Annotated in this window: 35 protein-coding genes and 1 pseudogene (1 of these 36 running past the window's edge); 24 read left to right on the forward strand and 12 right to left on the reverse strand. The window is 35.4% G+C overall.

Annotated features, from left to right (window positions below; genetic code table 11):
- Window positions 1-78 precede the first annotated feature (78 nt).
- The 5 genes from LV842_RS00005 to LV842_RS00025 form a co-directional block, all read right to left on the reverse strand.
- On the reverse strand, window positions 79-2,082 hold the full coding sequence (locus tag LV842_RS00005; protein ID WP_233109409.1) for an alpha/beta hydrolase: 2,004 nt from the start codon (window positions 2,080-2,082) through the stop codon (window positions 79-81).
- Window positions 2,069-3,439, reverse strand: coding sequence for a RagB/SusD family nutrient uptake outer membrane protein (locus LV842_RS00010; RefSeq protein WP_233109410.1), 1,371 nt, complete (start codon window positions 3,437-3,439; stop codon window positions 2,069-2,071). Before LV842_RS00010 ends, LV842_RS00005 begins: the two co-directional genes overlap by 14 nt.
- A gap of 3 nt (window positions 3,440-3,442) precedes the next feature.
- The gene (locus LV842_RS00015; RefSeq protein ID WP_233109411.1) at window positions 3,443-6,538 is read right to left on the reverse strand and encodes a SusC/RagA family TonB-linked outer membrane protein; all 3,096 of its coding nucleotides are present in this window, start codon (window positions 6,536-6,538) and stop codon (window positions 3,443-3,445) included.
- A gap of 123 nt (window positions 6,539-6,661) precedes the next feature.
- On the reverse strand, window positions 6,662-7,489 hold the full coding sequence (locus tag LV842_RS00020; protein WP_233109412.1) for a FecR family protein: 828 nt from the start codon (window positions 7,487-7,489) through the stop codon (window positions 6,662-6,664).
- A 72-nt stretch (window positions 7,490-7,561) separates the two neighbouring features.
- Window positions 7,562-8,098, reverse strand: a complete 537-nt coding sequence (locus tag LV842_RS00025) for an RNA polymerase sigma factor (RefSeq protein WP_233109413.1) — start codon at window positions 8,096-8,098, stop codon at window positions 7,562-7,564.
- A gap of 298 nt (window positions 8,099-8,396) precedes the next feature.
- Here LV842_RS00025 and LV842_RS00030 point away from each other — a divergent pair, with 298 nt between their 5' ends.
- From LV842_RS00030 to kdpA, 9 genes are all read left to right on the forward strand, one after another.
- A complete protein-coding gene (locus LV842_RS00030; protein WP_233109414.1) occupies window positions 8,397-8,723 on the forward strand; it encodes a DUF6660 family protein in 327 nt (108 codons plus the stop codon).
- A 145-nt stretch (window positions 8,724-8,868) separates the two neighbouring features.
- A complete protein-coding gene (locus LV842_RS00035; RefSeq protein ID WP_233109415.1) occupies window positions 8,869-13,230 on the forward strand; it encodes a CusA/CzcA family heavy metal efflux RND transporter in 4,362 nt (1,453 codons plus the stop codon).
- A 1-nt stretch (window position 13,231) separates the two neighbouring features.
- A complete protein-coding gene (locus LV842_RS00040) occupies window positions 13,232-14,476 on the forward strand; it encodes an efflux RND transporter periplasmic adaptor subunit (protein ID WP_233109416.1) in 1,245 nt (414 codons plus the stop codon).
- 292 nt (window positions 14,477-14,768) lie between these two features.
- Window positions 14,769-18,104: a DEAD/DEAH box helicase gene (locus LV842_RS00045; RefSeq protein WP_233109417.1), complete on the forward strand. Its 3,336-nt coding sequence runs from the start codon at window positions 14,769-14,771 to the stop codon at window positions 18,102-18,104.
- A 55-nt stretch (window positions 18,105-18,159) separates the two neighbouring features.
- On the forward strand, window positions 18,160-19,509 hold the full coding sequence (locus tag LV842_RS00050; protein ID WP_233109418.1) for a sigma-54-dependent transcriptional regulator: 1,350 nt from the start codon (window positions 18,160-18,162) through the stop codon (window positions 19,507-19,509).
- Window positions 19,510-19,666: 157 nt separating this feature from the next.
- Complete coding sequence (locus tag LV842_RS00055) at window positions 19,667-20,026, forward strand: DUF7674 family protein (RefSeq protein WP_233109419.1); 360 nt, start codon at window positions 19,667-19,669, stop codon at window positions 20,024-20,026.
- Window positions 20,027-20,037: 11 nt separating this feature from the next.
- Entirely contained in the window at window positions 20,038-20,166 is a 129-nt protein-coding gene (locus LV842_RS16065) for a hypothetical protein (RefSeq protein ID WP_262909350.1), read from the forward strand.
- A 96-nt stretch (window positions 20,167-20,262) separates the two neighbouring features.
- Complete coding sequence (locus tag LV842_RS00060) at window positions 20,263-20,340, forward strand: potassium-transporting ATPase subunit F (RefSeq protein WP_225686785.1); 78 nt, start codon at window positions 20,263-20,265, stop codon at window positions 20,338-20,340.
- Window positions 20,341-20,397: 57 nt separating this feature from the next.
- Window positions 20,398-22,095, forward strand: coding sequence for a potassium-transporting ATPase subunit KdpA (kdpA, locus tag LV842_RS00065; protein ID WP_233109420.1), 1,698 nt, complete (start codon window positions 20,398-20,400; stop codon window positions 22,093-22,095).
- A 73-nt stretch (window positions 22,096-22,168) separates the two neighbouring features.
- Here kdpA and LV842_RS00070 read toward each other — a convergent pair whose 3' ends face one another.
- On the reverse strand, window positions 22,169-22,525 hold the full coding sequence (locus tag LV842_RS00070) for a four helix bundle protein (RefSeq protein ID WP_233109421.1): 357 nt from the start codon (window positions 22,523-22,525) through the stop codon (window positions 22,169-22,171).
- 98 nt (window positions 22,526-22,623) lie between these two features.
- Between LV842_RS00070 and kdpB the strand changes: the two genes are divergently transcribed.
- The 7 genes and pseudogenes from kdpB to LV842_RS00105 all read left to right on the forward strand — a co-directional run bounded on the left by kdpB (window position 22,624) and on the right by LV842_RS00105 (window position 30,772).
- Window positions 22,624-24,678 (forward strand): potassium-transporting ATPase subunit KdpB, encoded by a 2,055-nt coding sequence (gene kdpB / locus LV842_RS00075; RefSeq protein ID WP_233109422.1) that lies wholly within the window; start codon window positions 22,624-22,626, stop codon window positions 24,676-24,678.
- 94 nt (window positions 24,679-24,772) lie between these two features.
- A complete protein-coding gene (locus tag LV842_RS00080; protein ID WP_233109423.1) occupies window positions 24,773-25,384 on the forward strand; it encodes a K(+)-transporting ATPase subunit C in 612 nt (203 codons plus the stop codon).
- Between the two features lie 26 nt (window positions 25,385-25,410).
- The gene (locus LV842_RS00085; RefSeq protein ID WP_233109424.1) at window positions 25,411-26,496 is read left to right on the forward strand and encodes a porin; all 1,086 of its coding nucleotides are present in this window, start codon (window positions 25,411-25,413) and stop codon (window positions 26,494-26,496) included.
- A gap of 108 nt (window positions 26,497-26,604) precedes the next feature.
- Window positions 26,605-27,459: a DUF389 domain-containing protein gene (locus tag LV842_RS00090; RefSeq protein ID WP_233109425.1), complete on the forward strand. Its 855-nt coding sequence runs from the start codon at window positions 26,605-26,607 to the stop codon at window positions 27,457-27,459.
- Window positions 27,460-27,484: 25 nt separating this feature from the next.
- Entirely contained in the window at window positions 27,485-28,609 is a 1,125-nt protein-coding gene (locus tag LV842_RS00095) for a sensor protein KdpD (RefSeq protein ID WP_394801193.1), read from the forward strand.
- Window positions 28,610-28,626: 17 nt separating this feature from the next.
- Window positions 28,627-28,989: pseudogene (locus tag LV842_RS00100) on the forward strand (four helix bundle protein).
- Window positions 28,990-29,026: 37 nt separating this feature from the next.
- Complete coding sequence (locus tag LV842_RS00105) at window positions 29,027-30,772, forward strand: ATP-binding protein (protein ID WP_233109427.1); 1,746 nt, start codon at window positions 29,027-29,029, stop codon at window positions 30,770-30,772.
- A gap of 95 nt (window positions 30,773-30,867) precedes the next feature.
- Here LV842_RS00105 and LV842_RS00110 read toward each other — a convergent pair whose 3' ends face one another.
- Complete coding sequence (locus LV842_RS00110) at window positions 30,868-32,187, reverse strand: aspartate kinase (RefSeq protein ID WP_233109428.1); 1,320 nt, start codon at window positions 32,185-32,187, stop codon at window positions 30,868-30,870.
- Between the two features lie 663 nt (window positions 32,188-32,850).
- Here LV842_RS00110 and LV842_RS00115 point away from each other — a divergent pair.
- The 5 genes from LV842_RS00115 (at window position 32,851) to LV842_RS00135 (ending at window position 46,859) form a co-directional block, all read left to right on the forward strand.
- A complete protein-coding gene (locus LV842_RS00115) occupies window positions 32,851-34,227 on the forward strand; it encodes a T9SS type A sorting domain-containing protein (RefSeq protein WP_233109429.1) in 1,377 nt (458 codons plus the stop codon).
- A gap of 24 nt (window positions 34,228-34,251) precedes the next feature.
- Window positions 34,252-44,532 (forward strand): SpvB/TcaC N-terminal domain-containing protein, encoded by a 10,281-nt coding sequence (locus tag LV842_RS00120; protein WP_233109430.1) that lies wholly within the window; start codon window positions 34,252-34,254, stop codon window positions 44,530-44,532.
- Entirely contained in the window at window positions 44,529-45,020 is a 492-nt protein-coding gene (locus LV842_RS00125) for a hypothetical protein (protein ID WP_233109431.1), read from the forward strand. The genes LV842_RS00120 and LV842_RS00125 overlap by 4 nt, the downstream gene beginning before the upstream one ends.
- A 352-nt stretch (window positions 45,021-45,372) precedes the next feature.
- The gene (locus LV842_RS00130; RefSeq protein WP_233109432.1) at window positions 45,373-46,452 is read left to right on the forward strand and encodes an RHS repeat domain-containing protein; all 1,080 of its coding nucleotides are present in this window, start codon (window positions 45,373-45,375) and stop codon (window positions 46,450-46,452) included.
- Entirely contained in the window at window positions 46,452-46,859 is a 408-nt protein-coding gene (locus LV842_RS00135) for an SPRY domain-containing protein (protein ID WP_233109433.1), read from the forward strand. Before LV842_RS00130 ends, LV842_RS00135 begins: the two co-directional genes overlap by 1 nt.
- 600 nt (window positions 46,860-47,459) lie before the next feature.
- Here the strand turns inward: LV842_RS00135 and LV842_RS00140 are convergent.
- Window positions 47,460-47,816, reverse strand: coding sequence for a prevent-host-death protein (locus LV842_RS00140; protein WP_233109434.1), 357 nt, complete (start codon window positions 47,814-47,816; stop codon window positions 47,460-47,462).
- 192 nt (window positions 47,817-48,008) lie between these two features.
- On the reverse strand, window positions 48,009-49,664 hold the full coding sequence (locus LV842_RS00145; protein WP_233109435.1) for a T9SS type A sorting domain-containing protein: 1,656 nt from the start codon (window positions 49,662-49,664) through the stop codon (window positions 48,009-48,011).
- Window positions 49,665-50,504: 840 nt separating this feature from the next.
- Between LV842_RS00145 and LV842_RS00150 the strand changes: the two genes are divergently transcribed.
- A complete protein-coding gene (locus tag LV842_RS00150) occupies window positions 50,505-51,566 on the forward strand; it encodes a 3-oxoacyl-ACP synthase III family protein (protein ID WP_233109436.1) in 1,062 nt (353 codons plus the stop codon).
- A gap of 160 nt (window positions 51,567-51,726) precedes the next feature.
- Entirely contained in the window at window positions 51,727-53,880 is a 2,154-nt protein-coding gene (locus tag LV842_RS00155; protein ID WP_233109437.1) for an outer membrane beta-barrel protein, read from the forward strand.
- A 73-nt stretch (window positions 53,881-53,953) separates the two neighbouring features.
- Here the strand turns inward: LV842_RS00155 and LV842_RS00160 are convergent, their stop codons facing one another.
- Together LV842_RS00160 and LV842_RS00165 are read right to left on the reverse strand one after the other, a co-directional pair.
- Window positions 53,954-54,181, reverse strand: coding sequence for a glutathione synthase (locus tag LV842_RS00160; RefSeq protein WP_233109438.1), 228 nt, complete (start codon window positions 54,179-54,181; stop codon window positions 53,954-53,956).
- Window positions 54,182-54,508: 327 nt separating this feature from the next.
- Window positions 54,509-55,006, reverse strand: coding sequence for a hypothetical protein (locus LV842_RS00165; protein WP_233109439.1), 498 nt, complete (start codon window positions 55,004-55,006; stop codon window positions 54,509-54,511).
- A 212-nt stretch (window positions 55,007-55,218) separates the two neighbouring features.
- Here LV842_RS00165 and LV842_RS00170 point away from each other — a divergent pair, with 212 nt between their 5' ends.
- Window positions 55,219-56,382: a cytochrome-c peroxidase gene (locus LV842_RS00170; protein WP_233109440.1), complete on the forward strand. Its 1,164-nt coding sequence runs from the start codon at window positions 55,219-55,221 to the stop codon at window positions 56,380-56,382.
- A gap of 280 nt (window positions 56,383-56,662) precedes the next feature.
- Here LV842_RS00170 and LV842_RS00175 read toward each other — a convergent pair whose 3' ends face one another.
- Window positions 56,663-57,671, reverse strand: partial view of an MFS transporter gene (locus tag LV842_RS00175; RefSeq protein WP_233109441.1) — the 3' portion only. It continues 191 nt past the right edge of the window; the window shows 1,009 of its 1,200 coding nt (coding positions 192-1,200); its start codon lies off the right edge, out of view; its stop codon occupies window positions 56,663-56,665.

The following is a 57,671-nucleotide window of genomic DNA, read 5'->3' on the forward strand; positions in this document are numbered from 1 at the left end:
TCAGTAATATTTTATGCCAAATGAAGGGTGGTCAATTTGGACTGGAATTTGGTGGTCAGTTTGATCCGAAATTAGTGGTCAATTTACTCCGAAAAACACTGGTCTATTTGACCGTTTTTTCCACTCTATAGAGGAAACGATACTGTTTGTCATTTGCCCTACTTTTAAGTCTATTTGTGGCAGTAATACAAAATAATCCTGATATACATAATGCATATAATTAAATCCAAAATCATCATTAAATGAAGGAGCTTGATAGTTTAGGATTTGCTTAGCTATATTTTCGTAAACGTTGACGATCATAGGATACTTTTTGCCCTTCTGATAATTTTTGGGATACAGGAGAACAGCATCCAATAAATTACCATCCGAGGCTTTATATTTAAATAATCGGTATCGGAAATTATCGAATTTTTCTTGTGTTGTAGCTATTGTCTGGGTTAGTTTTCCATTATCTGCAATATTGATAGCCAGGGGAGCATTATAAAAAGAAGCTGTATACAAGACCCTGTTTTTATACCGGACTACATCTCTGATATAAGAATCTTCTTTAAGTTCCCATTTCACTTTTCCTGTTTCGGTTATACACTCCAGACCAGATTTAAAATTACGGGTATCAAACATTTGAACTAATAGCCCTTCTGAAAAAGGGTCTTGAATCTCATAACTAATATCTAACGCTGTGTTCACTATGACTTTATTTTTTTTTGCTATTCTGTATTGCTGTTTGTGCTCTCTCCCTTTGGTTAATCTCAAGAGTTCCAAGTTTTTTAAATTGAGTAAAAACAAATCATATTCTTCTGTAAGAATAACCCAATCAGATTTGATAGGTATTGGAGGTTCCCAAGATTTATCATATAAGCCACTATATTGGGCACTAAGGAAATTAGTTCCAACAGGTACTTTTAATTCACGGACTTCTCCCGTTTTTAGATTTTCTATCTTCCATGTCCCATTTTCAAAGAAAAGTAGCTTTTTCAGATTTTTAGCATAATAGAAATTTGGGGGATTAGTATAGGGATTATGAAGTTTAATTCCTTGATCTTCAAAATTACATATCAGCTGGATGCGGGTTTTGGGATTATAAAGAGTATCATCATTTTTAGTAATCGGATCATAAGAAATAAAATCAGTATCACTAACTAATTGTTGAGTGCTGTATTTGTCATTTTCTTTAGGAAGCCACTTCCATGTATTATTATTTAAGTCATAAACCGCAAGTTGCCTTATGGGATCTTTGTATTGGTAACTAAGCTTAGAATAATAAATTTCCGGGATTTCCTTTTCATTCTCAATTGTTTTAGGAGTTACCGGAATTAAAAAAAATCGCCCTTGTCGTAATTTTGTTTCGGCAAGCCTCAGGTAATATAATTTAAGGTGCTTTGGAAGGGTAATTTCTTTTGTAGTAATTGTATTGCTACCACTTAGCCAACGGCTTATGAAAAGAAAATCATCCTTTGTTCCTAAGCCCCAGGTTTCTTCATCCGTATTACCAACTGTCTGATATTCTTTTCCGGTATGTATTTCTCTTTTTTTTAAGGTCTCCGTGTTTAGGTTTATTAAATTCCCATTCTTAGCCATGACAATAGTTTTCTGATCTTTACTTATATTATAAGACCCTATTTTATCGATACTAAATAGTTTGTTGCCTTTACTGTTATAGATCATCAGTTCTTTAGAAATATGATTAGATAAAATTACTTTGTTATTATCTATTACATTCACGACAAACTTCCCCATTACCTTATGTTCTATATCTTTCACAAAGTCTTTTAAAAGAATGGCTTCTTTCAATGCAATCACAAGAGTATTGTCATGTGTAAAGTGATAGGAATAAGCATTTGGAAGTGGTGTTTTTGTATTCTTGTCTATAGAATAGAGTTCTACAGATGGCTCAGTTCCTCTTTTTGTTTTAAGAATACACCACTTTAGGTCTTTACTTTGTGCTATTAATAATACTGTTGAGTTCTTCTTTGCATATTCGTCTTTAATAGCTTGAATATTTTTTTCTTGTGCTGAAAAGAATCCTTGGAACAAGATTCCTATGAGCAATAATAATTGTATATATTTAGTAACCTTCATTTTGTGGACCTAGTTTTGGGTTTAATAATAATTCACTTTCAGGTAAGGGAAAGCTCTGGAATTTATCAAGCCATTGAGGTTTTACCTGCTTCATCATAGGTGAAAGTGTACCCGTTCTTTTTAAATCGATAAACCGGTGTCCATATTCAGTAAAAAGCTCATGTCTTCTTTCTTCCAGAATAGCATTAAGGATGGTAGTATCATCGGTGGTAATAACAGGGAGAATACCTGCCCGAATTCTAATTGTATTAAGATCTATAAGCGCTTTATCTTTTATACCGAGCTTTAGATGTGCCTCAGCTCTTATCAGATATTGTTCTTCTGCTCTCAGAATAGCAGAATATTCTAATGGAGTAGATGTAGGTTTATCTTGTTTGTACTTATAAGCAAAATAATAGATTTTACCTTGTGTATCCTGTTTATTTCCGATCCATTCATTGAGTCTTTTATCCACCGGATCAAATGAGTTTACTAAAGATGAAGCCAATGAAACATTGGTAGGCGGAGCCGCATTAAAAATATAAGTGGATGCTTCTTTGGTGCTGACCTGACCTGTTATCGATTGAAACGCCCAAATCACACTGCTTCCTTCTTTCAGAAATACTTTTTTTAAGTCAGTTTCCAATGGATAATTAGAATCGTTGATAATCATTGACGAAAAGTCTATGGACTTCTGCCAATTCCCTTGATATAGTGAAATTCGGGATAAAAGTGCTAAAGCGGTAGCTTTAGTGGGAGTTATTCTTTGACCTTTAATTTTATTATCCGGGAGAAGCAGTAATGCTTTTTCCGCATCTTCTTGAGCCAGCTTCAATACATTATCTTTCGGTTGACTGCTTATAGTGCTGTTGATTGTGTAATCTGTAGATATCACATAAGGAACTTTATTGTACACGTTTACCAGATAAACATGGAGTAGTGCTCTTAAAAATAAGGACTCCCCGGTAAGCTGGCTTTTAACCTTTGTCGAAATAGCAGAAGATTTTTCCAACCCCTCAACAATACTATTAATATTAAGGATCTGATTATAAGTTGTTCCCCAGAGGCTTTTTACTACTCCTGAAAGCGGATGAATATTGAGCTGATATAATTGATTAGGATTTGATGTAGGTAGTCCAAAGGAGATGAGCTCATCAGTATAACATCCCAGATAATATCCTCCTCCCATTGATGAGCCCGATAAAAAGCCGGTCTCGTCCAAGTTGCGGTATACCCCCGCCATAGCAGATTTAGCTAACTTTTCATCTTTAAAAACCAGGTCTTTGGTAATTTGGTCGGTCGGTAAATCTACTTCAAGCAGATTATTGCAAGAAATAACAGAGCCTAAAAATAAACTTAAAATAATTTTTTTTAACATGATTTAAAATTTAAGGGTTGTACCAAAAGAAATAACACGAAGTGGCGGAAGGAATCCTAATGAAGCTTCGGGGTCTAAACCTTTAAGATTAGTCCATACTGCTAGATTTTGTCCTTCCAAAAATACTGTTGCACGCAGAACTTTTAAAATATCTCCCGGAATGGTATAACGAAGTGAAATATTTCTCAGTCTGAAAGAAAAAACATCTGATACTATGGCATCACTGTTTACAAAATTAATGGTAGCAGCCATTGCAGCCGGATTAGCACCCGAAGAAGGCTTTTGATAGGTTGCATTGGGACGATCTGCTCTCCAGTAATCAAGAAATTCTTCGGGTAAATTTTTCATGTTTCCTAATCCATAAGAATTAGATTTCAAATTAAATTGTGATTGTTTAGAGAGCTGAAAAAGTATACTCAATTCAAAAGATTTGTATTTGAAATTATTCACAATACCACCATACCATTCCGTTCCAATCTCTTTAACGATATATTGGTCATTGATGTCCAGTTTTCCATCGCCATTTTTATCCTCAAATTGGTAAAGTCCGGTATTAGGATCTACTCCTAGGAAATGATAAAGCTTACGGACATTGGTAGAGTAGCCAATTACAAAAGTGTTTGCATATGTAGATCCTTGGAGGTTTGGAAATTCAATCAGTTCATTTTTCGGAATTGAAAGGTTTAATGAGGTAGCCCAGCTAAAGTCTTTATGTTTAATATTGGAAGACTGTAGGCTAAACTCCCAACCTTTGTTTTCTACTGTAGCTTTTAAATTCCCCTGATAAGAAGAAAAACCTGTAACTAAAGAAAGAGGAATGCCCACCAGTTGATTGGAGGAGCGGTTTTTGTACCAGTTGATTCCTAAATTAATTCTGTCCTTTAAAAAACCTAGTTCCATACCTATTTCCAGTTTATGGGTAACCTCCCAGCTGAAATCAGGATTATAGAGCCTTGAAAGGAGAAGGCCTTGTAATGAATTATAGGGAGTTGAAGTGGTTCGGTAAGTATCATAAAACTGATAATCACCAATAAGATCACTACCTGCAGAACCATAACTTCCCCGGAGTTTTCCAAAGCTTAGCCACTTTACATCTTTTAAAAAATTTTCTTGACTAAAAATCCAGGCTAGACCTGCTGCTGCAAAATTGGCATAACGTCTGTTGGCTCCAAATCTACTGGACCCATCTCTTCTTCCAGTAAAATTTACAATATATCGGGAGGCCAACTGATAATTAGCTCTACCGTAGAATGCCTGATATCCGTAATTATAAGCCCCTGATCGATCAACTCTTATTGTTGCTGCTGAACCAATATTTTCAATAAGCTCATCCGATGGGAAGCTGTCGGCAGTCAGTACCTGACTGCTGGAACTCTGGCTTTGAAAGCTTCCTCCGACAAGAACCTGAAGTTTGTGATTATTCCACTGATGCTCATAATTGAGCTGTGGTTCTGCAATCCAATTGTATTGATTAGGATTTGCTATTCTGATTGAAGACATTTCGCTTCCAAAATTAAGTGCAGGATTGTAAATAGTTTTGGGAGCTAATGTTTTCTCATCTGAAGTATTACGGGTATATCCTCCATTAACAGTAAAAGATAAGCCTTTAGCTAATTGGTAACTAAGGACCATATTACTGATTAACTGCTCTGACTTCATCTTATAGATTCGGGTTGCTGCAGCCAAAGGATTGGCAAAAGTGCTATTTTCCCAGTTTAACGTATTGTTGGAGGTAAATAAAGCCGGAGCATTAGGGGTTAATGTAGCATAGACACTGGAGAAATCGGTAGGGGGAAGAAAGTTATTTTGTAAAGTGTAATATCCGGAGAAATTAATTTTTAGTTTTTTATTTGTGGATTGATGATTTAGATTAACTCCTATAGTAGTTCTTTTATAACGGTAATCTCCGGGAAATACTGTGGTTTCTTGATCATGACCGGCACTTAATAAAAACTGGGTATTTTGATTTCCACCTGTAACCTGAGCTTTAGTGGAAGTTCTTTCAGAAGTATTTCCAATAAAATACTGCTGCCAATTGGTGTATCTTTCTTTATCCCATGTTCCATTAATATCATAAGCGTTGACAGGGTAGGTGGTTATTCCGTCATTGGCAAAAGCGTCTTTTCGCATTTGTAAATACTGTTGGGTATTCATCATTTTTGGAGAGCGGCTAACATCTCCAAGACCGTAAGTGCTTGTGATACTTACCTCTGTTTTTCCGGATTTTCCTTTTTTTGTGGAGATGAGTATGACCCCATTGGCACCCTTAGAACCATAAATAGCTGTGGCGTCAGCATCTTTTAAAACCTCAATACTTTCGATGTCATCTGGATTAATATTGTTAAGAGGATTGGCGTCTTGAAATGGTAATATTGTGTCGGTCATATTGGACCGAACTGAATTTGTTGTAGAAACAGGAACACCATCTATCACATACAAAGGTCTACTGGCATTTAAATCACCAGTGCCATTATTGCGAAGACTATTACGACCTCTTATCTGAACATCAAAACCTCCGCCTGCAACTCCGGAGTTCTGAGTAATATTAACGCCCGCCATTCTTCCTTGCAGAGAAGAAAGAACATTATTCACCGGTTGGTTTTCGATGTCTTTGGCAGCTACACGAGCTATGCTTCCTGTGCGTTCCTTTTCCTTTACTTTGTAATATCCTGCATTGAGGGTAATTTCTTCTATTTGATATTCTTTCCTTCGGACTGTGTCGCTATTCTTTATTAAGAGATTTTGCTCCTCAAAACTATCCACTGTATTGTTACCGAATCTGAGAGACTTATTGCGGATGAAGACCGTGTTGTCTTTGTAAAGAGAAATCTCGAAGGGCATCCCATGCAGAATCTTTTTAAGGCAGTCGACAACTGGTATTTCTTTACAGGTAACTTTTCCTGTTTTGTACCCTGCCAGTTCAACAGGAGATATATTCTCTATATTATATTTTGAAAATAGGAGTCGAACGGCTTCTGAGGCTGGAATCTCATTGGTTTCAAAACTGATCTTTTTATCTTTTAAAGACAGAGCCTGGCTTTGGTACAGACCTATGTTCAATAAAAACAATGCTCCCGCACAGCAAGTAATATTTTTCATATTTTTGCATTATTAAATTAGTTGAAATTTCGATTAAACTGATTTTTGAGCTGGCAGCTGCGAACTGCCGGCTTTCTTTTTTAATCATCCGGGATACGGCCTAATATAAAAAACAGCCGGAGCTTATTTTCTAAGTTCATAGCTGTTTTTGTTTTCGTGGAGTTCAAGTTTTAGATATGCTGCTAGTTTTTTCAAAATAATTTCAGCATTATCTCCTTTCAAATCTATTAATATGTGTGTGTGTTGAAATTCTGTTGGAAGTTCAATTTTTTTGCCGGTAATTTTCCCAATCACATCAACCGCTTCCATGATGGGAGCATCCATGAATTCCGCCTCCACCAAACTTTTAGAATCAGCGAGAGATTTATGATTTTTATCCTTAGGATGAGGATCTGTTAAGATTACGGCAGTTTCCTTTTGCCCAAAATTGCTGAAAGTCTGACCAGGTTTCAGACGGTAAGCTTCCTGCTTCTTCCTTTGGTTTACTGAGACGGATCCTTCATATAGGTCTACCTGAAATGAGCTGTTTGTTTGTATTATCTTAAATGCGGTGCCGTGAACTGTAGCTTCATAATCTTTTCCATGAACAATAAAAGGATGTTCTTTTGATTTGGAAACTTTAAAAACTGCTGTACCTTTTAAATACACATTTCTTGTATTACTGAACAAAGACTGTTCAACGATTAATTCGCTACCTTTAGACAAAGTGATGGTAGTATTGTCCTGTAACTGCACAAATTTTTCAGCCACATGTGCTGTATAAGTTTTAGATGCGAGAAAACTGGAATAAACTCCACATAAACTAATAGATAAAAGAAGAACAGCGCAAACACCAACAAGGCTTATCTGCTGTCTTTTTTTTCTTTCTTTTGTAATGATTTTCTGCTTGATGATTTCGCATTGCTTTTTCCTTTCCTCAGCAGAGAAGAGATCAAAATGTTGGGTTCCCATTTTTTTCTTTTTCCTAATAAAGAGGCAAAAAATGTAAAAATGGCTAGTTTTATTAACTTAAATTAACTTTATTTATGAATTTTTAACAGATTGTAAACAATCTTTAAGATAGCTTATTGAGCGGCTAAGGTGATATTTGATAGCAGAAAGTCTTATACCCAATAGTTCAGCAATTTCAATTCTTCTAATACCATCAACTTTATGGAGTATTATTATTTGCTTCTGTAATGAAGAGAGTTTCTCCATACAGTTTGCCAATCTTTTCAAAAGTTGCTCCTTATGATCTTCTTCATAATCTTCATCGTTAATATCACAATATGAATGTTCCTCAAGAGAAGTGGCATGATGTATTGGATTTTTGGCTTTTGTATGATAATATCTACTTATGAATTGTTTGCAGAATTTGTAGATGATTCTTTCTTTATTTTCAGAGGTGAGAATTTTTCGATATTCCCAGAGATGAACAAAAACATCCTGAGAAATATCCAGCACGTCATCCACATTACCAACTTTTCTGGTGATGCAATAAAAAACGAGTTTGTAATACTTCTCATAAAATGCATCAAATGCATTGAGCTCCCGTTTAAAATTTATACTAAATGATCCCATTTTAAAGTTTTAGCAATGAACCGAATAAAATACTTCTTAGTGGCTGCAGCTAGCCGCCAGTATTTTAATCAGGTTAATCAAATGTTTAGGTACTTATCACTCCAAATGTAATAGGTAATTGAAAATTTGTTATTAGTTATTTTATTTCGATTACTATTCAAATTATTATAATTCTGGTCAGTTCTATTAAAAAGAAGCAGTCCTAACAAAGATCGTACCTCCAAGTCTTAAAAATTTGTTGGTGGAACAATTCAATATAAAAATAGCTCTTAAAATTTATTTTTATAAATTTGCCACAATGTATGTATTCAGATTGCTTTTAACATTCTACTTCCTGGCGTTATCCATTATGCCATGCAATGATGTTGCGGCTAAGCAATTGAATAATACTCCAAATTTCACGTATATCAATAATCCGGAAGAACATTCCCATGCAAGCAATGATGCATGTTCTCCGCTATGTTTTTGCAATTGTTGCCAGATAACGGTAACCTCTTTTAAAATTGAACCGGTCATTACCTTTCCGGAGCAGGTTCATAATTACTTTTCCAAGAAAATATTTTTTCAGAAAAACGACTTTGCCTATTTGGTGTACGATCAGATCTGGCAACCCCCTAAGATTTAATTTTTATTGATTTTTAATGGAAGACTTTGGTCTTTCATCAATGCGTTATGAAATCTTTGCAATTCCGTTGCATGGAGTTTCTTTTCATTTTTGTCATCTGTTTAAGAGTTTTAAGCAGAGAGACATTCAATAAAAATTAAATTCAATGTTAGATAAAATCATAAGATTGAGCATCAAGAATAAGATCGTCATAGGAATTATGACGTTGATGCTGATCATTTGGGGGGCTTGGAGTGCCTCAAAATTACCGATTGATGCCGTCCCCGACATCACCAACAATCAGGTGCAGATTATTACCGTGTGCCCTACATTGGCAGGACAGGAAGTAGAACAGTTAGTAACATTTCCAATAGAACAAAGTATTGCCAATATTCCGGATATAGAAGAAACAAGAAGTATTTCAAGGTTCGGGTTATCCGTGATTACGGTCGTTTTCAAAGAAAATGTAGATATTTATTTTGCCCGACAGTTAATCAGCGAACAGCTGAAGCAAGCCGTTGAAGAAATCCCGAAAGGAGTCGGAATTCCTGAATTAGCGCCTGTAAGTACCGGGTTGGGAGAAGTCTATCAATATATTTTACATCCGAAAAAAGGAAGTGAGAAAAAATACACCAGCAAAGAACTGAGAACGATGCAGGACTGGATTGTCCGCAGACAATTAAACGGAACTCCGGGAGTGGCTGAAATCAACAGCTTTGGGGGCGAACTGAAGCAATATGAAGTAGCCATCAATCCGGATCGTTTGAAAGCAATGGGAATCAGTATTACCGATATTTTCACAGCACTGGAAAAAAACAATCAGAATACGGGAGGAGCGTATATTGATAAAAAACCGAATGCCTATTTCATCAGAGGAATAGGGATGGTAACGTCGATAGAAGATATTAAGAATATTGCCGTTAAAAATGAAACCGGAAGTGTTCCTATTTTTATAAAAAATGTGGCGAATGTAGGTCTTGGTCATGCAACCCGTTATGGAGCTCTTACTTATAACGGCGAAGTTGATGCAGTAGGAGGCGTTGTGATGATGCTAAAAGGAGCCAACAGCAATGAAGTCGTGCAAAGAATTAAAGACAAGATTCCGACGATCCAGAAATCACTTCCTGATGATGTGATCATTGAACCGTTCCTGGACAGAACAGACTTGGTAGACAGAGCAATTAATACCGTAGAGAAAAATTTAATTGAAGGAGCGCTTATTGTCATATTTGTGTTGGTGCTTTTTTTGGGAAACTTCAGAGCCGGATTAATTGTGGCTTCAGCAATTCCGCTTTCTTTGTTGTTTGCTTTAGGAATGATGAATGTTTTTGGAGTAAGTGCCAATTTAATGAGTTTAGGAGCGATTGATTTCGGTCTGATTGTAGATGGAGCAGTCATTATTGTAGAAGCAACCCTCCATCATTTAGGACTAAGAAAAACAACAAGAATGCTTACTCAATCAGAAATGGATGAGGAAGTCTTCTTATCGGCTTCAAAAATCAGGAGCAGTGCGGCTTTCGGTGAAATAATAATTCTTATTGTGTACATTCCTATTCTAACGTTGGCAGGGGTAGAAGGAAAAATGTTTACGCCTATGGCCAAAACAGTAGGCTTTGCAATTTTAGGAGCATTGATCTTGTCACTGACTTATATTCCGATGATGAGCGCTTTATTTTTATCTAAAAAAATAGCCCATAAAGAGACTTTTTCCGATAAAATGATGAACAGACTGCAAAAAATCTATCAGCCGTTATTGGAAAAAGCGTTGAAGATAAAATATGCTTTAGTGGGAGGAACAATCGCCTTATTTGTGGTATCAATTTTCACGTTTAACAGAATGGGAGGTGAGTTTATCCCGCAGCTGCAGGAGGGCGACTATGCCTTTCATTGTATTCTTCCGCAGGGAAGCTCATTAAGTCAGAGTATTGAAACTTCAATGCAGGCTTCAAGAATCATCAAACAATTTGACGAAGTAAAAATGGTGGTCGGAAAAACAGGCTCAGCAGAAGTTCCCACAGATCCGATGCCACCAGAAGCTTCGGATTTGATTATTGTTTTAAAACCAAAAGAGGAATGGAAAAACAAAAAATCTTATGAAGAATTAGCCGATGAAATTTCCGAAAAACTGGAAACCATTCCAGGCGTATTTTTTGAGAAGAATCAGCCGATCCAGATGCGTTTTAATGAATTGATGACCGGGATCAGACAGGATGTTGCCGTGAAGATCTTTGGTGAAAATCTGGATTCATTAGCGATGTATGCAGATAAAACAGCAAAAATAATTTCGTCGGTTGAAGGGGCAACTTCACCGCAGATTGAGCGGGTAAGCGGCCTTCCGCAAATCAATGTAGAATATGACAGAACTAGAATGGCGAATTATGGATTGAATATTGAAGAGGTAAATAATGCATTAAGTACCGCTTTTGCAGGACAGACAGCAGGTCAGGTGTTTGAAAATGAAAGAAGGTTTGATTTGGTGGTACGTTTAGACAGTCTCCACAGAACGAATATTGAAGATGTGAATAATCTGATGATTTCGACGAATTCCGGAGCGCAGATCCCGCTTTCTCAGGTGGCAAATGTGAGTTACAAATTAGGACCAGCTCAGATCAGCCGTGAAGAAGGAAAACGTAGAATTGTGATAGGCTTTAATGTAAAAGACCGTGATGTGGAAAGTGTTGTAAAAGACATTCAGGCAAAACTGGATACAATGAAATTACCATCAGGATATTATTTCACCTATGGAGGCCAGTTTGAAAACTTACAGGCGGCAAGTAAAAGACTGATGATTGCAGTACCGGTTTCATTATTGTTGATTTTTATGTTACTGTATTTCACATTCCATTCATTCAAACAGGCGGCATTGATCTTTACAGCGATTCCGATGAGTGCAATAGGGGGAGTTTTCGCTTTATTACTCAGAGATATGCCTTTCAGTATCAGTGCAGGAATAGGATTTATCGCTCTATTTGGTGTTGCCGTTCTCAACGGAATTGTGTTGATCGGAACTTTCAATCAGTTGGAAAAAGATGGCGAAACCAATATCATAAAGCGGGTAATCGAAGGCACAAAAACGAGATTACGACCTGTATTGATGACCGCAACGGTAGCTTCTTTAGGGTTTTTACCGATGGCAATTTCTACAGGAGCCGGAGCAGAAGTTCAGAAACCTTTGGCAACGGTGGTGATTGGTGGTTTGATTACCGCTACTTTCCTTACGCTGTTCGTATTACCGATGCTGTATATTATTTTTAATACAAAAATTGATGTAAAAAAGATAAAACCTAAATCAGTAACCACAGTGGTCGTATTAGGATTTTTATGCTTTGGACAGACTTTTAAAGCACAGCAGGGAGCCTCTTTAACGGCGGAACAGGCTGTTCAAATGGCATTGAGCAATAATGAGCTGATCAAATCAAAAAACCTGGATATCAAAGCGAGTGAAGCCTTACAACCTACGGCAAAAGAACTTCCAAAATTGAGTGTGGATGCACAATTAGGGCAGTATAACAGCAAAAAGTTTGATCAGTCTTTTTCGATCTCGCAAAACATTCCGTTCCCGACTTTGTTTAAAGCCAGAAAAGAGCTAATTGCTGAAGAAATTAAAGGAAAACAGATTAATAAAGAAATCTCTGCAAATGAACTGGCAAAACAGGTCAGAACGTATTATTATCAGATAGAATATTTGCAGTACAACCAGCTGCAGCTGAAAAATCTGGATAGTCTGTATCAGGATTTTATAAGAATAGCGACGGTACGATTTAAAGCCGGGGATATTAAAAAAATCGAGATCAATACGGCAGAAACTCAAAAAGGAGAAATTAGCCTGTTGCTGAAACAAAATGAGGTATATCTTACCAATGCCTTTAAAAATCTAAAAACATTACTCAATACTTCAGAAGAAATTACAATTTCTGCCAACAAAAACTATTATCCTCTGAAAGCTGATGATGTTCTGGATAGTCTCTCTATTGCAAAACACCCTACTGTGAGAGCATTCTATCAGGAAATGGAAATTGCGGAAAAGAATAAGAAGGTTGAAAAATCTCAGGGACTTCCGGAATTTACGATCGGGTATACGAATCAGTCTTTAATAGGTTTTCAGACGATCAATGGAATGGAGCAGTATTTCAATGGTGGAAACAGGTTTCATTCGGGAACAATAGGAGTTTCTATTCCTTTGACTTTCGGGGCAACAAAAGCGAGAATGCAGTCCTGGGAATTTCAGAAGCAAAAGGCGGAATCCAATGCAAAATTACAATCAAAACAATTGGAAACTCTTTTGGAAAATGCGTTCAACCAATACCAGCAAAATGTAAAACAATATGAGTATTACATAAATCAGGCGATACCGAATGCCGAAAAGATTATAAAAGCCGGACAATTAGGATATAAAACAGGTGAAATATCCTATGTGGAATATCTTTTTGCGCTGCAAACCGCTACCAATATTCAGCTGAAATATCTGGAATCTATTCAGCAGGTGAATGAATCTGTAATTACTATCAATTCTATAATTAATAAATAAAATGAACATCAAATATCATATCATCTCTTTTGTATTGATCTCACTTTTTGCCATAAGCTGCGGGAAAAAAGAAGAGGCTGAAAAAGCTGTGGAACCCAAAACAGAACAGAAAGAGGAAAATCATGAAGAAGCTCCTCAAACGATCGCAGAACTGACCGAAGAGCAAATGAAATCGGTAGGAGTAAGTCTGGCAACGATTGAAATGAAAGAACTTACCTCAACCATTAAAGCGAATGGTCTGTTGAGAGTTCCTAACAATAGAAAAGCAACGGTAACTTCTTTATATGGAGGAGTTATTAAAACCATTAATGTTCAGATCGGTGATTTTGTGAGAAAAGGGCAGGTGTTGGCTACCATAAGTAATCCTGAATATATTCAGTTACAGGAGCAGTATTTGACTGTAAACAGCAGAATTATCTATGCAGAACAGGAATACAGAAGACAAAAGGAACTTTTCGATAATGATGCAGGAGCTAAAAAGAATCTTCAAAGTGCAGATGCAGAATTAAAAAGCTTAAGAACGCAGAGGTCTTCTGTACAGAGACAGCTTCAGATGATGGGAATAAGTCCGGGAAAAGTAACGAATGGTAATTTACGGTCAGGATTAGTCATTACGTCTCCAATTAGCGGAACGGTCAGCAATATTAATGCACAGATCGGAAGTTATGTAGATGTTTCCTCTCCGGTGTTGGATGTTATTGATAACAATTCAATCCATCTTGATCTTCAGGTGTTTGAAAGAGATTTGCCGAAAATGAAGATGGGACAGATCGTTCATTTTAAGCTGACTAATAATCCTGAAACCGAATACGATGCAAAAATTTACAGCATCGGTTCTTCGTTTGAAAATGAAAGCAAAACAATCTCGGTTCATGCCAATGTGACAGGAAATAAAGAAGGATTGATCGACGGAATGAATATTACCGGAATTGTAAGTTTGGATAAATCGGTAACGCCTGCAATTCCAAATGAAGCGATTGTTGAAGCAGACGGGAAGTATTATGTCTTTGTACAGACCGATAAAAAAGAAGAAGCACATGAAGAGGAAAAAGGTCATGAGAAAGAGACGAAAGAACATTCTAAAACCATGAGTTTTGAAAAAATTGAAGTGGTAAAAGGATCTACAGATATGGGCTATACGGCGATCACTCCGGTAAATACTATTGCTCCGGATGCAAAGATTGTGGTAAAAGGAGCCTTTTTCGTCAATGCAAAGCTATCTAACTCGGGAGAACACGAGCATTAAATTTTTCTAAGTGAAATTCTTTTCGAAGGGTTTCACTTTTTTAATATTGATTTAAACCATTAAGATCTATTGAGTTGTTAAGCTAATTAAGAAAAAAACAAAGATTTTCCATCAGCAGAAAGTCTTAAAACGAAGTTCAAACTTAATATTCTAAATACCTTAATTAATCTTAATGGTAAAGTTTATCCGCAACGAAAAATAAGAAGTTAATTTTTGAAAAGTATAAACTAGTTTTCTATTAATTTTCAGAAATTTGCCACCTCATCCCAAATGCTTAACAGGAGTATCAGTAATGGAATTAACAGGAGAATATACACTATTCAATACCAATATCAGTACACTTTCAGTGTATGAATTGCTGAAACATACCCAAAACGGAAGTTTTATGGAAAACAGAGACTTCCAAAATATTCATCCGATCGCTCTTGAACTGAATGTTGGTGTGTTTACTAAAAAGAATGCAGCGGTCGAGTTTCCCAGAGTTTCAGTAAGTCAAATTGGAAATGATATTATTTCATCCTGTTCCTGTGATCATGATGATCAAAAATTATGTGAACATCAGGCGGAAGTTATTCATTGTATTCTTGAGCAGGAAGATTTTCGTATATTCTATGATAACAATCTTCGTCGTAAAATATTAGTACGGTCAGCCAAGGCATATGGTTTAGAAAACGAATCGAATCTGGATGCTTATTTTCAGTTGAATCATATTGATGGAAAGCTGAGTATCGAAAGTAAAATGAAGGAGCTTTTGAAAATTGATGAGCAGGTTTTAAAAAAAGATCTTATTCCTCAACAACAATCTCTCATCAAAAAATTAGCGGCTCAGGAAACCGATAAAAAGCAAATTCTTGTTATTGGCAGACATCGTTATTACAATCAATTGAGCTTTCTGCTCATGGAGGCGGATATAACACAGTCAGGAAAAATTAAAAACCCAGTAAGCAGTACAGATCCGATGAATCTGATATGGAAAGCAGAAAGTCCTTTAGCAATTAAATTTTATACAGCCCTGGTTGTTTTCCAGAATAAATATAATGAAGACAATACGGATACAGAGCAGGATGCTTTACAGCAGATTATTAAAAATCCGCTGGAATTAGATACTTATTTCCATAACCGAGATATTTCTGAAACCATTTCCGCAAAATCTCTGATTCCTGTTGATTTGAAGATTCTGAAAGCTGAAATACAATTGATGGTGTTTAAAAAAGAACCATTTTTTGAAATTACCGGTGAACTTGTTTTCAATGATGGGGCACTTCCTTTCAAAAATGTGGTGATCCGGAATGAACATTTTGTCTATCATCAAAAGACTTTCCATTATGTAGATCATCCCGATATGCTTCGGGTACTTAAGTTCTTTAAAGCCAACAACGAAATCCTATTGATTCATGCTTCTAAATATGAAGAGTTTATTCAGACTGTTCTGGCTCCTTTAGAGAATCTGGTTCATATTAATTACAGCTATATCCGTAAAGCCACTTCGGTGGAGCTTATTGAGAAAAATTTTAAAGTAGAACGCATTGTTTATCTCAATCAAGAAGGGAATTTCATAGCCATTATTCCTGTGATGAAATATGGGGATGTGGAAGTTCCTGTTTATTCCAGAAAGCAGATTTTTGATACCGATCAGAATGGGAATGAATTTAGAATAGAACGCGATTACAATGCAGAAATCGCCCTTACTTCGATAATCATGAATCAGCATCCTGATTTTAATGAACAATTAGAAGGACATGAATATTTCTATCTGCATAAAGATAAATTTTTAGATGAAAACTGGTTTCTGAATGCCTTTGAAATATGGCGGAATGATGGAGTTACGATTCTTGGATTTAATGAAATTAAAAATAATAAACTCAATCCTCACAAAGCCAAAATAACCATAGAGGTCAATAGTGGAATGGACTGGTTTAATGCTAAGTTGAAAGTTCATTTCGGGAAAAAGAAAGCCACACTGAAGCAGGTACATCGGGCTCTACGCAACAAAAGCAAATTTGTACAGCTGGATGATGGTTCTCACGGGATTTTACCTGATGAATGGATCGAAAAAATTAACAAATATTTTCAGGCAGGAGATATAGACGAAGATTTGCTTAAAATTCCTAAAGTCAATTTCACCGAAATATCAGATTTATTTGAAAAAGAAGTGTTGAGTGAAGAAGTACAAAACGAAATTACGACTTACCACGAGCAATTCTCAAAAATAAATAGAATAGAAGTTTTAGTTCCTGCTGAATTGAATGCTGAATTGAGAGATTATCAACGAGAAGGACTGAACTGGCTGAATTTTTTAGACAATTTCAATTTTGGAGGCTGTCTTGCCGATGATATGGGATTGGGAAAAACCTTACAGATCATTGCTTTCATCTTATCACAACGGGAGAAATATGGACATACGACCAATTTGGTGGTGGTTCCGACTTCTTTGTTGTTTAACTGGCAGGAAGAAATAGAAAAATTTGCCCCTTCTCTAAAAATATTGACTCATTACGGAGCCGAAAGAGAGAAAAGCATCATAAAAATACATGAATATGAGATCGTATTAACAACCTATGGAATGGTATTGTCTGATATTCGTTTTCTGAAAAACTTCCGTTTCAATTATATCTTTTTGGATGAATCCCAAGCGATTAAAAATCCTAACTCGGAAAGATATAAAGCAGCCAGACTGTTACAATCCAGAAACAGAATCGTACTTACTGGAACACCTGTTGAGAACAATACGTTTGATCTGTATGGACAGCTTTCTTTTGCCTGTCCCGGATTATTGGGAAGCAAGCAGTATTTCAAAGATATTTATGCAATTCCGATCGATAAATTTGAGTACAGCAAAAGAGCGTTGGAACTTCAGCAAAAAATAAAACCTTTTATCCTCAGAAGAACAAAAAAACAGGTTGCCAAAGAATTACCCGAAAAAACGGAGATGGTCATTTATTGTGAAATGAATGCAGAACAACGTAAAATCTATGATAATTACGAACAGGAACTGCGTGAATTTATTTCCGCTACCAATGATGATGAGATTACAAAAAACAGTATGCATGTTTTAACAGGTTTAACGAAACTCAGACAAATCTGCAACTCTCCGGTACTTTTAAAAGAAGGACATTCCGGAAATAATGCCGTGAAGATTGAAATCCTTACGGAACAGATTGAAAATAAATCCAAAGAACACAAAATATTGGTTTTCTCACAGTTTGTAGGCATGCTTGATCTGGTTAAAGCTGAATTGGAGAAAAAGAGTATTCCGTTTGAATATTTGACAGGTCAGACGAAAGATCGAGGAGCCAAAGTCCAGAATTTCCAGACCAATGATGAGGTTCGCGTGTTTTTGATTAGCCTAAAAGCAGGAGGAGTAGGTTTGAACCTTACCGAAGCAGATTATGTCTATCTTATTGATCCGTGGTGGAATCCTGCCATCGAAAATCAGGCGATCGACCGAAGTCACAGAATCGGACAGACTAAACATGTAGTGGCTGTACGACTGATCTGTACCAATACAGTAGAAGAAAAAATCATGAATATGCAAAAGAAAAAACATAAGCTGGCTCAGGATTTAATTAAAACGGATGCTTCTTTCTTTACTAATCTATCCAAAAACGAGCTTTTGGAAATTCTGTAAATATTTAATTTTTCTGCCTGTATAATTTTTACCTTTGTCTCTTAATTTTATTGTTTTGAGCAAGATATTAATCATCGATGATGAAGAAAAAATCAGAACGCTTCTTTCAAGAATTATTGAACTGGAAGGTTTTGAAATATTTCAGGCTTCTGATCTGAAGAACGGAAAAAAAAGACTGGAAAACTCAGAGATTGATGTGGTCATCAGTGATGTGAAACTTCCCGACGGAAGCGGAGTCGATTTTTCTAAAAATATCAAAGAAAACTATCCCTGGATTGAAGTCATCCTTCTTACCGCTTTCGGAAATATTCCTGATGGTGTTCAGGCGATAAAAAACGGAGCATTCGATTATATAACCAAAGGAGATGATAACAATAAAATCATTCCTCTTGTTTACAAAGCGATGGATAAAGTGGGCTTAAATAGGAGGCTCCTACAGCTTGAAAAACAATTGGGAGACAAACAGTCTTTCGATAATATCATAGGAAAATCGAAAATCTTAGAAGCTGCCATTAGCTCTGCCAAAAAAGTTGCTGTGACGGATGCTACTGTTCTTTTAACAGGAGAAACAGGAACAGGAAAAGAGGTTTTTGCACAGGCGATTCATACTACAAGTCCTAGAAATAAGCAGAATTTTGTAGCAATCAACTGCTCTGCTTTTAGTAAAGAATTATTAGAGAACGAATTGTTCGGGCACAAAGCAGGGGCTTTTACAGGAGCGATAAAAGATGCTAAAGGAATTTTTGAAGAAGCCAACAACGGAACTGTATTTTTGGATGAAATCGGAGAGATGCCATTGGATTTGCAGGCCAAATTACTTCGTGTTTTGGAATCCGGTGAATTTCTGAAAGTGGGAGACAGCAAACCTACCAAAGTAAATGTAAGGATTATTGCTGCTACCAATAGAGATTTACAGAAAGAAATCGACAACGGGAACTTTAGGGAAGATCTGTATTACCGAATTAATATTTTTAATATCATTCTTCCTTCTTTAAGAGAAAGAATCTCTGATATCGAAGACTTAGCTGACTTTTTCTTAAGAAAATATACACAGAAAGTTGGAAAAAAGATTAGCTCTGTTTCTAATGATTATCTGAGTGTATTGAAAAAACATTTTTGGAAAGGGAATATTCGTGAGCTTCGGAATATTATAGAAAGAAGTGTCATTCTCGAAGACAGTCAGGAATTATCGATTAGTAGTTTGCCTTTCGATATGCAGCAAATTTCTACTACTCAATCTTCGACAGATAAAACATTGTCTGCATTTTCTATGGCCAGTGCAGAGAAAATTCATATTCAGAAAATTCTCAATTATACCCAGGGAAACAAAGCTGAAGCGGCACGCTTACTCGAAATCGGGATTGCCACCCTTTATCGCAAGATTGAAGAATACAAAATATCTTAAAGAAATTATCATATTGATAATGAGCCTATCATTTTGATAGGCTTTTTTATTGCTGTAAATTATTAATTTAAATGTAACTAATTGTTGGTTAGTGTTTTAATTGGTTTTATTTTAAAAAGGAATATAAATTGGCATCTATGATTCAAATAATTCTAAAATGAATCATACAGAAGCCATGCAGGAAATCGTAAAAGTAATTCCTGAATCCGAAGAAGAATTTAAAGAAACATTCAGAACCAAAAATTCATTTATGGTCATTAATGTTTTCACAAAACAAATCCGGGAACTGATCCGAAAAAAAGATCAAAACGTTTTGGTTAGCTGTCTTAACAAGATGGACGAAATGTATAAAAAAGGGGATCAGGCATTGAAAAATGCGATAGAATCGGTTTTTATCTACTCTTTAGACAGTCTTACATTTACCTGTGATAAAGCCTACAAAAATCTGATTTTTGAGAAAATCCCTTTGCCTCTGAAAAACGCATATCTGCATCAAGTGTATAAATCAGGAATTTAAATACAACAACTATGAAAGTAAGAAAACAAGGAAGCTGGAAAGAATGGAAATCTTCCAACAGCAAACACAATCTTGAAATTTTAGTCATCAATGTAGTGGTTATTCTCGGAGTATTTGTAGTAGCCGCTATCATTCAGTAAGCATAAAAATTATAAAAAAATGAGCATCATTTTAATTGTAACAGGAGCAGCGCTCTTCGCTTTGTTTTTTCTAACCGTAAAATACTTTGAAAAAATATGACCGCATTATTCATTATAGCCATTAGCGTGTTCGGATATATGTGCTATGTGCTGGTAAAACCAGAGAAATTTTAACCAAAATGAGAATTGAAGAATAATTCATGATCAATTTTCAAATTTTAATTAAAAACAATGAACTCAGAAATTTTAGGAATACTATTGATGTTCTTTTTAGCAGTAGGTCTTGCAATACCTTTAGGAAGATACATCGGGAAAATATACAGTAATGAAAAAACCTGGCTGGATAAGATTTTTAATCCGGTAGATAAAATTTTCTACAAAGCAGCCGGTGTTAATCCTGACACGGAAATGACCTGGAAACAACACCTGCTTGCTTTATTAACGATCAATTTTGTTTGGTTTTTAGTCGCCATGTTTGTATTAACCAATATGGGTTGGCTTCCACTGAATCCGGATCATAATCCATCTATGAGTGGAGATTTGGCATTCAATACGGCGGTAAGTTTTGTAACGAATACCAATCTTCAGCATTATTCAGGGGAAACGGGAATGTCTTATTTAGGACAGCTTATTCTTATGTTATGGCAGTTCATCAGTGCAGGTTGCGGAATGGCAGTCGCTGCAGTTGTTTTCCTTGCCATGAGAGAAAGAACCACAGAAAAACTGGGAAACTTTTACTTCTTTTTTGTAAGAAGCTGTACCAGAATTTTATTACCGATTGCAATCGTGGTTGCTACATTATTGGTATTTAACGGAACTCCGATGACATTCGAAGGAAAAGACAGCATTACTAATTTACAGGGAGACAAAGTTGAAGTAAGTCGAGGTCCGGTTGCTGCTTTTACAGCGATCAAGCATTTAGGAACAAACGGAGGCGGATTTTTTGGACCCAACTCAGCGCACCCTTTCGAAAACCCAAATTATTTTACCAATATCGTAGAAATGGTCACTCAAATGCTGATTCCTTTGGCAATGGTTTTTGCAATGGGATATGTTGTCAGAAGAAGAAAGCTGGCCTGGACAGTCTTTGGAGTAATGACCGTAGGTTTCTTACTTCTTATGATTCCTACCGTAGCGACTGAAATGAATGGCAATCCTGCGATTTCTCATATGGGAATTTCTCAGACCATGGGAAATATGGAAGGAAAAGAAGTCCGTTTTGGTTCTGCAGCTTCTGCCTATTGGAGTATTGCAACAACAGTAATTTCTACCGGAAGTATCAATTCTATGCATGACAGTTTTATGCCCTTAAGCGGAATGAACCAGATGCTGGGAATGATGGTAAATGCTTTTTATGGAGGTGTTGGTGTCGGATTTCTGAACTTTTATATTTTCATCATTCTTGCTGTGTTCATCAGTGGATTGATGGTAGGAAGGACTCCTGAATTTTTAGGAAAGAAAATTGAAGCAAGAGAAATGAAGATTGCCATGATTATTGCGCTTCTTCATCCTTTTTTAATTCTTACGGGAACTGCCATTGCGAGTTATCTATATTCTCAGAATCCTGAAACATTCGCAAGCTGGCTGAATAACCCGGGTTATCATGGTTTCAGTGAAATGTTGTATGAATTTACCTCATCAAGTGCCAACAACGGAAGTGGCTTTGAAGGATTGGGAGACAATACTCCTTTCTGGAATATTGCCTGTGGAATTGTCATGTTAATGGCAAGATACCTACCCATCATCGGTCCGGTTGCGATTGCAGGAAGTTTGGCGGCTAAAAAATACATTCCTGAAAGTGCAGGAACACTAAAAACAGATACTTCAACATTCGGACTGATGGTATTTGCCGTTATCGCTATTGTAGCAGCATTGTCGTTCTTCCCGGCATTGGCTTTGGGACCTATCGCTGAGTATTTTTCTATGTAGAAAGAGAAGTGAGAAGTGAGAAGTAAGAGGTAAGAAGTGGAATCGATATATCTCACTTTTTACATAAAACTTCTCACTCACTAAGCAACTTTCGCTTCAAACCATAAACGAGTTTTCCAATTAAATCAAGTTTACTATTTAATAAGTGGAATTCTTCGTTAGATAAAAATTCTAATTCAAAAGAAATGATCAATAAAGTATCAAGCTCTGCAATAGATCCAATGGATATATCAAGAAAACGGGCAAATTCTTTTTTACTGGTTCTTGCAGCCCCTTCTGCTATATTTAAAGGAATAGATAACGCAGCTCGCCGCATTTGTGAAGTGGTACCGAAAAGTTCTTCTTTAGGAAAAGATTTGGTGACAAGATATACTTCTTTAATCAAAGAAATACTGTCGCTCCATGCTTTCAAATTTCTATGGGGTTTCATCAAAAATGTGTTAAAAAATAAATATAAGTATAAATACCTGAATGTGAATGATTTTTACTCTTTTCACATTTTACTTTCTACTTCTAACAAATAAAAAAATGAAAGGAAATAATAACAATTTGTTTCAGGCTGAATTAGTCAATGAAGCATTGAAACAATCATTTATAAAACTGCACCCGGCAAAAATGTTCCGTAATCCGGTCATGTTTATGGTATATATCGGAACCTTGGTAATGGCCGGAGTTTGTGTGTGGATTGCAGCGGGAGAAACTTCTCAGGGAAGTCTTATCTATAATATCATTGTAACAGCAATACTATTTATCACACTTCTTTTTGCCAATTTCGCAGAAGCAATTGCCGAAGCAAGGGGAAAAGCTCAGGCAGATTCCTTAAGAAAAACGAGAGAAGAAACTCCGGCAAAGATGCTTTTATCAAACGGTGAAACTACAATCGTGCCTTCTAATCAATTAAGAAAAGGAGATGTATTTCTCTGTGAAACCGGGGATATCATTCCTTCTGACGGAGAAATTATCGAAGGATTGGCTACGATCGATGAAAGTGCTATCACAGGAGAAAGTGCTCCGGTAATTCGTGAAGCAGGAGGAGATAAGAGCAGTGTTACGGGAGGAACGAAAGTACTTTCAGACCAAATTAAAGTAAAAGTTACCACAGAACCCGGAGAAAGTTTCTTAGATAAAATGATTGCTTTGGTTGAAGGGGCATCAAGACAGAAAACTCCGAATGAAATTGCTTTAACGATCCTGTTGGCTGGATTTACATTAGTTTTTGTAATCGTTACGGTAACTTTAAAACCGTTTGGTGATTATGCGAATACACCAATTACCATTGCAGCATTTATCTCATTATTTGTTTGTCTGATCCCCACTACGATTGGAGGCCTGTTATCGGCAATCGGTATTGCAGGAATGGACAGAGCTTTAAGAGCCAATGTAATTACTAAAAGTGGTAAAGCAGTAGAAACCGCAGGTGACATCGATGTCTTATTATTGGATAAAACGGGAACCATTACTATCGGAAACAGAAAAGCAACTCATTTTTATCCGGCTAACGGGATTGAGGAAAAGGCTTTAATAAAAGCTGCCGTTCTAAGTTCTATGGCAGATGAAACTCCGGAAGGGAAATCTATTGTGGAACTGAGTGAAAAGTTAGATGTAAATGGTGTTGTAAAACAAGAACTGGCTGTTCTTACTTCTAACATCTCACCGGAGTATATCAACTTTACAGCAGAAACAAGAAGTTCGGGGATCAATTATGAGAACACGCGAATCCGAAAAGGTGCAACTGACGCCATTAAAAATATGGTTATCAATTCTGGTAATCTGTTTCCGACGGAAGTTGAAGAACAAGTCAAAGCTATTTCGCAAAACGGAGGAACACCTCTTGTGGTTTCAGAAAATGAAAAGGCTTTGGGAGTGATAGAATTACAGGATATTATTAAACCGGGGATTAAAGAACGTTTTGACCGTTTGAGAAAAATGGGGATCAAAACTGTGATGGTAACCGGAGATAATCCTCTGACGGCAAAATTCATTGCTGAAAAAGCAGGAGTAGATGATTTTATTGCAGAAGCAAAACCTGAAGATAAAATGAATTACATCAAAAAAGAACAGACAGACGGAAGATTGGTTGCGATGATGGGAGACGGAACCAACGATGCTCCTGCTCTTGCCCAAGCTGATGTAGGGGTTGCAATGAACAGCGGAACACAGGCTGCAAAAGAAGCCGGAAATATGGTGGATCTGGATAATGATCCAACAAAGCTTATCGAAGTGGTAGAGATCGGTAAACAATTACTCATGACTCGTGGAACATTAACAACATTTAGCATTGCGAATGACGTGGCAAAATATTTTGCAATTGTTCCTGCGTTATTTATTGCATCCATTCCTGCATTACAAGGACTGAATATCATGAATCTTCATTCTCCGGAATCAGCTATTCTTTCAGCGGTAATTTTTAATGCCATTGTCATTCCGATGTTGATTCCTTTAGCTTTGAAAGGAGTTGCCTATAAACCAATCGGTGCAAGCGCACTGTTGAGAAGAAATCTTTTGATTTACGGATTGGGTGGAGTTATCATTCCATTTATTGGGATTAAGATTATTGATCTTATTGTATCATTATTTATTTAAGTAAAAAGTAAAAAGTAAAAAGTAAAAAGTAAAAAGTAAAAAGCAGATTGTTAAACTTCTTGCTTTTTACTTCTAACCTCTAACATTCATCATTATGAAACAAAATATATTACCAGCCATCCGATTAACTCTTTTATGTGCTGTGTTTTTTTCAGGAATCTATACACTTTTCATCTTTGGAATAGCTCAGGCAGCACCCAATAATGGGAAAGGAGAAATCATTAAGAGTGAGAAGTCTTTAATAAACAGTGAAAAGAATGATGAAACTTCTCACATTTCACCGAAAACATCTTACTATTACGCCAATATAGGTCAGAAGTTCGATAAAGATGAATACTTTTGGTCACGTCCTTCGGCAGTAGATTATAATGCAGCAGGAGCTGGAGGAAGCAATAAAGGACCGTCTAATCCTGATTATTTGAAAACGGTTCAGGAAAGAATCGGTAATTTTATGAAACATAATCCGGAAATTCAGAAATCAGAAATTCCATCAGATATGGTAACAGCCAGTGGAGGAGGATTAGATCCCAATATCTCTGTACAGGCGGCAAAAGTTCAGGTAAAAAGAATTGCTAAAATCAGACAGATCGATGAGAACAAAATTCAGGAACTCATAGCGTCTAATACGGAAAAACCGCTTCTTGGATTATTCGGAACAGAAAAAATTAATGTTTTAAAACTTAATATCGCATTAGACGGGTTATAAGTCGATATATATCAATAGAAAAGATTATGATTAAAAAACTATCAATATTATCATTTTTAATGCTTGGAGCAGCTTCGATGTTGTATGCTCAGGAAGAAACAAAAAATCCTTTAAAAATAAGCGGTTATGCGGAAGTGTACTATCAATACGACTTTAATAATCCTAAAAATAATACCAGACCAGGATTTGTATACAGCCACAGCCGGAACAATGAAGTTAATTTAAATTTGGGTTTTGTAAAAGCAAATTATGAAACCGAAAAACTAAGAGCCAATGTCGCTTTAGGGGTAGGAACCTATATGAATTCCAACTATGCCGCAGAATCCGGTGTTTTAAAAAACATCTATGAGGCGAATGTAGGAGTCAAGATTTCAAAAAACAAAAACCTTTGGATTGATGCGGGAATTTTGCCGTCTCACATAGGTTTTGAAAGCGCAATCAGCAAAGACTGTTTTACGTTAACAAGAAGTATGTTGGCGGATAATTCTCCGTATTTTGAAAGTGGTGCTAAAATTTCTTACACCAGCGACAACGGAAAATGGTTTGTAAGCGGATTGGTTCTGAACGGTTGGCAAAGAATTCAGCGTGTAGACGGAAATTCTACGGTGGCTTTTGGTCATCAGCTGACGTATAAACCGAATGAAAAAATTACCCTGAACAGCAGCTCTTTTATTGGAAATGACAAACCGGACAGCATAAGACAGATGAGGTATTTTCACAATTTGTACGGTAGCTTCCAATTGAGCAAAAAATTTGCTTTGATTACAGGGTTTGATATCGGAGCCGAACAGAAAGCTAAAGGAAGTAATCAATACAATATCTGGTATTCTCCTGTGGTTATTGCAAAATACTCTCCAACGGAAAAGTTAAGTTTTGCAGCAAGAGGAGAATATTACAATGATGAAAAAGGAGTAATCATTGCTACCGGAACAGAAAATGGTTTCAAAACTTTCGGATATTCTTTAAATGCAGATTATTGGATTCTTCCGAATCTGGTTTGGAGAACAGAACTCAAAAATTTAAACAGCAAAGATGAAATTTTTCTGAACAGGGATAATAATTTAAAAAATAATAATCTTATGGCGGTGACCTCACTGGCGGTAAGTTTTTAATTGTTTCCAGATTAACTAAAAATCCCTGCCGAGAAATCGTTCGGGGATTTTGTGATACGATGTACAAGATGCGTGTAAATTTTCTAACTTTCCTTAAAATATAACTGAATGAAAAGATTCGACATTTTTAAGAGATACTTAGGGCAGCAGATTTACACGGCGAAAGAAGAACATGATTGGGAAACTTACGGAGAGATAAAAGAAGGGGTAATTTTTAAAGGATTCAATCTTTGGATTTTGGGGTTTGCTATGATTATAGCCTGTATTGGACTTACCACCAACTCGATAAGTGCAGTTATTGGAGCCATGCTGATTTCTCCTTTAATGGGACCCGTGATCGGATTTGCTTTTGGACTGGCCATTAATGACAGAAATCTTAGAATTGAAGGAGCCCGAAACTGGGTTAAAATGACGATAGTCAGTTTAGCTTCGGCAACCTTATTTTTTATAATTAATCCTTTCGATCATTCTACAGAATTGCTGGAAGCTTTTCAAAAAGCATCAATCTTTGATATTTTTTTGGCTTTTTTTGGTGGATTAGCAGGTTTTATAGGGATTGTAAAAAAAGAAGGGGTAAAAATCATTGCAGGTGTTGCTATTGCTACAGCTTGTATGCCGCCACTTTGTACGGCAGCTTACGGAATCGCCCAGCTTGATTTTACCTATTTTATAGGTGGATTTTACTTTTATTTTATCAACTGCCTTTTTATTGGCTGGGCAACTTTTTTGCTGTCAAGGTATTTTAAATTTGAATCTATTACTAAAGAAAGAGAGAAACGATCTCTGAAGAATGTAATTTTATGGGATTTGCTTTTGGTGGTCATGTTGGTTCCGGGAATATGGATTGGATATCAGAAATGGAAAACTGAAGAAGATTCTTTGCCGCAGCTTACAGATTCAGAAAAAATTCAAGCATTGGAAAAACGAATAGAAAGTTTGGAACGCAATGTCAAACAAAATTAAACTTAAAACAATAAAAAAATACAATATGTCGGAAGGCGGAAATTCTGCGGAGGACTTCCTTACTCTTATTAAAAATTCAAGAAGAGGGAAGTTTAAAGTCTATATAGGAATGAGTGCAGGTGTGGGAAAAACGTACCGTATGCTGCAGGAAGCTCACGCCCTTTTAGAAAACGGAATTGATGTAAAAATCGGCTATATTGAAACTCACAATCGTAAAGAAACCCATGCTTTATTGGAGGGTTTACCGATTATTCCCCGAAGAAAGCTTTTCTACAAGGGAAAAGAACTGGAGGAATTGGATGTTCAGGCGGTGTTGAATCTCCGTCCGGAAGTGGTGATTGTTGATGAATTGGCTCATACCAATATTGAAGGCAGCAAAAATGAAAAACGTTGGCAGGATGTAATGGAAATTCTGGATTCTGGAATTAATGTGATTTCAGCGGTGAATATTCAGCATATTGAAAGCTTAAATGAAGAAGTAAAAAATATTACCGATATCGAAGTAAAAGAGAGAGTTCCGGATTCTATGCTTTCGCAGGCAGATGAGGTTGTGAATATTGATTTAACTGCTGAAGAACTTATCAATCGATTAAAAGCAGGGAAAATTTATGACCAGACGAAAATCAACGCTGCACTCAATAATTTCTTTAAATCTGAAAGTATTTTACAGCTCCGCGAGCTGGCTTTAAAAGAAGTGGCATCACAGGTTACAAGAAAAGTAGAATCGGAAGTCACTACTCATAAAGTTATGAAAAAAGAGAGGTTTTTAGCATGCATCAGTTCCAATGAGAAAACGGCTAAAAATGTGATCAGAAAAACAGCGAGATTGGCTAATTATTACAATAGTCAGTGGTATCTTCTGTATGTGCAGATTCCCAGAGAAAGTTCAGACAAAATAGCTTTGGACAAGCAGCGTCATCTGATTAATAATTTTAAATTAGCAACAGAATTAGGAGCAGAAATTATAAAAGTAGAAAATGCAAATGTGGCACATACGATTATGGAACAATGTGAAGAACGGAAAATTACAACGGTTTGTATCGGAAAACCTCATTTGAATTTATGGAAAATCATTCTGGCAACGGATACTTTTAATTCTTTATTGAATAAACTGTCACAGGAGAATATAGATTTGGTTATATTAAGTTGAAAATTTAAAATTGAAAGATGAAAAATCAAAATATTTTAAAGGATAAATCTTATATTTTTGCCATAAGAATAGTTAAATTCTATAAATTCCTGAAAGAAGAGAAAAAAGAATTTATCCTTTCGAAGCAGGTTTTAAGAAGCGGAACTTCTGTAGGTGCAATGGTGGAAGAAGCGCTGCAAGGAGAAAGTAAAATGGATTTTATTCATAAACTTTCAATCGCAAATAAATAAGCCAACGAGACACGATATTGGATAAGGTTGTTAAAAGATACTGATTTTATAGATGAGAAATTATCACAATCTCTCATTCATGATTTAGAAGAAGTGATAAGACTTTTAGTTTCAATAATTAAAACAACTAAAAACTTCGTTACAAAATAATTTCAATTTTTAATTTACATCTATCAATTTACTTCAAGTGAAAATTAAAACAAAACTTAATATTGGTGTAGGCCTTTTGTTCATCATGATTATTGTGCTTTCGGTGTTGGGAGCATGGTACATCAACTTATTGAAAAAAGACACCAATAATATTTTGAAGGCTAACTACAATACCCTTCAATATTCCCGTAATATGCTATTAGCGCTGGAAGAAATAAATTCTGATCCTTTGGCATTTAATGTTTTTGAAAAACAGTTAGAAAAACAGAGAGATAATGTAACAGAGCCGGGAGAAAAAGAAGCAACTGATAATATAGTAATTCATTTCCAGGCATTGAAAAAAAAACCGGAAAATACTGCTCTTCAATATTCTATCAGAAAAGATATTGCAGAATTGATGCAGCTTAATATGAGTGCTATTGAGCATAAAAGCAGTGTCGCAGATGCCACGGCAAAAAATGCAATTGCGGCAATTTCGGGAACCGGAATGCTTTGTTTCTTAATTGCCTTTATTCTCATGGTGAATCTGCCCTCCAATATTGCCAATCCCATCAAAAGTCTTACGGAAAGTATTAAACAGATTGCTAATCAAAACTATAAAGAACGAGTACATTTTGAAAGTAGGAGCGAATTTGGAGAGCTGGCAAAATCTTTCAATACAATGGCAGAAAAGCTTCATGAGTATTCTGAAAGCAAATTGGATAAAATTATTCAGGGAAAACGACGTATAGAAACTCTTATCGACAATATGCACGATCCGGTTATCGGAATTGACGAAAATAAGAAAGTATTGTTTGTGAACGATGAAGCCTTAAAAATAACGGGGCTGAAAAAAGAAAACTTCATAGGGAAATTAATTCAGGATGTAGCCGTAACCAATGATCTGATCAGAGATATTATCAAAGAGATGATTCAGCCGGAATTTGCAAACACAGCGAAAGAATCTATGAAGATCTATGCTGACGGAAAAGAAAGCTATTTTGACAAAGAGATTGTTGACATCAATATCATTCCTACAGGTGAAGAGCAGAGCCGTTTTATCGGTCAGGTAATCATGCTTAGAAATATTACGCCTTTTAAAGAATTAGATTTAGCAAAGACCAACTTTTTAGGTACCGTGTCTCATGAGTTTAAAACACCTATTTCTTCGATTCAGATGGGATTGCAGTTGTTGGAGAATGAGCGAATCGGAAATTTAAATGATGAGCAAAAAAATCTGGTACACGGTATTAAAGAAGACTCGGATAGGCTCCTGAAAATTACAGGAGAATTATTAAATATCACTCAGGTTGAAAGCGGTTTGCTACAATTAAATATAAAATCTTCAGATATTCGGGATATTATAAAGTATGCTGTAGATGCCAATAAATCTGCGGCAGAACAAAAACAAATTCAGTTCAAAATAAACATAGAAGAGGATCTTACCACTGTTTTGGCAGATCATGAGAAAACATCCTGGGTTATTAATAATCTTCTATCAAATGCTATTCGTTATTCTTATGAAAATTCGGAAATTGATATTTCTGTAAAAAAAGAAGGCGATAAAATAAAGTTTTCGGTAACTGATTTTGGGAAAGGAATAGAAGAAAAATATCTGAATAAAGTTTTTGATCGTTACTTCAAAATTCCCGGTTCAAAAAAAGAAGGAACGGGATTGGGATTAAGCATAAGCAAAGAATTTATCGAAGCTCAAGGTGGGCATCTTTATGTAACCAGCGATTTTGGAGCAGGAAGTACTTTTTCTTTTTTATTGCAAGAAAATGAAACAAGTGGAAATGTGTAAAATGAAAACCATTAATAATATCAAAAATCACTTTTAAAGTCCGATCATAGACCAGTAAAGTGATTTTTGATAAAATATTTATAAGATCAAATAGTTTAAAATAATCTGTTGTGTAACGATCTTAACCCCTCAATTTTGTAAATTGAAGGAACCAATAAGGAAATATTATTTTCGCTTCCTCCGTAAGAGATCATTCTGATAGGGATATGTTTTACAGCGTCCGAAACCACACTGGCATATCCGTGATTGCTTTTTCTGAAATCCCCAACAATGCAGATGATGGATTGATCATTATCGATTTCAACCGTTGAAAATAATTCTAATTCTTTTACGATCTCAGAAAGAGAATCGGTCTCATCAATGGTAAGCGAAACGGCTACTTCAGAGGTAGTAATCATATCAATAGGAGTTTTGAAACGCTCAAAAATTTCAAAAACCTTTCTCAAAAAACCATAAGCCATCAACATTCGGGAAGATTGGATACGAATGGCAGTAATGCCGTCTTTAGCAGCGATGGCTACAATCTGATTTTGATTAGTGCTTTCTCCTGAAATCAGTGTACCCTGTGCATTAGGGTTCATTGTATCTAATAATCGTACAGGAACATTATATTTTCTTGCCGGGAAAACACTTTGAGGATGTAGAATTTTTGCTCCAAAATAGGAAAGCTCGGCTGCTTCATCAAAATTAAGTTTGGCAATGGATTTGGTATTTGATACATATCTCGGATCATTATTATGAAACCCATCAATGTCTGTCCAGATCTGAACCTCTTCAACTTGTAGAGCTGCACCTACTAATGAAGCCGTATAATCCGAACCTCCTCTTCTTAAGTTATCAATTTCTCCCTGAGCATTTTTGCAGATATATCCTTGGGTGATAAATAGTTTTTCCTCCGGATGTTTTGAGATTTCCAGGCTTAAATGCTCTCGAATATATTCGATGTCGGGTTCATTGTTTTCATCGATTAGCATGAAGTCCAGAGCCGGTAATAATACAGAAGGAACTTCAATTTCTTTTAAATGTAAATGAAATAGGGTAGTAGAGATGATCTCCCCTTGAGCCAGGATGATTCGTTCAGCAGCTAAGGTGAAATTCTTATTCTTAAATTGGTAGAACAGATCAAATATTTTATCAATAAACGCTGTTGCTTCTACAATCCCTTCCTCTGTCTTAAATAATTGATGGATAAATTTTTTATAGTTTCCGTAAAGCATATCAATGTGTGCATACGCAGCTTGAATGTCCTTTTTTGCATATAATGCTGACAAGGTTACCAGATCATTGGTAGTTCCTGATACAGCGGATAAGACAACCAAATGTCTGTCTGCTTTCTGAGAGCTAATAATAGGTAATAACTGTTCAATTCTTTCCGGGCTTCCTACCGAAGTTCCTCCAAATTTTAAAACTTTCATAAATAGATTAAAAATATTATAATTATTAAAACAAAAAAAAAGAGCTTGTCGTGATGACAAGCTCCTGATGTATCTGGTTTCTAACCAAAGGAAAATGACTCACGACGTTCGACGTAAGTACTGTTTCTTTCCTTTTTTTAAGTTAGATAAAATCATTTCTTTTTTTTGCTGGGCAAATATAGAAAATAAAATGGAATAATTTAATAAAATTTATGATTTCGATATTTTTTAATGAATTGCATATGATCTATATTAATTTACAATATTGACTGCTAAAGAAATAACTAATTCTACTAAAAGTATCAAGGTTGTATTTTATTTTACGATTTGTAAACCCATTATTGCTTTGAAAACTGATATCAATAAAAAGGATAATGAGAGTGAGTTTGAATCATAGAAGGTTGTAATTTTATTAAATGAGTATTGTTCATGATATAAAAAATAACCTCTCTATTTTCATGAACTTACAACCCATTCTTCACTTTTAAGAGAGAAATTTGGGAGGTTTTTTAGGCTCAAAACTCACGAAAAAGTGATGAAATTTCTCTTGGAAACCCTTATGAATACTAAAAAAGTTAAGGTTTTATTAAAATAAAATTGCTAAATCATAAATTTTGTTAATTTTGCACTTATTTAAAAATTAACGACCAACTTTATTACAATATGAATGTTAAATCTACTCGTTTTATCTATTTGTCGATATTTTTAGCCGGTTCCTTTTCTTTACAGGGCCAGATTAAAAATCAGAATAACAAGGTTTGGAAAAAATCAGATATAGAAGCATCCCGCGATAGTGCAAAATGCAATAAAGAAAGCCTCCTGAATTTTCACTGTAACATTCGAAACCATTTGAAGCAGCCTGTAAAATATTCCAAAAATGCGGCGCAAACACTCATTGTGGTTCACAATTCTGTTGAAGAAGAAAATATTTGGAATAACAAGGATATCATAGCTGAGCTAAGCAATCATTCTTATAAAAGAAGTAAAAGCAGTGAGCTCATCACCCTTAAGAAAAAACCGAGTATTATTTCTTATGTAAGCCCTAAACAACGTTCTAATAAAGACAGCCTTAATATACAAGTTCAGGATAAAAATCTATATGAAGTTTTTTTTGCCCCTCAAAAGCTTAAAAAAACGGAGTTGGAAAAACTGCACTCTTATCTTTCTATAAAGTATGGAATATCTTTAGAAAAATCAAAGTATTTCAACAGCAGCGGAGAGGTAATCTGGGATCCTGAAAAACATAAAGAATTCAAAAAAAGGCCTACAGGTATTGGAAGAGATGATGCTAATGAATTGTATCAGAAACAATCCAGCAATCAGGAAGATAGAACGGTCGCCATAGGAAGGAATAAGATATTCAGAACCAATTTTGACAACTCTTCATCCTTGGATAACAATACTTTCGCTATTTGGTCAGACGATGACAATCCTTTGGATTTTGAAATAAAAGAAAACCTGAAGCAGCTGAAAAGAAATTGGGAAATCAGCTTTATAGGTAAAGGTATCCCTAAGACCGGTTATGCAGTACAGATTAGTAAAAAAATAATCAATCCTGAAGAATTGAGACTCAATTATTGGATGCTAATTAAAAATGAAGACGGAACTTACCAAAAAATTGCAGGAAAGGCTAAAGGAGATGTGGTAGAATATTCAGGGGTTTCATTTTCTGATGAAAAAGATACTGCAGTGTTTACTTTTGCGACCAATAACACAGATATAAGACAACCCGATAAAAGTAATCAGGATAAAGAGGAAACCCCGAAACGTACACGAGGTGCGGGAGAGGGCACATCGGATCTGCAGTATTTGCTGTATCCTAATCCTGTAAAAATGAATGATTATTTTACGGTAAAATTCCCTGCCACAAAAGATTTGGAAATAACCCTGTATGATGGTGGAGGAAGAAAGATTACCTCTGAAAAAATAGCACCTGATACTACTGAATATCATAATAAACTTAATGTACAAGGAGTATATCTGATTGTTCTTACTCAAAATAAAACCTTAATCAAAGCATTTAAACTGATTGTTGATTAATAAAAAAAACTATTTTCCATTTTTATGAAAATCCATTCTAAAATTAAGTTGAGAAGAAAGCCACTTCTTAACGTATTGTTTTTTATTTCTCTTTTTGTTTTTGCCAGTTTTACTAAAGAAGACCGGCAGAAAGTAAGAGCATTTAAATTGGATCTGATGAAAAAATATGTGTATCATTCAGATAATGAATCATCTGATTCTTTGTCTTCTAATGATCACGATTCTAAATCATCCGGAAACTCTAAAAACGCTTTAGGCTCTTCATTCTCAAATTTAGGGAAAGAGAATACTGTTTTTCCTATAGAGAATCTGATGTTTTCCGGAAACTCTGATCAGATTTTTGATTCTGAAGAAAAACAGGGAGTTATCGGGGAGTTTTCCGAAGAAGAAGCAGATAATGCTTCTGACAATTTCTTTACCATTACTCTTCCTGAGCTTCAAACGCATAACATCAAAGTATTTCTGCAGTATGACTTATTTGGATTGCAGTCTTACCAGTCTGTTTCAAGATCCATTAACAGGAATGTTGCTTTCGGAGGAGAAATTATTGTTCCGGGAAATGCATGGACCTCTCAGAAAGAGGAAATTAGTCTTCAATCATTGGTCAAAGGAAAAAACAGTATTTTATTTACCTCTTCTTATAATGGGGTAAAATATAAGGTTAGAAACGTAAAAATAGTTTTTGAGAAATCAGAAGCTTCAACTCAGTCGATACCTAATTTGTCCACTTTATTATCAGGAAATAGTCTGTATGTAAAAGGAGTAGAACAATTGGGAGCAGGTACTGTTAACATAAACCAAACTTCATTTCCGTCTTTACGAGGAGAATACGAAACAACTCTTCAATTGTCAGAAGAAGATAAAAAGAAAGGGTTTATATCAGTTGCAACTTCAACAGGAATTCAAAAATATACAATCCCAAAAAGTACAACGGCTTTTAAAGTATTAAAAGAAGAGAATTTCAAGCCGCTGCAAATCCGTATTTCAAAAGATTTGGAGTACAAAGAACAGTATCAGGATGCCACGATCAACATTGATAAAAATTCAGTATTGAAAACCGGGCAAATAGAAATCTTAAAACTAAGAAAAAAGGACTTTCCGGCGGTTTCAGGGGAGATTAAAAGTCTGACTCCAAATACTTATGCCTATCGTCTGAGTAGCCATTCAGGAGAATTGGCTAAGAAGGTCAAGCTATCTTTCCCATATGATGAAAAAAAATTAGGCACAAGGTCTGCAAAAGAAATCAAGGCGTTTTATTTTGATTATGTATCAAGAAAATGGAAGGTAGATCCGACTTCGGTGGTAAATACGGAATCCAAAACGGTCACAGTCGAAAGTAATGGAGATGGAGACTATATCAATGGAATTATTTCGGTTCCTGAATCTCCTCAATTGGGAGTGTCAAATCCTACCAGTATGAGTGGGTTGAAAGCGGGTAATCCGTTAGCAGGTCTTCAGGCTATCGCTCCTCCGACAGCTAATCCGAGAGGTTCAGCCAATGTATCGTACCCGATTGTAATTCCATCAGGAAGAAAAGGAATGCAGCCGGGAGTTGCTATTTCCTATGACAGTAATAAATCCAACGGATGGATGGGAGAAGGCTGGGATGTAGATGGACTTTCAGCAATTTCATTAGATACAAGATGGGGAAGTCCGAAGTTCGATTCAGAAGTAGAAACCGAGCTCTATTCATTGGATGGAGAAATGCTGGTCTATGATGGCAATTATCTGCCTCATCGACACAATGACATCAGTGAAACCAGTACGGTTTTTACAACAAGAAAACAAAAGAGGGATACATTGCTAGCCAATAATAAAAAAGTATTCTTTTTAAGAAAAAATCATGATTTTACCAAGATTGAAAGATATGGTGCCAATACAAAAGAATACCGATGGATTGTTACATCTACCAATGGGACAAAAACCTATTATGGAGGCGATGAGAGCGGAGTGAATCAGGAGATGGTTATCAAAACAAATGATGGAGATATTGCTAACTGGGCGATCTGGAAAACAGTGGATATTCATGGAAATAATATTCAATATGAATATGAGAACTTTAAAATTCTTGGACAAACCGGAGACAATGAAAACCTCAATAATGGGATCTATTTTCATGTCAAAAAAATTACATATACTGGAAAAGACGATGAAAAAGGATTGTATTCTGTAAATTTTGAAAGGGAAAATACCATATCCAGAGACGATATAAGCATGGGAGCTAAACTGGGGGTGAAGACTGTAGAGCCTTACAGATTAAATAACATCATCGTCAAATATGAGAATACGGTTATTCGAAGATATAACCTATCATATACAACGGGGCAATTTTATAAGACCCTTTTATATGATTTGATAGAATATGATGGGGAAAATAAATTTACCAACCAGCATCGTTTCGATTATTATAATGATTTAGTTAATCAAACCACAGGAGCAACACAGCATTATGGCCCCAATCTGGATATCTATGCAAGTGGGGGAGATGCTTTCCCAATACTTCCGGGGTATTTGACGCCTTCAAAAATTGCAGCCACCAATAACTTTGAATGGGGGATAAACGGAAGACTTCCGGGGGTAGGACTTGATTTTCTTATAACAGATACTGATAATGCCTATGGTCATATAATGGCCGCTTTCAATATCGGACATTCAGAATCTGAAGCTAAAAAAGCTCAGGAACTTATGGATTTTGATGGAGATGGGATTCAGGATTTAATATATAGAAGACGTAGCACAGGTTTACGTTTTCGCCCGGGAATTCTTTCAAATGGAGTAATTTCCTTTGGACAGGAGAAGCCTATAAAATATTTAAACAGTAATTTTTCCATTACTAAAACCAGAACGAATAGTCTGGGGTATGATGCCGGAATTAATATTTCTGGTTATGGATTTAATTATTCCCAAATGTGGGCAACCAGTAAAAGTGAGACTTCTTCTTATGTCTTAGATTCCAACTCAGACGGAGTGATGGATGTGGTGAAAGATGGAGAAGTTATTTTCGGAAGAATAAATCCCGGGAATGGAGATGTTGAAATGACAAAATACAGTGACAATACCGAGAATATGGTTATTGTTGCCGATGCGATCACTGAGCATGGTTCGCCATTGGAAGGATCGTGGCAGGATGTATCCAAAAATGATGTAGTTAAGGTCTGGATTGCTCCTATGGATGGGTATATTAAATTTACAGACCAGGTACAGGTAGAAAATAAGACCAATGCGAAAGCGGTGTATTCAGTCGAGATTAAAAATCCATTGAATCCTACCAAGAACGGAAGGATATTTTTGAAAGAGTTTACCACAGGAATGGCGGTGGAAAATATTGCAATTACTAATTACAATACCTATTTTTCTCAGATACAATCATTAGTTCCTTCAAGCACAGATCATTTGGCAATTAATAGTGGAAATGCTTTATATGTGCAATCTGGAGATAAGGTTTTTATACGATTACATAAAAATGAGAGCTACAGTTATAAAGTGATATCAAATCCTAAAATAGAATATCTGAATATATCTGGTACTGCTGTTTCAGGATTGTTTCAAGATGGCTTTTCTTACAATAACGGAGCGTACAACGAAAATTTCTTGTTAAATAATCACACTAAGCCAATCTCTATAGACCAACCGGGAACGGTAAAAATCACGGTTCCAAGTGTTTCTTTTCTAAATTCTCAGGACGATATAACGTTTAAAATTATTGCGACCAGCGGAACAACGGGTACCCAAAGTGTTTTATATTCTCACACCTACAATCAAAGTGATGTTCCGTTTACTACAGCTGCTCTTGCTCCAACCATAGCGGGGGTAACCGATCTTACCGTATCTGCAAGTGATGTACCTTACACATTGAGATTTGTAGCAGAAACGGACTCTCACATTTCTTTCAAAAATTCCAATTGGAACAGAATCAATGTTGATCATTATCCGACTTCAGGAGCACCGAAGAATTACACGGCGGTAGCAGAGTATCCGTCATTATTTATTACGGAATTCAGTGAAGGAATAAATATTCTAAATTTTCCTAACCCACCATCAGGTATCCAGAATTTTAAAGTTCAAATTAACAAAAATATTCCGGCTAATTCCGGATTACCTTCTACTGGAAGTTTTTACTATATTATAAAAAAAGGAGGACATGTACTTGCTAAAAGAAGAATTATAGCTCCAATAAATAGTCAGGGAAATATCTATGAGATTGATATGACCAACAACCAAACAATTAATGGGGTTTCTCCTGTGACTTTTATGTCTGAGGATTTAGGAAACCCAATATTACTTGATTTTTTAAATATTCAGATATACTGCAATACCAAAGCAGATTATGATTTTTATAAAGCATATAGTACTATATTTAATAATAAGCCTTTTAATATCTATTACGGATTTTTAAATAATCATTTATGGACTAGTGCTAACCATACGTCGATCAACTCCACAGCATTAGAAAATATCAGTCAGTTCTATCATAACTGGGGGCAATTCCTGTACAATGAGTATGCAGATGTGGTACCGGTAAACAATGATGACGGTTTTATGCTAAATCCAGATACTCCTTCAGATAATTATGGACGTTTAATCAATTTAACTTCTCTTGCAGAGATTAATACTCCTGTGAGTCTTAGCTTCCCGGTATGTAATAATCTTGCGACTCCGGAGGAAACAGCACAATGTATTGTTCAGCAGATCAATAATTCAGGATATTATCAAAATCCGGCTAATTTTTCGCCTAAACCAATAAGGCCATTACAAGCTGATATCAAATCAGCACTTGTAGAAGTTGAGAATAGTGAGCCTCAACTAGTTTTTACAGAAAAATGGATAGGAACGGGACCTGAACAATATGCGATGGCAGACTCATTCAAAGATGATGAATCGGTGACGGGCTTTTTTAACCCTCAAACAGCAAATCCTGATGTACCGGATGATCTCATTTTACAAGGGAATGTGGATACTCAAATGTATTCTATCAATAAGAAATACTATAATAAAACAAAAACAAATACTTTAAGTGGAAGTTTAGTGGTCGCAAATATAGGGAATGCACATTCCGGATTAGTCGGGGATGGGAATATTACCTTACAGGATTTTATGGACCTCAATGGGGACGGGTATCCGGATGTGGTGTATAAAGACGCTATGCAAGTAACCAATTCTACGGGAGGGCATGGTGGTTTAAAGAACCCATTGACGAATGCTTATATTTCCAATACAAATAGCTACGCGAATACAACGACTCCTTCTTTTTCGCCACAGACTTTTATACAGGCAGGATTAGGTTCTAAAAATGGGGAGGTAAAAAGTTCTACCAGTGCCTATGGTCATTTGGCGGTAGGTCTAATGAACTCAGGTTCTCAAGGGTCTTCACCATGGAGTACTACAATCTCAATAAATCAGGATTCTGAAGATTCAGGGGAGTCCTATTGGCTGGATATTAATGGCGACGGAATGGCAGATAGGGTAACCGGAGGAGGGTCTTCAGTGATGAAGTACCAACTCAATTTGGGGACTCATCTGGATAACGGATATACCTATAAAAATGCGGAAACGTATGCTTCTGGACCAGTTGGGGCTATTGGTTTAGGTTTTAGCTTTGGTTTGGGAGGTATAACGAGTTTACCAATATCAGCAAGTTTATCCGCTACTGCTTCTTTAGGATCTTCCAAAACTACATTGGAAGATATTAACGGGGATGGATTAATAGACATTTTGATTATTGGAAGTACCCAGACGCATGTCAAATATAATTTGGGGAATAAGTTTTCAGATCCAGTAGAGCTTCTAAGAGACGGAGGCGGAATTGATTATAATAACGAATCCAAAACTTATCAGGGAGGAATTTCTATTAGTGGCAAATATTTTTATAGCTGGCCTATTGTTTGGTGGCCAATCCCTCCTATTCCTCTTATTTATTTAAAGATTGGTGGTGGGGCAAGTGCAAGTGTAGGTTTATCTATTGCAGAAACTGATAAGGCTTTCAAAGACATGAATGGGGACGGATACCCGGACTTAGTAGTTTCTAAAGATGATGGTTTTATAGTCAATCATTCCAATATCGGAAAGACTAATAAATTGAAAAAAGTGGAGAGAAATCTAGGAAACGATTATGATTACCACGCAGATTATAAATTTACGATTGATTATGAATTCTCCAAGCCAAACTACAACGATCCGCATGGAAGGCTTGTGATGAAAGAGGTGAATATTCTCAATCCGGATGTGACTTCCGGAACCCATTTGGTTTCGACACCGGGACTGGATATGGTTACGAGATACAAATACGAAAATGGGCATCACGACCGAAGAGAGCGAGACTTTTTTGGATTTGAAAAAATAACGACGGAAGAAATGGTAGGAAGTACGGTATACCGTTCCAACCTGCAGACGTTCTATAACAATAGTTATTTCCTGAATGGAACATTGAGAAGTTCACAAACATATAACACGGCCGGTGGCTTGCTTTCCTCGGTTGTAAATACATATAAACTATATAAATTTAAAGACAACAATACCAAGATCAACCTAGCTTCGGCATTGGCAGATTCATTCGATACTGGGGGAACGGAAGGTCGAAAAATGGCGATTGTTCTCTTAGATAAAACGGAAAATACTGCCTATGAATCAGGAGGGAATTTGCTGACCACGACAAGGTTTACCTATAATGATAAAGGACAAATCATTACCTATCAGTATACAAGTCCCTCAACAAGCTATAACTCTACAATTAGCTATCATAATTTAAATAATAATATACTGAATGTGCCTCAGTCTATTTCGGTTAATCAGGGAACAACTTCCAATAGCCTGAGATACAGGGAAACAGAGGCAGACCCGAATACTGGTGATATTACCAAAGTAATGGTAAAGCTTTCGGCTTATGAAACGGCTGAAACACAGCTTACATATGATATTTACGGAAATATAAAAACGGTGATCTATCCTCCAAACGATAATGCGGAATCATACTCATTAACGTATAATTATGATCCCGTATTAAATAAATATGTGGATAGGGTAACCGATAGCTTTAACTTGGAATCTGTGGCTCAGTATGATCCTAAATTTGATGTGGTTACGGAAACAATGGATGCTTCTGGAAATACGACGAAATATACGTATGATGCCAAAGGAAGGGTGATTTCTATTTTAGCCCCTAAAGAAGTTGGAATTTCTGATTATACGGTTTCTTATCAGTATTATAAAGTACCGGTTAATCATTCTTCGGGCTATCCTTCTTGCATGAGCGGAGCAATAACTCAAAATTATGATTCTCAGAATCCTCAGAATCCAATCACAACGATGACGTTGGCGGATGCATTAGGAAGAGTGATACAGGTGAAAAAAGATGTTTTTGTAGATGGGGTAGAAAAAATGTCTGTATCAGGGCGTACAGTATATGATCCGCTGGGAAGGGCAGGTATGCAGTATCACCCACTTTTTGAAGGAAAGGATAATAATAATCCGTTTAATTATTATAATCCTAATCTCAACCAAGCTCTCAACCTGAATCTTTCCGGATATTATACCTCCCAGCAATATGATTATAAAGACAGGGTCGTTTCATCTGTGGATGAACTGCAGCATACCACTTCTCATATTTATGCGTTAGACAATGGTTTATTGAAACATACCACTATATTAAATCAGAATAGCACAGGGACGATGTTGAGATCGGCGTCCTATACCAATGCTGAAGGGAAAGTGGAAAAATCTTCGAATTACATTAACGGACAAGAGCTGGCAACCTTATTCTCTTACAGCACTATCGGTGAATTACTGACAGTAACAGATCCTGAAGGAATTTCTACCGGGTATTCTTATGATTTTGCGGGAAGAAGAATTCAGGAGGTTCATCCTGATCACGGAAGCACAAGTTATACCTATGATAAAAGCGGAAATCTTACCCATTTATTAACGGATAATCTGGAAAGCAATGGGCAGCCTCCTATTGAATATAGATATGAACAAAATAGGTTGATTGAAATTAGGCTTCCTGATATGCCGAACGGAGAAAACCCTGCCAATGCAAGGTATAAATATGCTCCTGCAGGCTCGGGGAATAATTCAGGAAAGCTGGTTTACAAGACAGACAATTCCGGAGAAACCCATTTTGAATATGGAAATATGGGGGAAGTGATCTCTGAAAACAGAACCATAGTAGGCTACAATATTCCGCTTGTAAATATGAATACCCAGTATACATATGACAGCTGGAACAGGATTCAGGATATTACCTATCCGGATGGAGAGCTCGTGATCTATACCTACGATCTGGGGGGGAATCTTATCAAAATCAATAATAAAGAAGGATATGAATACGTAAAAAATATACAATACGATCATTATGGGCAAAGAACTTCTATAACATTCGGAAACGATACGAAATCTGAATTTGGCTATTCTCCAGCGGATAGAAGACTGGCGACGCATACTTTAAAAGATAACGGAGGAAACAGCTTCCTTAGTAATAATTATGCATATGATTATGTAGGAAATATTACCTCGGTTAATAATACTGCGCAGCCATATAATGGAGGAATGGGAGGAAGTTATAACTTTGGTTATGGATATGATCAGCTTAATAGATTAAAGGAGTCTACCGGAATGTTTGGGGTATCTTCTTTGGACCCTGTTACATCAGAGTATTCAACGATAATGGCATACAATAATGTGGGAGGAATTATTTCCAAAGAACAGATGCATAAGCAGAACAATGCTCCTGTAGCACAAAATACATTTAATAATCAATATACATATATTCCCGATACTCATAAGGTGGTGCATATTGATGACCAGAATACAGGAGGGAGTCCGGAAGATTTTGAATATGACCTCAACGGAAACGTTATTATGCATAATAATGGCTATTATGTTGAAAATATGTATTGGGATGAACAGGACCGTCTGAAAGCTTTCAACAGTGAAACGGGAGTGTTCCAGTATTATGTATATGATGATAAAGGAGAGAGGATCATAAAATACAATCTTGAGCAGGGTTCACAGTTGTATCAGAACGGTGCATTGGAAGATCCGGGATCTTTGAACATCAAGGATTATAAAATCTATCCTAATCCTTATGTGGTACTGACTTCGAATATGCAGATGACCAAAAACTATTTTGCTGGTTCGCAGCGTGTGGCGAGCAGGTTACTGGACTTTGATTTTACCGCAATGAAATCGGCAAAACCATCTGCTGACCTGCCTGATCCTGAAACAGATTTTAAAAACTATTTAGGTAAAGCAGGGATTAATATGAATAGAGTAGCTGTAGAATTAAATACGCTGAGCAGTTCTCCTGATGTATATTATCTGCATGGGGATCATTTGGGAACGGCAACATTTGTTACCGATTCTAATGCCAACCCAACGCAATTTTTCTTAAATTTACCATTCGGAGAGACTATGGTAGAACAGATGACAGGAGCATATGATAATCCGTATAAGTTCAATGCCAAGGAGCTCGACAGTGAAACAGGGTTGTATTATTATGGAGCGAGGTATTATAATCCAAGATTGAGTATATGGTATGGGGTGGATCCGCTAGCGGAAAAAGCGCCAGGTTGGACACCTTATCGTTATGCATTTGATAATCCTATAAAATATATAGATCCAAAAGGTCTTTTTGAAACTAAATTTGGAGCATGGTGGCATCGTATGTGGAATGGTGGAGGAAGTAAGATATTTCAGGACAAAAATAATAAAGAATATTATTATACTCAAAAGAATGGATATAGTCTTGGTAGTGATGGTGGCGTAGTAATGAATATACGTAAAGAATATGGTCATAATGCAAGCAAACAAAGCGGATATCCAGTATTAAAAATTCAGGCAAAGGCTGATTTTGGAGTAGGGGTAGGAGGGAAAATAGGTGTTTTACAGGGAAAAGCAGCGATTATAAATCAAGATATTGGTTATCTTCAGTATGATGCAATTGCAAATAAAGGAACTGCAAAATGGGGAGATGGAAAAGTTCACAATAGCCTTGAAGTAGCAGTTGGATTAGGAAAAAAATCTCCAATTTCTGTAGGAGCTGGAGTAGATTATAATTATGATTATAATCGCGTGAAAGATGATGGTGTAAGTGGTGTTAAAGGATCTGAAAAATTGGATTGGTCAATGAAAGCAGGAGTAGATGTTGGTCCTGGAGTTGGAAATGGATTTGAGTCACTTAATATTCAACCTTCTGTTGGTTCAGGGGGAGTAATAGATACAAGCAGTGATTGTTATTGTATAGATTTGGGAGTTGGTGTGAAAGCATTATTGGGAGTAGAAGCAAAAATTTTAATAGGAGTACAAAAATGATAGAAATTGTTATACCAAATTTTGGTAATATAAATATATACAAAGACAAAGCCTTGCTATTATTAGTAAAAAGAGACGTTGATTTAAAAGGGAAGGTTACTTGTGAATACTATTATGAAAACGAATTGTTTTTAAAAACAATTTCATACAAAGCTCTTTTTTGGAAGCTGAAAATTGAAAACTTGCCTGAAAAATACGATATTAAAGAAATTAGAAATAAGGGTTTTGAACTTTTTAAAAGCGAATTTAAAATTAAGAACAATATTGTAAAGATTAAAGACAATCCTTTTTATTTCTTGAATAAGAAAATGTCGAGGATATTTTTCAATAATCTCCAAGTCGCAAATGTTACTTTAAAAAATAATTTTGGAATTGGTAAAAACGGAAGTTTTACTCAAGTTGTAAATTTTACCACAAACAAAGAAGATGTTATAAAACAATGTCTGATTTGTTACGCTATTAGTTGTAATATATTAAATGCTGGATAGATAATACTTATTGAGTAGCTTTATTTTGTAGTGAGACATTTGTTTTACTAAATCTTTTGGTGGATAAAGTATTAATAATTTTTCAAAACCTACTTGAAGAGGCGAAAGAATTTAACTTTACCAATTCATGAATGAATAACTCGGAAGATAATGTAGATTATTTTGTGTTTAGAATCCTCTTTGAGGTAACCAAAATTTCCCTATGGAAAAGGATTTCAAATCCGCTTCCATAAATAAAAACCTCCTGAGTTGGCACTCGGTAGGTTTTTTCATTTTGTTTCTATCAGAACATAAGAAAGCAGTTTTGTAATAATATTGAATCAAATTATCTCTGGGGAAAGCAGGAATCAGTATGAGCAGATTAGCTGTAGAACTGAAGACTCTAAGCAGTTCTCCTGATGTACATTATCTGTATTGTGATCATTTGGGAACAGCAACATTTGTTACTGATTCTAATGCTAACCCAACACAATTTTTCTTAAATTTACTATTCGAGGAAACTATGGTAGAACAGATGGCAGGAGCATATGATAATCCGTATAAGTTTAATGCCAAGGAACTCGACAGCGAAACAGGGTTGTATTATTATGGAGCAAGATATTATAATCCAAGATTGAGTATGTGGTATGGGGTAGACCCGCTAGCGGAGAAAATGCCAAACTGGTCGCCATACAGTTATGCGTTTGATAATCCGGTGAGATTTATTGATCCTGATGGGAGAAAGCCATTTGATATTATTTTCAATCTTTATGACATTACATCAGGAAAGTATAGAGAATATGCAAGAATTAAGTCTGAAAAATATTATATGGATGTTAATATTTCTGCTCCATATCCTGTACAGGGAATATCTTTAGCTCCAGATGATTCTCTGAGAAGGACCTATGGAGATTATAGAGGTATTTCAGGGCAATATAAGTTTGATGAATTAGCTTCAGCTCATGGAGACCCCGATGCTATTTCTATTAGTTTAGGAGGTAATCTTGCTTTAGGAAAAGGTTTTGGAGTTAGTCTAAGTTCAGCTTTAATGATGAAAGGACCAGATTCGGGGAAAGCAGGAATATATGCTACAGGCAATACCGTAGAAGGTGCTGAAGCGTCAGCGGGAATTCAAATAAGTTTTATGTTTTCAGATGTTTCATTAAACCAATTTGACTTGAGAACCTTAGAAGGCTATGGAGAAGGGCGGCAAGTTGGAGTTGGACCTGTAGGAGGATCTACATTTGAAAGCTATAGTGGAGAATATAAATATACATGGAATTATGAAAACTATTACATTCCCAAAAAAACTTTTGTTAAAGATAGGTTATTATATCACGGATATAGTTATGGCTTAGGAGTCGGTCCTGAAGATGTTTCTGCTTCAGCATCAACTTTTAGTGGAGATACCAAATATTTAGGAGAAACGACTAATTTAATCAAACCAAAATAATGAAAACATTATACAATTACATTTATCTGGCCTTTATCTTTATTTTTCTGATTAGCTGTAAAAATAAATCTCTAGAATGTAATGCAACAAATATCGAGATTGAAAATAGATGGTATGAATACAATGGAGGAATAGATAATTTGAAGGTGAAAGACAAAAATGATTTGATATTTATTTGCAAAAGAGTTAACCAATTTTCTAAAGGCGAAGAAGTGAGGGTAAGCCATAATCATGGCTATCTTACCATATTTCTTAATGGTCAAAAAATCGATATGATCTTTACAGTTAAGAATGGGGTTGTATACAGTGTGGATGTTGGGAGATATGTTTATGATGAAGAGTTGACTAATCATATTATGAAAATGATGAAAATAAATAGTCGCTGTTGGAGTAAAGACTGCAAATAATGATATAAGGCCATCTAATAGATAGCCTTATACATTACAAGTGAAATAGGTAAAAACTTCAGAAGTTTGGAATGTGTGAAATGGAGGGAGAACGTATTTAGTGGATCTTAGAAGATGGCATGTTGTAAATTGCTGAAAGAGAAGATGCCGGACTGGTCACTGTACGGATGGAATTTTCTATCAAAGGTTAGACGTACTTACAAATACCTTAAATTAGAATAAAAATGTTCTATTCTGATTTTGTTTTTTATATACATATGTAGACATATCGAAGCTTGCATCTTAGAATATGTTGTATTTAGAGTAAATGAAAGACAGCTATTTTAGAATGAGTTAATAATATTCATCTTAATACCAAAAGGCAGGATAAAGTATGGATAGTGTATGAGGAATGCCACTTTATAGTTACATCTAATCCAACTTGTCATCAATATGTATTGTTAAAATTTTAAAAAATATAATGATAGAAAATTCCTCAGTGGAATCTGAAAAAGTAGATGTTGCATTACAATACAAAAAAAGTTATTCTGAAAAAATTTATGCCTTTAAAAGCTGATATTTTTCGGAATAACTTTTTTATTTTAAACTGGGTAGTTTATCTTAAAGCTGATAATTTATAATAACTAAGCGTAAAATGAAGTGAACATAGTTTTCTTCCACTTCTTTTCTGTTGATAAGTCTGTTTTTATATTCATACGAACTTAAAGCCTGTGCTGCTCTTTGGTAAGCTTCAAAATCGTCCCCTTTTATTTTAATTCTTCCGTTACCGGCTTTAGTCATAATTAATTCATTATCTAAAGTTCTTACTTTAAACAAAACATGGTTCAGTTTTAAACGGGAACGCATAGAACCAACATGCCTTTCAACTATGTTTACCTTGAATGAATCAAATACGATATTGTTAAAAACAAGATTAGAGCCGGGCTCCTGCGTATTGAGCTCAAGTGTATAATTCATAATTTTACTTTTTGCAAATTTACGCAGAAGGAAAAGATATTCAAAATAAAAATCTTAACTATGGATAGTTTTTATATAAAAAATTTTAGAATACTGTAAAGAAACAAGGATAAACCTTCTGATTTATCCTTGTTGCAATTATTAGATCATATTCAAACTAACTTGTTTTGTATGGAGATATTAAAAAAGAGCTTAATTTTTAATTACTTTTTTAGTCACTTCATTTCCTTTTTTATCTACAATTTGTACGAAATAAATTCCCTTTTCTAAAGCAGAAACGTTAAGTTGGCGGGTTTCTTTAGCGGTAGTAACGAGCTGTCCTGCTGTATTATAAATTTTCACAGAAGAAATATCTTCTTTAGATTGAATATTTAAAACAGATTTTACGGGATTCGGATATACAGATATTCCGCTTGCGTCATCTTTTATGACATCGCGTGTAGAAAGGAAAGAGGAAAAATCATAATTCTGAGCATAAGGATTGGTAGCACCTAGTCTGTTTTCTCCCCATGTTACAATAAACTGATTACCGAGACCTTTATTCAGGGTAATATTTCCTTTGGCATATGCTGAAGTACCGATTCCTACGCTTCCTCCGGGAAGGATAAAAGTAGAAGGATTAGTATCATTTAGAATTGTTAAAGAAATAGTAGTAGGGTTAGCTCCGTTAAAATCACTTCCTATCGTAGCAAATACAGGTTTTGCACCCAGCATTTTCAGATATCCTGCAGGTTGTTTTGAAGTTGTTGTTACTGGATAAATTTCTAACGCATCATCAGTTAAAAGTCTTGCACCGGTATTTTTATCATATTTTTGAACGAAAGATCCTATTGACCCTTGTGAACTTGTGGTTAATCGGGAAAGAGCCCAGATATAATTAGAACCAGGGTTCATAGCAATAGAGGTGTTGAACTCAAAATAAAGATTGGAGGTGGCAAAATCTACTCCGTTTATTCCCCAAGGAATACTTCCGTCCGAAACAATTTTTTGAAGAAAAGAATCAGTTCTTGAAGAATTAGCCGCGGAATATCCCAAATAAAGATTATCATTATCCAAAACAGTAGTATAGTTCGTATTGTATACCGTAGTTCTGTCCGATAATCTTGTAGGCGTTGCAAACATAGGTGCTCCGGTTGTACTGTTATAGCGTTGAGCGAAGAAGGTAGAATTAGTAGTGTATGCTACAGTTCTTGCATGGAAAAGAGCCATAAAGCTGCCATCTGAAAGAACAGCACCTTCTCCAAGGCTTGTTTGGGTAAAAGTAGCAGGAGCCGGTATTGTTTGAGTCGAAGGCCAAAGCAAATTTTTAGAAGCTCCGTATTTACCTAATACCGCAGCTCCGTTTTGATAAGAACTAATGTATACTTCGCCTGAAGTTTTACCTGGAAAGACCTTAGGAACATATGCCGTATTTCCTAAACTCAACCCGTCAAGTCCCCAAAGTTCGACACCCGCTGTTGAAATTTTTTGTACATATCCTCTTTGGGTTCCAGCGGTTTCCATAAAGGCAATATAAAAATTATTATCGTTATCAATTGCTGTATTATAAATAGCAGTATAGGTAGACATACTGAATACAGGATCGCCTCCTACATGAACTTCCATCCCATTAGGTCCAAATAATTTGTTTCCGCTCTGATCAAGAAGCTGAACATACATTTTGAAATTGGTAGGAGCGGGTTGTGCTACCCAATACGCAAGAAATGTTTTTCCGTCGGAAGTTGTTTGGGAGCTGATGGCGCTTGCTGTTAAATCTGAAGCCGAGGTGTTGATAGCATAGTTAGTCGTCCATTGTGCTTTACCGCCAAGGGTTCCTAAAAGTGTTAAAAAAATGGCGATTTTTTTCATAAGAATAGGTTTTAGATATTTTCTTACAACGATACAATGAATCAAAATATAAAACTAATTTTCTACCACCTTAATACCACTTTACTAGGGTGAATTGACCACCTATTTACCACTCAAAACTATTTGTTCATTGAAAATCAATTGTTTGTGTTTTTTTTGAATGAACGAGCAATTTGTTTCTTTTCGGTTTTTTCTCAGGAAGTTTTTCTTTTGAAAGGATAAATTTTTTATCCACTTTAAGAATTTTATAGTTGATTTAAAGAGGATAATTTTAAATTTAAAAATGCTAGTATTGAAAAATAATAGAGCGCCAAATCCGTTATTATTTTTTGGTGAAAGGACATGAAAGTATTTTGTGCCATCAGAATAAAAGTTGAGAAAAGAATATAAAACTGCATCTATTTATAATCATTGAAGAAATTAAAGTCAACAGGCTGATAAATATTTTTCAACGGAAAATCGGGAAAGTTTTAAAAGAGATCGAATGGTTGTAATTGCGCATTCAGATAGATCGATTAAGTTGTTGAAAATAAATATTTTTTATAGTGCGAATCATTTTTAATAGCTTACCTTTAAAAACAGAAATACAATTTAAATATAAACAAGCATCATTTAAATTGTACTCAGTTTATATTTCTAATAACCCTTTATTGAGGGCGTAATGAAATCATATTAATTGCTTTATTTTCAATGTTTTGATGTTATTATTAATGAACATTTAAGTTAGATCAGTGATATGTTCATTGACCTCTTGTTGATAGCAGGAGGTTTTGTGTAAATAGATTGAGCGTTTGGCCATTAATCAATTTATATTAAAAACATCAAGAAATCTATAATAAGATGACAAGTAAAATTATAGGATCAGGCAATTATATTCCATCAGAAACAATAACGAATTTATTTTTTGATCAACATATTTTTCTAAATGAAAAGGGAGTTATATTAAAGGAAGATAACGCTTCAATTACCAGTAAATTACAAAAGATTACAGGGATTGAAGAAAGGAGATATGCTACTGCCAATCAGGTAACCTCCGATTTAGGGTTAATTGCGGCTCAGGCAGCCATAGAAAACGCAGGAATAGATCCGGAAACACTGGATTATATCATATTTGCTCATAATTTTGGTGATGTGCGCTATGGTACCGTACAGTCTGATATGGTTCCCAGTCTTGCATCGAGAGTTAAACATTCTTTAAAAATAAAAAATAATTTTTGTGTTGCCTATGATGTCTTATTTGGATGTCCAGGTTGGATAGAAGGGGTGATACAGGCAAATGCATTTATAAAATCAGGAATAGCTAAGCGTTGTTTGGTGATTGGTGCAGAAACACTTTCGCGTGTCGTAGATATACATGACAGAGACAGTATGATTTATGCGGATGGCGCAGGAGCAGTGATATTGGAAGTGAATAACGAAGATGATTCAGGTCTGAAATCTCACTTATCGGCCTCTCATACCTTAAAAGAAAAGGACTATCTGTATTTTGGGAAATCTTATAACAATGATAACTGTCAGAATACGAGGTATATCAAAATGGATGGGCGCAAAATTTATGAATTTGCCTTGTTAAACGTTCCTGATGCCATGAAAAAATGTTTTGATAATAGTGGATATTCTATAAACGAGCTGAGCAAAATAATTATTCATCAGGCGAATGAAAAAATGGATGAAGCGATTGTGAATAGATTCTACCAATTGTATGATTTACAGGTACCTGATAATATTATGCCTATGGTCATACAAAAACTGGGGAATAGCAGCGTTGCAACTATACCAACTCTGCTTACAATGATTTTAAAAGGGGAATTGAGCCAGCATAATATCAAAAAAGGAGATATTGTTTTATTTGCTTCTGTGGGAGCAGGAATGAATATCAATGCATTACTCTATAAATTCTAAAGTCTGTTTTTAGTTATCTTGATAAAATTACTTTAATCACTTAATTGTCTGTTTTTTTATGATTTGAATAAAAGTGGTTGAAATTAACTTACTTTAACACTTATTGCATGTAACAAATATTCCCATATTGGTGTCTTATAGTTGAAAAACATAATTTTTAATGAAAAATATTATAGCGCCAATCGCACTATTAATGGGTACTTTAGTTTTTGCACAAGCTGAAAAAGACACGGTAGAATCAAAAGTAAAAGAAATTGAGGCCGTTACTTTCGTGGCCAGAAAGCCTACTGTAGAATCTAAGGTAGACCGTACTGTTTTTAATGTGGCCAATAGCTCTATTCTTGCAGGAAACACAACTTGGGACGTGTTGAGAATGACACCATTATTGAGTGTTGATAGTAATGATGCTTTGAAAGCGGAAGGAGAATCAGTTACGGTATATATCAACGACAGAAAATCTGTTTTTACAGGAAAAGAACTGAAAGAATACCTGCAAACCATTCCTGCGGATAATCTGTTGAAAATCGAGGTGATTACAAGTCCGTCTTCAAGATATGAAGCAACGGGTTCTGTTGTGAATATCGTCTTGAAAAAGCGTGATGATGAAGGGATCAAAGGAAGTGTTACCTTTAATAACAGGCAGAATACCAAAAATTCTCAGTATACGAATCTCAACTTAAACTATCATAAGAAAAATTTTACACAAACCCTTATCGGAAGCTATAGTGATAATATTTCTATTCAGAAAAGTTCATTTTTGAACACGGTATATGAGAATAATATGATCACAGAAGGAAGTACCAAAAATACGTATACAGGTAAGAACCCTTCATTGTCTTCAACTTCAGAGTTTGAAATTAATAATAAAAATACGGTAGGAGTTATTCTTGAATTGTATCAGGGGAAAAGAAGTAACTCTTCTGAAGCAGAAGGATCGCGTTATGTAAATAATGATCTTGAATATTTATACAATCAGAATCAGAACTCATCAACACTCAACCGTACGCTGGGAACTAATGTTTTCTATAAATATTATGATAAAGAAAAAAATAAAATCCTAGATATTAATTTAGGAAGCAATTATGATGGTGAATCCGATAACAACTATTTCATTAAAAATACAATTTATCCTAAAAAGACAGATGTACAGGAAATTGGAGTATTAACAGATGTTGAAAACAGAAATTATTACGTAAAAGTTGATTATACACAGCCATTAGGAAAGTCCGGAGGAAACCTGGAAGTAGGAGGGAAGATGGATTTTAACAATAATGTGATTCCAAATGATTTGTATGGAAATCAGCTTGCAGGTCTTAGCTCAAGAGATGTTTTCCATTATGAAGACAATATCAATTCAGTGTATGCGAATTACTCCAAAACATTCTTTAAAAAATTAGAAACACGATTCGGAATCCGTTACGAACATATTGATTACAAAATCCGTCAGGATGTAGCGGGAACCTCCAGAAAAGACTCTTACGGAACGTTTTTGCCTAATATTTTGATAAAATATTCTTTCTCTGATAAATATGATTTGAGTATTACCTATAACAGGAATCTCTGGAGACCTTGGTATTCGGAATTTAATCCCTTTATGCAGCCGACAAATGACGGGTTTTATTCCCGTGGAAATATGGACTTATTGCCAAATCCCAGTGACAGGGTATATATGAAATTCGGTTTTTTTAAGAAATATTTTCTTTCGGCAAGATATATGTTCACCGACCAGGACTATTGGACGGCTTATGTAACAGAGGGGGATAAAATTATTTCCGAAGAAAGAAATTTTTTAGGAAAAGTACATAAATATTACCTGTATGCAAATACCAATCAGTCTTTCTTTAAAAATAAACTAAGTGTAAATCTTGGCTTCGGATGGAATTATATCGACAACAGTGATTTTAATATAAAAAATGAATTGACTGGTGCTGCAAAATACATCAATTATTGGTCAGGTTCAACCAACTTGTCATATACCAATTTGTTTAATAAAAACATTAATTTGAGTGCATGGGTTGAAGTTTCGAACCAGAATAACGGAAATTCAATTGCTAACAGAACAAATGTTTTCCATAATATTTCAGCAACGAAAATTTTCCCTAAAACACAAATGGAATTCAGTTTACAGTTGATGAACATCTTCAACAGACCTACTTTTGATTCTACTACATTTAACCCAACGGGAAGTCAAAGAAATACAACAAGATCTGATTGGTACGGATTCGCGCTTACGTTTGTAAAGCGATTTGGAAATCAGAAAGTAAAAGAGAATACCAAAACCGATGTTGAAAAAAACAATGGCGGCGGAAAATAATTTAGAATTGTTTTAATTGAAACGGATCATGATTTTATCATGGTCCGTTTTTATATTGAAAAGAGAGAGAAATTTATTCATCAAATAGAATTCTTCCGTCAAAAGGTTCGCTCCACCAGATAAAAATCAATTGATTATGCCTTTTGATTTCAGCCTGTACTACTTCATAGTCACCATTTTCATTTATTCTTTCTACAATCAAATCAGCTCCTTCTCCAATGTTTCCTTCTTGAAATTCCAGCTGATACTCTCCGGACTGATTTTTTACAAAATCTTCTTTTTTAAAATTTCTGTGTGCCATGATATTAAATTTTAAGATAATTAAGTAAGAGAATAAACTATGCCAAGATGATTTTTTATTATTTTTTCTTAAATAATCTTAATTATTGCTAAAAAACATTTGACAGAATTTAATTGGCACAATATTTTAATAACAGAAAGTAACTCATGTTTAATTTGAGTTTTCATGGTTATTAGTTTTTATCCTCAGAATTTCTGAGGATTTTTTGTTTATAGTAGTTTGAAAGAGAAATGGGAGCTTTGTCTTTTTACAGAGAAGCTATTTAAGGAAAAAGATATACTTATTTCATAGATAATATATCAGAACTTGCTGATATTATGAGAAGCATTATTTCTTTTTTATTCCGATGGCACGTAAAGCAGTTCGGGTTAAGTATATTTCCTCAAATACAGTGAGTGATTCCACGTCTTGGAATGTTAAAAAGCTAAGATCATTTTTATTAAATGACAATTCGATCGAATGATTATAATCAGCAATAATTCTTACTCTAGAATATCCATTATAATCTACTTTAAAGTCTTTAAATAAACAACGTTGTTCAGCGGCAAGATATATTCTGTATTCTTCAAAAGCGGTATTGTCATTGGAATCACCTTTAGTGTTGTGCTCAAGAGCCTTCCAAGAAGTATAATTTCTTGGCTCTTTCAATACATTTCCATTTTGATCTACAGGAACAAACATTCCCAGATGTAAAGGTTTTTTCAGGAAGTTCGCATAGTTCTTCATCAGTTTTAAAGTTTGAAGATCTGCATATCCTTCGTGTGAATAATATTCTATGACAAATGTAGTCATAGGAATCAGCTTGTGAGATGCATCAGGCGGCATAATTACAGGGGCATTTATTGGAAAATAAAAATAAGATTTTTATTGGCTTTGTCAAGTCTGGTTACTATGATAAATTTCAAATAATGTAAATATTGATTTAACTTATTGAACTTAAGTGTTTTAATTTAAGTTTTATTGATGATTGAACCGAATTCTCCATCATTATTTCAATATAAAATTATTACCTATTTTTGCTGAAATTCGCCAGGAAAATGAAGAATACACTAAGCTGGGTTTTAGTTTTACTTCTTATCGTTACGCTTTTAAACAACTGTCTGAGCAGTAAAGTTCAGAGAGATATTGCTCAAAAAAAATCTTTTATTGCAAAATTAAGGGAACTATATGCTTCCGGAGATACCTCAAAATGGCCGGCTCCGATGCTGGATGAAGAGGCAAAACCTCACTTTTCAGAAATCGGACACCTTCCTGAAGTACAGTTTCCACAGGATAATCCTTATTCCTCAGAAAAAGCTTTTCTGGGGAAAACATTGTTTTATGATCCCCGCTTATCTGGGTCCAATCAGATCGCTTGTGCTTCTTGCCATGATCCTGAATTGGGTTGGTGTGATAATAGAATGGTTTCTTTTGGGCACGATAGACAATTAGGAACACGTAATGCAATGAGTATTTTAAATACTGCCTATGCAACCACCTTGTTTTGGGATGGTCGTGCTGCATCGCTGGAAGAGCAGTCTCAAATGCCGATTCAGGATAAAAAAGAAATGAGTGAGCATATTGATATTGCTGCAGGTAAAATTGCCAAAATAAAAGGCTATCAAATATTATTTGAGAAAGCTTTTGGAGATAAAACAATTACAAAAGAGAGAATTACAAAAGCAATTGCTACGTTTGAAAGAACAATAAAAAGTACTCCAAGCAAATTTGATAGATTTATTGATGGAGAAACTAATGTATTTACAGACGATGAAGTGATGGGACTTCATCTTTTCCGTACAAAAGCACAATGTGTAAACTGCCACAATTCAGGATATTTTTCTAATAATCGCTTTGAAAATATCGGGACATCTCTATTAAACTCCGAACAGGAAGATTTGGGAAGATATTTGGTGACTAAAAATCCCGATGATGTTGGGAAGTTTCGTGTTCCGGGCTTGAGAGAAGTATTGAGAACAGGTCCTTGGATGCATAATGGATCTTTTACCTCCTTAACGGATATTATTCAAGTCTATAACAAAGGAAATCCTGAGCCCTACAAATACCGTTCAACAATACATAACGGAATTACATTGACTTCTCAAAAATCTGATATGCTGAGACTATTGGATCTTACAGACGAAGAGGTTACACAATTGGAAGCCTTTTTAGGAACTTTATCTACTAAAAACGAAAGAATTTCACCACCTGTGTTGCCTTAAAAGCATCAACAGATTAACATATCAAAAAACAAATCCACAATCATTACAATTGTGGATTTTTCGTAAATAAAATATATAATTAAGATTTGGGTGCTTACAATCTATAAATTCAAAAACTTTTGTCTTTATGTTTTATAAACTTAATTGTACAACACGTTGCAAATACTATGCCTTAAATTCTATGAATTCGTTATTTTTCGTAAAATTAATTCATGAAAGTTGTTAACCTGTTCATTTTCTGCTGTAAAAATTTTCAATATAGAAAAAGATTAACTTAATGTTAAGAAGATCGTTTAGAAAATAAGATAAGCTTTCCTGATAGAATAAATGCAATAAATAGAGTGAAGGCAAGTAAGCTTATAAAAAAAGTCCATGAGGTGGAATGTAATAGATAGCCAGTTCCGCTTCCTAAAATACTGGAGCCAAAATAATAAAACAACCAATATATTGAAGTAGCTGAAGATTTTCCGTATTTCGCTCGAAGGGCAACCAGTTGGCTGGCCATGGTGTGAGCAGAGAAAAAGCATAACGTAAATATTGCTAATCCCAAAATTAACAGATAAATATTTTGTGAATAGAAAAGGAATAAAGAAGCAAACATCATGATGAGAGAATACTTAAGAATACTTCTTTTTTCATAAATTTTAGATAAACGGCTGGTCAGCATAGTTCCGAAAACTCCGAAAATATACATTAAGAAAATAAGAGCTATAAAATAGTGACTCAGTGAAAATGGGGGAGCTTCTAGCCGGAAGCTTAAATAATTATAAATACTTACAAAGGTACCCATGATAAGAGCTGCAATACAGAATAAAGATAATAAAAAAGGATCTGTAAGAAACCGTCTCATTTGTTTTATCTTCAAAGAATAATCTATTTTCTGTGGATGAAAAAACCGGGAACTTGGAAAGATCTTCCAGAAAATCAAACCTAATGCAATACTTACAATTCCAATAATCATAACCGCATTTTTCCAACCAAATTCTCCTGCCAGAATGGTTGCGGATATTCTTCCGCTCATTCCTCCAATAGTATTTCCGCTCAGATACATGCTAATGGCAAGTGCAACAGAAGAAATTTCTACCTCCTCTGTAAGATAAGCAAGAGCAACGGCTGAAACTCCGGAAATTACAAAGCCTTTAAAAAAGCCGATCGCAATTAAAATGCTGAGATTGGGAATCCAGGCAGAGATAACAGTGAGAAGAGCGGAAGAAAGCAGAGAAAAGACCATGAGCTGCTTTCTAGGATAGGCATCGGCTTTGAAGGCAAAGAAAAAAAGACCTATCGCC

This window comes from Chryseobacterium gwangjuense, assembly GCF_021311115.1.
Classification (GTDB): Bacteria; Bacteroidota; Bacteroidia; order Flavobacteriales; family Weeksellaceae; genus Chryseobacterium; species Chryseobacterium gwangjuense.

Coding starts and splice junctions, on each gene's coding strand:
- LV842_RS00005 (WP_233109409.1), bottom strand. CDS start 2,082: ATGAAGGTTACTAAATATATACAATTATTATTGCTCATAGGAATCTTG.
- LV842_RS00010 (WP_233109410.1), bottom strand. CDS start 3,439: ATGTTAAAAAAAATTATTTTAAGTTTATTTTTAGGCTCTGTTATTTCT.
- LV842_RS00015 (WP_233109411.1), bottom strand. CDS start 6,538: ATGAAAAATATTACTTGCTGTGCGGGAGCATTGTTTTTATTGAACATA.
- LV842_RS00020 (WP_233109412.1), bottom strand. CDS start 7,489: ATGGGAACCCAACATTTTGATCTCTTCTCTGCTGAGGAAAGGAAAAAG.
- LV842_RS00025 (WP_233109413.1), bottom strand. CDS start 8,098: ATGGGATCATTTAGTATAAATTTTAAACGGGAGCTCAATGCATTTGAT.
- LV842_RS00030 (WP_233109414.1), top strand. CDS start 8,397: ATGTATGTATTCAGATTGCTTTTAACATTCTACTTCCTGGCGTTATCC.
- LV842_RS00035 (WP_233109415.1), top strand. CDS start 8,869: ATGTTAGATAAAATCATAAGATTGAGCATCAAGAATAAGATCGTCATA.
- LV842_RS00040 (WP_233109416.1), top strand. CDS start 13,232: ATGAACATCAAATATCATATCATCTCTTTTGTATTGATCTCACTTTTT.
- LV842_RS00045 (WP_233109417.1), top strand. CDS start 14,769: ATGGAATTAACAGGAGAATATACACTATTCAATACCAATATCAGTACA.
- LV842_RS00055 (WP_233109419.1), top strand. CDS start 19,667: ATGAATCATACAGAAGCCATGCAGGAAATCGTAAAAGTAATTCCTGAA.
- LV842_RS16065 (WP_262909350.1), top strand. CDS start 20,038: ATGAAAGTAAGAAAACAAGGAAGCTGGAAAGAATGGAAATCTTCCAAC.
- LV842_RS00060 (WP_225686785.1), top strand. CDS start 20,263: ATGACCGCATTATTCATTATAGCCATTAGCGTGTTCGGATATATGTGC.
- kdpA (WP_233109420.1), top strand. CDS start 20,398: ATGAACTCAGAAATTTTAGGAATACTATTGATGTTCTTTTTAGCAGTA.
- LV842_RS00070 (WP_233109421.1), bottom strand. CDS start 22,525: ATGAAACCCCATAGAAATTTGAAAGCATGGAGCGACAGTATTTCTTTG.
- kdpB (WP_233109422.1), top strand. CDS start 22,624: ATGAAAGGAAATAATAACAATTTGTTTCAGGCTGAATTAGTCAATGAA.
- LV842_RS00080 (WP_233109423.1), top strand. CDS start 24,773: ATGAAACAAAATATATTACCAGCCATCCGATTAACTCTTTTATGTGCT.
- LV842_RS00085 (WP_233109424.1), top strand. CDS start 25,411: ATGATTAAAAAACTATCAATATTATCATTTTTAATGCTTGGAGCAGCT.
- LV842_RS00090 (WP_233109425.1), top strand. CDS start 26,605: ATGAAAAGATTCGACATTTTTAAGAGATACTTAGGGCAGCAGATTTAC.
- LV842_RS00095 (WP_394801193.1), top strand. CDS start 27,485: ATGTCGGAAGGCGGAAATTCTGCGGAGGACTTCCTTACTCTTATTAAA.
- LV842_RS00110 (WP_233109428.1), bottom strand. CDS start 32,187: ATGAAAGTTTTAAAATTTGGAGGAACTTCGGTAGGAAGCCCGGAAAGA.
- LV842_RS00115 (WP_233109429.1), top strand. CDS start 32,851: ATGAATGTTAAATCTACTCGTTTTATCTATTTGTCGATATTTTTAGCC.
- LV842_RS00120 (WP_233109430.1), top strand. CDS start 34,252: ATGAAAATCCATTCTAAAATTAAGTTGAGAAGAAAGCCACTTCTTAAC.
- LV842_RS00125 (WP_233109431.1), top strand. CDS start 44,529: ATGATAGAAATTGTTATACCAAATTTTGGTAATATAAATATATACAAA.
- LV842_RS00130 (WP_233109432.1), top strand. CDS start 45,373: ATGAGCAGATTAGCTGTAGAACTGAAGACTCTAAGCAGTTCTCCTGAT.
- LV842_RS00135 (WP_233109433.1), top strand. CDS start 46,452: ATGAAAACATTATACAATTACATTTATCTGGCCTTTATCTTTATTTTT.
- LV842_RS00140 (WP_233109434.1), bottom strand. CDS start 47,816: ATGAATTATACACTTGAGCTCAATACGCAGGAGCCCGGCTCTAATCTT.
- LV842_RS00145 (WP_233109435.1), bottom strand. CDS start 49,664: ATGAAAAAAATCGCCATTTTTTTAACACTTTTAGGAACCCTTGGCGGT.
- LV842_RS00150 (WP_233109436.1), top strand. CDS start 50,505: ATGACAAGTAAAATTATAGGATCAGGCAATTATATTCCATCAGAAACA.
- LV842_RS00155 (WP_233109437.1), top strand. CDS start 51,727: ATGAAAAATATTATAGCGCCAATCGCACTATTAATGGGTACTTTAGTT.
- LV842_RS00160 (WP_233109438.1), bottom strand. CDS start 54,181: ATGGCACACAGAAATTTTAAAAAAGAAGATTTTGTAAAAAATCAGTCC.
- LV842_RS00165 (WP_233109439.1), bottom strand. CDS start 55,006: ATGCCGCCTGATGCATCTCACAAGCTGATTCCTATGACTACATTTGTC.
- LV842_RS00170 (WP_233109440.1), top strand. CDS start 55,219: ATGAAGAATACACTAAGCTGGGTTTTAGTTTTACTTCTTATCGTTACG.